General features: G+C 49.3%; 4 protein-coding genes and 1 pseudogene. 1 reads left to right on the top strand and 4 read right to left on the bottom strand.

The window, feature by feature from the left end; all coding sequences use genetic code 11:
* Positions 1 to 48: 48 nt before the first annotated feature.
* Positions 49 to 52,683 (top strand): ATP-binding protein, encoded by a 52,635-nt coding sequence (locus HQM15_07110; protein MBF0492532.1) that lies wholly within the window; start codon positions 49 to 51, stop codon positions 52,681 to 52,683.
* 147 nt (positions 52,684 to 52,830) lie between these two features.
* Here HQM15_07110 and HQM15_07105 read toward each other — a convergent pair whose 3' ends face one another.
* The 4 genes and pseudogenes from HQM15_07105 to HQM15_07090 form a co-directional block, all read right to left on the bottom strand.
* On the bottom strand, positions 52,831 to 54,111 hold the full coding sequence (locus tag HQM15_07105) for an ATP-binding protein (GenBank protein MBF0492531.1): 1,281 nt from the start codon (positions 54,109 to 54,111) through the stop codon (positions 52,831 to 52,833).
* A 166-nt stretch (positions 54,112 to 54,277) separates the two neighbouring features.
* Positions 54,278 to 55,177 (bottom strand): annotated as a pseudogene (locus HQM15_07100) (DEAD/DEAH box helicase).
* Entirely contained in the window at positions 55,099 to 55,506 is a 408-nt protein-coding gene (locus tag HQM15_07095) for a hypothetical protein (protein ID MBF0492530.1), read from the bottom strand. Before HQM15_07095 ends, HQM15_07100 begins: the two are co-directional and overlap by 79 nt.
* Positions 55,507 to 55,734: 228 nt before the next feature.
* On the bottom strand, positions 55,735 to 57,165 hold the full coding sequence (locus HQM15_07090) for a hypothetical protein (protein ID MBF0492529.1): 1,431 nt from the start codon (positions 57,163 to 57,165) through the stop codon (positions 55,735 to 55,737).
* Between the last annotated feature and the right edge of the window lie 502 nt (positions 57,166 to 57,667).

Genomic DNA, 57,667 nt, shown 5'->3' with positions numbered 1-57,667 from the left:
CTTTGGCGTATGGCATTTGAGAGAGTGCATTGGTGGGGTGGAGAAGTCATGTCTGAAATGTTGGGTGATCGCATCAATGGCTTCTTCGTTGACCAACTCAAGCAGCGCTATGACCTGGCCTGGTTGGAATCCAATCGTCAAGTGGATCGCATCCATGGTTTGGAGTTGGCCAGTGGCACCGACATGCCTTTTATGTGGGACCTGGCTCAAAATGCCTTCGGGGAACAGTTTAATATTGGGGGAAGTATTTCGGAGCATCTCCGTCTTACCCAGTACATCGATCAGCGGGTACATGCTCAGCAAACGTATCATGCCTATGGCCAAACCTTGCAGCGCATGGGTTTTACGGATGCCCAAATCCGTCAGGCTTACCAGATCGATCACCCTCCCGGTTTTCTTGAGGGGCTTCCCACCCGGGCAGAGGCGCAAGAAGAGGCCCATCAGGCAACTATCCCGGCCGATTTACGTGCAGCAATGGGTTTCATCGATGCCCATGCCTCCGAAGGTGGAACTGCAGGGGATTTAAGAGAGCACATCCCCAGCGATTTGACTGCGCAAGCGGAACGAGCCGCTTCTGCACTTCGAACCGATCTTTCTGAAGAAGAACGAACAAAGTTTGCGCAAAGCCCCGAAGGACGGGCCTTGGGTCTGCAGGTCTATTTTGATGCCCTGGCCCATTCTACCCGAGGGCATTCCGAGAGCATTGCCGAAGCGACGGCCCGGCTTGCCGAACAAAGCGAGGAATTTAATCACGTCAGTGGTTTTTCGGGGGCTCAGGCTGCGGCGATTCGTGCCCAGGTGGTCGAGTATTTACTGAGCCTGGAGCCGGAGGCCCGCGAACATTTTATTCATCACAGTGAAGCTATTGCCGAACGATTAAACAGCTTGGTGACTCGGGTATTGGGAAATGAGGCGGATGAAAATCACGCCCTGCTGCAAAACTTTTTTGCTCGAATACTTCGAGCCGAAACCTGGACACAGCGGCCCACGAGTTGGGAAGGCCACGAAATCGGGATTCAGCGCCAACTGGCGCGTCTGGAACGCACGGTCAATTCGCGTTTGCACACGATCAATCAGGCCCTGGCGGCCCAGAGCTGGCAGGGGGCGGCCTCTGAGAGGCAACGCACGGAAATTCGCCGACACTTTTTGGAACGCGCCTTAGATCAGAATAGGATAGCGAGGGCCTTTAATCGCGAGATGAGGTGGGTGTTGCGCGCCTCGCATGAGGCCTATACGCATGCCTATCCCGAACAACAGCAAGCCCCAAGTCAGGGAGTCTATCGCAGCGCGGCCGCGGCGCCGCGGCCTTCGGAGGCCCAGTTTTTAGTGTGGGTGCAGCAGAATTCTTTTGGTCAAACCCAGGATTTTTTGAAAGCGGTTCAGCAGGGTTTGATAGTTCCCAACTACAATAACGCCAATAATGAAATGGCTGCTGCCGATCCCCTGCAGGTGAGCCAGGCCTTGCAGCAAGTGCGGATGAATTCGTTTAGAAATGTAGGAACTTTCTTGCAGCATCCCGCGGTGCGTGTGGCCTCTGCCATGGCCATGAGTGCCTTGATGGGAGGCCCTTTGGGGATGGTGGTGTTGGCTGGTGCCTTGTCCGGCGCGGGGGTTCTGGCGCAGCGCCTGATTCCTCCGCAAAATGTCTGGACGCAGGCGGGAGCCAGAGCCAGCATCGCTACCCTCAATGGTCTTGTTTCTCATTTTGTGATGGGCGCCTCGCCCCTCCCCGCAGCGCTGGGTTTCGTGGCGGCTTTTTTACCGGTGCTGATGAAGAAAGTTGCGGATGCCCAGGCGGCCAGGGCCGCGCGGGAGAGTCATCAGGAGGAGGAGCAGGCGGAGGGGCAAGAAGGAAATCCACAAGAAGATCCACAAGAAAATCCAACAGAAGAACCCAGGGTGAATGCCCTGCCTCTGGGTTCCGATGAAAAACCTGGCCAGCGGCGTGCAGCACTGATGGGGAAAATTGCAGGTGCGGAAGAGGATGTGGCTGCGGCCCTTGCTCGTCGAGCGGGCACTCCATCCTCACAGCCCACACAGCAACAGTATGCCTTTGCAGGAGATGTGCGAGATGGGGATGAGCTTCCTGCAGGTTCACCTGAGGTGTTACAAGCAGCGGGGCATGTGCCCGGCACTTCTGCAGCTTCGGGTGCCAGAGCTGTAGAAGCCGCACTACGCCCTCATTGGCCGCGCATTGAGCGTCTTTTTACCGAGCACTTTGAAGAGGCTGGGCAGGCCACTATTGTAACAAGGAGTGGGGAAAAAATAAGTCGTCTAGAGCTCAACGCCCGACTGGCGAATGCCTTGTCTTCATATCTGGAGGGGGGTTCCCCTTTGGAGGTAGAGGGATATTTAAGCAACTTGCTGAGAATGACGGAGCTCTTTCATCACCTGTATGCCCCTCGTCTTGCTAGACAACATTTTACGCTGACGCGCCTGGATGTGTTGATGGCCATTCTTTCTGGGTGTCGCAATGAGGAGGAACTGGCAATCCTTGTTGGAGAGATCCAGGAGGGAAAAGTCGAATTGCTTCTCGGGAATAATCCTGCTTTTCGTCCTGTTCGATTTACTGACAATCCTGATGAAAATGTTGCTGACCAGCTGGCGGAGGCAAACAGGGAGGCTCTTGACCTTGCCGTGGCTTCAAGGGTGGTCGGGCTTTTTAATCGCATCCGGAATACCCGTTACGAAAAGGAGGCCATTGACGTTATTCGTGAAAATGCCGCAGATCCCGTGTTTACAGCTGAAACACGACAAACCTTTTCGGATTATGTGCATGTTTTGGAAGCCCTGCCCGGAATGATTGAATCCTTCAATAATACCTCCCGCTCCGATTCCGAAACAGATTATCAGAAAGCCGGTCGAGACCTTCGTGCACAAGAAGAGAAATTGGAACAAATTCTGGGCTTATTGGAAAGAAGCTATGCCCCTCGTCCTGTGCCACGTGAGAGCAGGCCTGCTCCCCAAACCTGGCATCAGGCCATCGCTGCTTCTTTTGTGGAGGAAATTGCTGCGCAGATGCCCTCTGAGGCAAAGCCAGCACTGTCTACAGGTCTGGCCGCCTATTTGTCCCAGACTACAAATGAGGGAAAGGCGCAAAAGGCCCTGAATGATCTTGATTATGCAATCAAAAATTATCAAGAGCTTTGGAAAGACAGGGCAGAAGGGGTTTTGCAAGGCCATCTTGTTCTGCAAGCGATTCTTGACCATTGTGAAAACCCCCAAGGCCTCACCCAGCTTCAGCAAGATTTGAAGTGGGGGCGCTATACCCTTTCGTTAAGTACTCGGGCCGAGGGGGAAGGCAAGAGTCTTGTTTTTCACGTTTCCCCACACTTTGCTGCGGTAATGCCGGCAGATCAAAGGGCTGGGGCCACCTGGTATTTGAATCGTCAGATGGCGGCGGCTTTGGCGTTTACGGCTGATTTTTATGCAAAATTTAGAAGGCCACGAGGACAGCGTTATGCAGGGGAAATAGAACAGGCCCTTAGAGATTATCCTGAGATTGCGGGCTCATTGACTGGGCGTTCCAATAATCTCCGTACATCCTACACGGAGGAAGATCGCCGCTTGATGGATCGTCTGGAAGAAATTCAAAGATGTTTCGCCCGATTAAATACGGCGATGAGAGAGGCAGCGCCCCCATCGCCACCCCCATCGCCTCTGCAGCAACTCGCGAGTTTTCTGACCGGCAATGGACCTAAAGGCATCGCGGCCTTTTTGGCCCTGGGTGGTATTTCCCTGGCGGCGCAGGTGATGGGTGAAGGGGAAGCTCGGGCGGATGATTTGAATAATAATGGAATCGACGACTCGCTTGAGAGCCATCCTTCCCCCGCAGTGCCAAGAAGACCCAGGGTGCCGCGGCATACTCCGACGCCAAACCACTCGGCTGGAGATGGAGGAGTAGGAGAACATCGTAACAATCGTGATGCTGGGCCCGGTAATCCTAACGATGGAGGTGGTGCTAGCCGTCCTGGGATCGCAGTTGGAGGAGGTTCCACGCATACTGTCACTCCTCATCCTGTCACGCATCACACAATTTTAGAAACGGTTTGTGGAGCTGTGAACAACCATCGTTGGGAAGTGGGCGCCTTGATTGCTGCCCTGGCGGCGGCGGGGATTTATTATTTTTATGTGAGCGAGAGGGCGACTAAAAAACGGGCGGAAAGAGTATTTGAAAAGCAAACTTTAACTTCCTTGCTATCCGCGGGCAGAGAATCAGCATTGTTGGAAGTGGAGTATAAAATCTTAAGTGATGAGGTGGGTCCAAAAATTCGCGAGGCTTTAAATTCGAAAGATGATGCCACAAAACAAGCGGCTTTAAAAAATTTACTGGGCAGAGTTTCTGTGTCGCGAGATAAAATTTTGGCTTATCTCACTGAAAATAATAAAGACATCATCGAAGCTATTTTTGACCCTAAAAATCCCCACACCATTTCTCTACGTGCAGGGCTTGCGCGAGAGCATTTGGAAAATCCTGAGGCTCAAAAGCGTATCTTTGAGGAAATTACGCGCAATATTATCAATGGTGTTTTGCAAAGACATTCCCTTCCCCTCATCGGTGTTCATTCTTGGGAAAGGGTGCATCGCACCAAAACGCATGCTTTTCTTTTTGGTACCAGCGTCGTTGCCGCAGTGGGTTATGGAGGAATGCTCCTTTTCAATAAATTAGGTTGGGGCGTGAGTGCCATTAACTATGTGGTGCAGAATAGTTTCTTGCATCATCTCCCTGCCATTTTACTAAGCACAGGAATAGCGACAGGTTTGTTTCAGGCAACGCGTCAAACACAAGAGAGAGAAATTGGCCAATTGTTAAATGAGCAATTATTTAAGAATGCCCCCGTGGAAGACCCACAAAATTGGCGGCAAAAACTGGCTTTAGGAATTAAAACTTTTGGTCCTCAACTCGCTGCAGTGGGTTTTGCCCTCTATAGTTCGGAAAGCCTACACCTGACCGGACACGCGGTGGCGCAGGCTCTATTTCCTGCCTTAAGCCATGGGGCGGCTCAAGTTTATAATTTGGGAAAACAAAATTTGGTAGGAACAGTCCAGATGGCCATGTGGTTGGGGCCTTTACTTTCCTCTTTCACCTGGGCGCGTGGCGTGAAGAGCAAGGCCGAGACAGAGCTTAAGACCAAAACCCTGGCCGAGCTGCGCAAAAAACCAAAAGTGAAGGGTGCAGAAGCTGAAGAAGGCCATGGCGCTGCTGAGCACGGTAGCGGATTAATGGGATTAATCAATAAGATTCGTGGCCATTCTGTTGGTCATGAAGAAATTGGAGAAGTAGCCAGCCTTGCTGAAGAGGTGAAAAGAGAGTTGTTCACCGAGGAGTTTACCCGAAGGATGCGTTCGGGCTTGAATAGCAGACCCCAAGCAACGATGCGTGAACTAGCGGAAAAAATTGTCGAAGCCCAACAACAAATTAGCGATAAACTCAACAAGAGAAAAGATAGTAAAAGTTTGAGTTTAATCGAAGCCCTTAGTCAGCAGGTTATCCGAGAGCTTAAATTTCAGAGACGAAAAGATATTGCCAAGGGGCATCTCAGAAACCAGCAGGTGAGCGAGAGGCTGATTAAGCAGATCTCCCAGGAAATTATCAATGAAATCTTAACCGCAGAAGGGATTAACACCCATTACGAATCTTATCAGCAAAGAGTCAAGGCCACTGCTCTAAAATGGTTCAAATGGCTTGTGGGTGTGGGTGCCGTGTTTGATGCCATCAACGCGGGTGCGGGTATTTCTCAAAATCATAGCGCTGGCCATGCTCCGCAAGTTGACATGATACAAGGTTTGTTGACCGCGCTGAATGGGCTTAAACATAGCGCTTGGGAAGTAGTGAAGCATCATGAACTTCATGCGGCAGGTGTTGCAACGGTTATGCTGCTTGCGGTGCTGCATAATCTTTCAAAAGTAAAAAAAGCCAATCAATTGAATCGTGCGGTTCAAGTGGCTGTTCTTACAGCAGGTGATGATACTGCAACGACAACAAGCACTGCAGCAGACCCCACTACCCCCACACCAGCAACTGAGGCTGCTACCCCTTTTGCTGCACGCCAGGCGGAGCTGCAAGCACAAATTGAGGCAGAGAGGGTTAAGTTAACAACTCTTCCCCCCACTGCTCAAGTGCCCATCAAACAGAAGATTCAAAAACTAGCCCTTGAGAAATATTATTTAGAAAACAATCAGCTTAGAGAAAAGACACTCAATGAATGGTTTGACTATAGTGCCTGGACTTCTGCCCAATTTGTTGCTGAAGCTGAAGCATGCGCTGAGGCTGACGAACCCAAGACACGGGCCTTAGCCCTCCCTCTCAGGCTCGAAGCCGCCCGGCGTGCAGTGCGGGAGAGGTACAATAATAGTAGTGCCGCTACTTCAGAAGAGCCTGGGGACGCAGTATTGAGTAAAGAACTTGAGATTAAAAAAATACTTGCAAATGAAACTGTTAATTTTGAGGCAGCGGTTCTTTTACAGGCCCAAATCGATGCCCTGCAAGAAATCATCAAAGAGCGTGAGCCAGTTCGGTTGGATAATAACTCATTAGAAGAAGAAAGCGTCGAAGAAGGTCCAGTTTCTGAGCCAGCCCAGACAACCCTTGCAGCACCTGAACCAATTTCACCAATAGTTACAACTCCAGAAGAACGAGTTTCTCCAACAGCACCTGTAAGTGTCACCTCCTCCGTCCGGTCAGCACTCGCCTGGATGTTGTTGGGTGTGGCGAATCTTTTGCCCAGTAGAAAAACCGACAACGATAGCAATGGCAATAGCAGTGGTGTTCCTCCTAGTATGGCACTCTTTCCCATGCTGGGGATGGGAGCAAACCATGCGGCTTTAATTTCGTTGTTAATGGTTTTGGGTATTTTTGAGAAAATTAGAGACGGTAGCATGAGAAGATGGTTGGAAAACTGGGCTAAGCGTGTAGATCCAAAAACAGCAGAGGGTGCAGAGCAGGCAACACCTAATGATCCAACAAGACAGCTGCCTACAGTTGGGGCGCCGCCAAAAACAGTTCCAATAGTTCAAGAAAGAATGTCTGAGCCTGTATCTGGGGCAATAGTAGCTTATTTATCATTGGGGCTGTCCATTGATGAGAATTATAATGCAACCCTGCAAGGGGTGGACGGTATACATGCTCATTTCTTGGCGAAAGCCAGATCATTACCAAATGATAAGTTCAGAGAGGTGAGAAGCGGAATTCTCTCTAATTTGGTAAGCGTTTTACGAATGTTAAGAAAGAGTGGTGGAAGCCCAGAGAATATTGAGGCCTATAATACAGCAGCCAAAAAATGGATCGATCGTTTAAGTGAAAGGCTTTCTGCCGCTAGCAATGACAGTCAATTCATAGAGGGAATTTCTCAGGTTGGTAGCGACTTGCGGAGCGCGAAGGATGGAGTGCCTGATCAAGTTTTTCCTGACATCAATGCTTATTTGCGGGATATTACAGCTAAGCTAGAAGAAGAATTGCTTAAAAAATTTGAACCATCCGCCAAAGCCCCCGCTTTGCCTCCTCCCGTGCCTACACCTCCCGTCGTTGCACCCGCAATTGTAGTCGCACCGGTTTCTGCACCAGTTGTCCCGATCGTTGTTCCACGTGCAAAGACAAATGAAAATTCAGTTGAGTTTGCTTTGTCTCAACTTACTGGCTTGACAGCTACAGCCGAACAACTCGATTCATTAAAACGGGGTGTGTGGGGCATAATGCGCGGGCATGCTCAAGGCATCCTCAGGCAACATTTTGCCCTTAATTTTGCTGAGGCTGACATTGCTCAAATGCGGCGCAGTATAGAACTTCGTTTTCTTGAGGAGTACCTGAGAGGTGGGAACTGGGCAATAAACGTATCCGCAGGATTAAAACGCCTTAGCTGGTATCAACTCGCAGCCACCTTGGGTGTGTTTCCTCAAAATGCAGTCGCTCAAATCCTGGCTGATTTGCAAGGTCGTAAGCCTGCCTTGGCAGAAGATGGGGTACCCTTTGCCCAACTGCAATCCATTTTAGCCGATACGAATATTCCCAAAAAACTGCGGCTGGAATTTCTCTCTCAGTTCTATGACCAGGCTATGGCTCCGAAAAAAACGAAAACTGTTCGTGAGGCGAGAACCTTTTTGTACTGGATATTGGCTGGTACCCAATCAAGACGCGAAGGTGCTACAGATTATCTTTTGCTGGAAGGTGCAAGTGATTCGGTGAAAGCAGCGGTGCTAGAAAGTGCCTCCTCATACACAGACCGCACCAGCAGGTACTTTGCGGGGATGGATTTATACGAGAGTTTTAAAGAGGCCATTGCCGATGAAAATAGATCGGCCGCCAGAGCTGCAGCTGCGCCTCCAGCAGTTGCCACAGCACCGACGCCAGCTGTTCCAAGAACAACAGAGGCATACGCCAGAGAGCGTTTAGCTGAATTGAAAGCCGATGATATTGGTTTTGGTGAGGGTGCAAATGCCAGAGTTTTGAAAGACGAGGCCAAGAGGTCACGAGTAGAAGGAAACGAAATTGAAGCTCGTGCCTATGAGCTGCGTGTTGCGGAAATTCTTGCAGACCTTGTGGCTCACGTTAATGGTTTAACGTTTGCCGGTGAGTTGGCGCTTGTTCTTAATCCCGATGGTAGAAGGACTCCTTCTCCAGATCAAGTGTCCACTATAAAAGCAGATGTTCTGGCAGCCATTGGAAGAGGAGAGATTGGAAACAAAATTGAATTACAAAAACATATTGCTTCTGAACATATTGGCACTTTAGATGCAAGCAAGATGGCGGCAGCAGTGAAGGGGGCTGTTGAAGCCATTCCTGCTGCACCCACACCCATAGCAACTCCGTCGGTTGTGGGAACAACACTGGGATTAGGATCTCCCCCAGTTTCCCCTCTGCCTGCACCTTCACCCAAACCACCAGCAACTCCGCCAGTTTTACCAAGTTCCGTTAATATTGTGCGCGTCAAAGTTAATTTTGAAGTAGACACCACATTTACTCTTAATGGCGAGAATCATATAGTGACAGCGGTGGATGAAGGTACTGGTGCGGTTAGCTCGCAGCCAGTTAATTCCATTTCTGGTTTGGGTGGTGAGAAAATTATTACGGCAAATGAGATCTGTAGGCTGTTGGATGTTGGGCAAATCACTGAGGTTACAAAAGCAGAACCAACTTCTAAAACCCCAAGCCCTGTGCCTCCTGCGCCAGAGATTTCCGCTGTAGCTCCGGCTGTGCCCGAGGCACCACTGACACCACTGGGTATGCTTCCACTGCCAGGGCTAGTAGGAGCACCCTCACCCCAACCCTCTCCCGTCGAGGGAGAGGGAGCAACAGCTGTTGATGATCCTTTCTGGATGTCTGTAAGCCCGGGGCTTTCTCCTTTGGCGCCACCTGTTTTACCGGTAGAAGTGCCTGCAGTGGATTTGTCTCCTCCGCCTGTAGTTCCTGCAACTCCGCTTGCAGTTTCTGCTGAGTCCAGATTCGCCGCGCTTGCGGCAAAGGTTTATACGCCAAGCCTGGCGGGCATGGCCACCCTGGCTTCCAGCAGTGTGCTGATAGGTGCTTTGACCCTGGATTGGGCCTTGGCGGGGGATGGAGTTCTTCTCGGTATTGCGACGGTTTTATTTGCAAGTGGTGCCGTGTGGAAAAGGCGTGCCGGCGCGGCACTGGCCGCGGGAATGGTGGGCATTGAATATATTCTGGAAGGCGATGCCCCCCAGGCTGCAGCCTTGGTTGCGGGCGCGTTTGCTGCTGCCCTTGCGGTGCCTGGGGTGAATCAGTGGATTTCAAGCGCCGCAGAAAATGAAAAAATTAAGACACTTGCGCAGGGCTTACAGAGAAGAATTGGGAGGCTGGCAACACCCAGGCCAGCACCTGCACTTCCAGCGGGTGGGGCGCCCACGCTTCAACGCGGCGTCAACTCTTTTGCACATTCACTCCATAACACGGCTTTTCAATCGGGCGTGCTTACTCAAGCTCATGCCCTGGTTGCCAACTTGGGTGAAAGCATTTCATTTGAACGCATTCAGCGGGGTGTCAAAGACATTAGTTTTCATAGAGGAGATCAGTTAAATTCCAAGTGGGCACTCAATACGGATGCCCAGGTTACAGCTTTTAAAATGTGGCGACCTAATGCCGGTGTAGGTTTTGAGCAGATCTCTGCAAACAGTGGCGTTGCCTTGTTCGGTGGAGAAATATTAGAAATTGAAGGCAAATCTTATGTGGTCTCTTTTTCTCCTGCTTCTCCTGAAATATTGAATCTGGTTGAAATCAACCTCACACAAATGTTGTCGGAGCTTGATCGCCTGGTGCCCAATAAAAATTATCAAGATCCTGCTTGGGTTAATCGAACCCTGCAAAGCCAAGAGGGCGCTGCCTTTGTGAGTAATCATGGTTATGCTAAAAAGAATAACGAAGACCGAGGTTTTGCCCGACAAGAAGTAAATGGGGAACAAAGTTTAGCGGTATTTGATGGTATGGGCGGGCGCGGCGGCGGCGAGCCTGCTGCAGAAGTGCTTTCGTACATCACCCAAGAAGGCCGTCAAATGGGCCTTAGCTTAAAGGCGGCCATTGCTTTGGCGCATTATGCCATTAGTCAGAAGAAAAATAATAATCAGTTTGGCGGTGCTGTTTTTGCGGGGATGCAAGTGCGTGCTGCCACTACAGCAGGGGAGCACATCGCTAATGTGGATGTGATTGGTGATTCTGAAGTTTTAATTTTGGATGAAAATTTAGAGGTGCAATTCCACACCCTGCCTTTCTCACCCACTTACAATATTGAGACGCAAGAAGAGAAAAGGATTTTAGAAAATCGGGGTATGGTAAGCAGTAGAATTGCAGCCATAACCCCCGATGTTCAAAATCGTATTCCACTCGATCAAATTGCCACCGCTCGGCTTAGACCCATGAGCAATGTGGTCGATAACAATTTAGGAAACGCGGGTAATCTGAACGCACGCTTTGGGCACAGTTTTGAAGTGACCGTCAAAGACGGCAGCATTGCCATTTTAGGTTCGGATGGCCTGTTTGAACTTTTTGCCGATTACAACGATATCAAACGGGTGTTGCAGCGAGAGCTTCGTTTTAGAAGCGTAGCTAATGTGCAGGCCTTAGGGCCAAATGCGGCTGCAATTTTAACTGCGGTTTTGTACCGCGAAGCCTTGGCGCGGCAATATTTAGCCCAGCATTGTGTGGGCAAAAAATTGACACGTGCTCTCTACTTAGAGGCCTTGCGTGCGGCCACTCTCAAGATGAATGGCAACGAAGCGGCAGCAGAGGATGCTGCACAGCGTGATGCGGTAGCTCTGCCCAATGCAACCTTCTTGCAAGACCTCCAAGACCTCAATGAAACTTGGATTTACGAAGGCAAATATTTAGTAGATGACAATAAAGGATTTACGGAAACCGGTTCTACAGGAAGAGGAACCCGACCTAATCGCGGTCCCATCGTTTGTGAAACGGCAATAGAAAACAATGGCGTTTATGAAATGGATCGTAATGCACCAGAATCCGATGAACTCTGCAAATTTAAAAACGACAACATCATTTGTATGGTGCAGCAGTTTGGCCAGTCTATTACAACTGAGGCTTATCAGTCTCCCTTTCAGGCCATTGCCCCTTCAGCGTTAGCGCGCTTGAATCCTTCGAAGCTTATTCCTGCACCCCTTCGCGAAGTACAGCTGGCCGCCTTGGCAAGAAGTTTAAGGGCCTGGGCAGCGGGTGCAGGCCATTCGTTTGTCTCAGCCCTTGCCGCCCAGCTCCAAGAGATTTCTAAAAATGAAAATGTTTTAAATTTTCGTAGACGCTTACGCAAACTTCTAGCCTCGCGTGCATGGCAGGTGGATGTGCTTCAAAACGATCTGCCAGTGGATGCTCAAGGACATGTAGATCTTTCTGACATCGCTAAACTCCAAAAGACTGGCAAAACCCATGGCGGTAGCTTCGCCATGCTGACTACCCAAGGCAATGGATATGGAAAAAGCAACGAAGATGTTGTGCTTCGAGTTACTTCCCCCAATGGAGAAGTATTTTTGTTTGCCCTGGATGGAATGGGAGGCATGGGCGGAGAGGGTTCGGGTAAAATTGCAGCTCAATTATCTGCCAAAAAATTAAGCCGAGAATTAAGGAGAAGCGGTGATTTGGCTCAAGCCTGGAAGGCTTGTAATGATGCATTAAGAAATCGAAAACAAAACCCATCAAATGGAAAGGCAGTTGCCGTAGGGCTTCAGATTAATCCTCCTGTAGAGGCCGGCAAACCTTATCGGGCACGTTTTCAGTGGTTGGGAGATGCCCGCGGGGCAGTTTTAAGAAAAGTGACGGTGCAGGATGCACAAGGGAAATCGAGCAAAGTATGGCGCTGGGTTTATAGAACTGTCGATCAGGGGACAGCCGCCAGACACGTACGAGAGGGAGTAGATTTTGCTTGTGGAGGTGCAAATAGAACTATCGCCATGGCAGCTTCGCCTGCTGCGAATATAACCACCAATGGGTTGGGTGTAAATAAGAATATTCAGGTACAGAGCACCCAAAATGGAGAAGTTCCCTCTGCAATGGGTACATATGGCACGCAAGAAGCCCAAGGTTTTGAGCAAGGGGTAGAACTGTTGGCGGGTGATTTGGCCTTGTTGGGCTCCGATGGTTTTTGGGAAAACTACAGCACTGCAGAAATTTGTGAACTGATTGAACATTGTGAAACGGCAGAACAAGCCTTGGAGGTGCTTACCCTAGAAACGCATAAAAGAATGTCCTTGCTGGCAGAAGAAGTTGGACGTTTGCAAGCGGATGAGCGTTTCGAATGGATGTTAGGAGGCAAGCCTGTTTATGTCGATACCGATGGGAACATTTGGACCGTTCGCACAGGTGGAAACCTCGCGACCGATCGTATCGGGCATCTTAAAAGAGATAATTTTTCACTGGTGGTCTACAAGCACGAAGCGGCCGCTACTGGTGCTACACCCGCTGCGCCTCAACCTATTGAAGTACCTGTGGTGGCTACCCCGCCTGAATACATGACGAAAAATTTGCCTCATGCTCAGGCCATTCCTGCGGGACAGCAGACCCTTAGAATTGGAAGAAATCCAGCAACTAACGATTTAACAATCGGTAATGGAACGGTGAGTGGCGCTCATGCCACACTGCATTTTAATGTAGATGGCTCGGTTGTGTTGCAAGATCACGACTCGAGCAATGGAAGTTTTTTACTGAGTAATACGGAACTCCCTGATGGGTTAAAAAATGACACCCGTACGCTGGTAAAGGCTGGGGAGACTCCCAGCAAGGTCAGGTTCCGTCTAGGTAATGTGGTGTTTGAGTTGGAGGACCGAACGCTGCGCTGCGAAGAGGCGATGACGTCTGTTGCGGGTGGGGTTTTGGTGCCTGCTCTGCGTTCGTCTTTTTTTAATACAGCTTTGCCTGCTTATGTTCCTGCCATTTATCAAGTGAGTGCCCAAGCGGGTGCTCCGGCTGTGTCTCTCCCCACTGCTGCCAATTGCCAGATCCAACGCGCTGCAGATGGCCGCTGGACGGTGACGCGTCAAAATACGGGGGCTGATTTTAAGGTCTGGAATAAAACCCTGGGTTGGATGACTTACACCCCCTTGGGAATGATCCAGGATTTGAGCCTGGAGATCCAAAATGATGGTCGCCTGGAGGGTGGAAAGATCTACAAATTTAAAAACGGCTTGAGTTATTTCATTCAAATTGAGAACGGGAAGACCTTTATCCATCAGCTTGCAGAAAATTCCAATTTGGAAGATGCCCAAATTATTTCGGCAGGGGCCGCACATTATTTGGTCCAGCTCAGAGGAGAACAACTCAATCTTGTACAAGTAGATCTTGCAACGCTGCACGAGCAAGTGGACCAATTGCCCAATGAAGAGACTGCTTGGCACAACATTGGTGAAAACCGCGGTGGCCTGGTTTGGAGCAGCAATCAGGGCTTAAGAAAATCTGTCAATGAAGATCGTGCGATTGCCCTCACACTCCCGGATGGCTCGGTGGTGAGTGTGGCCATTGATGGTATAGGTGGAATGGACAATGGGGAAGCAGCTGCCATTGCAATGCGAGCGGTGATGCAAGAGGCCCTCAATATGGGCTTGGGTTTGCAAGCGGCTATTGCCTTGGGTGATTTTGCCATTCGTACTCATCGTAAACCCCATAGGGACTCCACAACAAATGAAGGTAAAATTGGGGCCGCGGTAGTGGCGGGTATTCACCTGAAATCTACTGCCGTGGCAAATGTTTATGACGGCGAAGTGAGTGTGGTGGGCGATTCTGAAGTGGCTATCTTTAATGAAGACCTGGAAATTCAAGCCCATACTTTTGGGGTGATCGATGAGATTGGCAATAAAATTCCCCAATGGACTAAAACTGCTGCAGGACAATGGCAATACACAGTGGTGAGACATTCTCAACCCTTGACGCTTGAAGCAGATAGGAGGCGGGTAGCGCGGGAGGATGTTCCGGCTGCACGTTTGAGGCCCTTCGCCAATGTTGTGGATAATAGGGTAGGCAATGCGGGCAGTCATTTGAGATTGGATGCTCCCTTCCGTTTTGAAGTGAAGAATGGGCAACTCATTATTGTGGGTTCAGATGGTTTGTTTGAGTTGTTTGCCGATTATCAGGACATGGCCTGGGTGCTGAAGCGTGAGCTAGCGGTTCGTGGTGCAACAAAATGGCAGGAGCTAGGCTCTGGTTCTGGTGCAGTGGCCATTTTGCAAGCGGCCCTCATGCGCGAAGCCTATGCGCGACAATATTTGTCTATGTTTTGCCAGGGTCGCCAATTGACGCGAGAGGTTTATTTGGAGGCCTACCGCGCGGGTGAGTTGAAACTGCGGGGAGAAAATTACACCTATTCTTCGGCTTCTAGCGATTGGGCTAGTTTCTGTCAAAGGAGGGATGCAATTGATGTTCCGGAACCTATTAAAAACAACCCATGGATTTACGAAGGTAATTATTTATTAACCGATACTCGCTATCGGGAAGCAGATGCAGCTGGAAATCCAGCCGTAGATGAAAATGATAATCCTGTTTATTTTGGGCGCGGAGCTATTGTTTGTAAGAGAGCCGACGCAACACCTCCCGATGCCGATGGCAAGACCTGGTGGGTGATGCCACGGAAGATTACAGATGCGGATGAAATTACCCGCTTTAAAGAAGATAACATCAATTGTGTCATGCAGGGAGTGGGTGTTCCAATTACAACAACACCAGCCGCCCCCCAGCCTCAGCCCGCCCAGGCCCAAACAGTACCCGCTCAACGCGCCCGTGGATTTACCCATCCGCCCGCAGCGCCCAGTGTGGCTCCAGTTTCGGCTTCCAGTTTTCCTCATTCATACACACTTCCTGCAACTGCAAACGAGACTATTTTTATCATCGGAAATAATCCCGGTATTAATCCCACAAGTGGTCACATAGGCTTGAGTGTTCAGGATGTAGAGGTTTCACAAAAACATGCCCGAATCACAAGAAATAGCGATGGGAAGCTAAAGGTTGCACCTATTCCCAGTAGTCCTACGCAATTATTGAGAGGCACAGAGCCAGTACGGGCCATTGCAACTCCAGAAACCCTTCAAGAGGGAGATGTTTTAGTCTTTGGTAGTTTTGTACAAATGAAAGTGGAAGGCGGGCAATTACGGTTTACGCATTCGGTGAAAGTTATTGGAGGAGAAGCGCCTGCGCCCACTCCAGCTCCAGTTGCAGCGCCTTTGTCTGGGGCGGATTTTGTGGCACGTGTGGGGTCACATCCTCCCATATTAAGTAGCGACCTACCAAGACTGGCTAACACCGCACAAGATATGCAAAGCGGAGGACTTGGAGTTGAAGTAGTATTTCATAATAAGACGGGTATGTTTTTTGGTGTGGTCAAATACAGCTCCGATGGAAAAAAACAATTGGAGCGCATAACTAGAAGGCTACCCTTGACGAAGGGGGATATTGATCTTTTAAGTGCCACTTACGACTCCACTACAAAAATCCTAAAAGTAGAAAACCCCTTGGGGCAACAAGGTAATCTTTTCATCAATCTGAATGATGGCAAGATTACTTTTGTCCCTCAAGCCACTGTGCCTCCTGCTCCAAGCGGGCCTAGGGGGCCTCAGGCAGTTGTTGCTCCTGCAACGGTTCCTGTTACTGGTCATCCTGCAGATCAGGGTCTCCACGGGTCTTCATCTTCGGAGCAGCGAGGGCCTGAAGTACACGTTCCTGCGGCAGCAGTTCAGCCATTGGTCTCAAGTCAATTCTTTCAGCCTGCGGAGTATCAGACCTTGAAACGCGAGGCCGATGTACTTCTGCCAAACGAAACAAGAACTGCCACAGAACTTATGGATGAATCTAGAAGACTTCAAACTTCTGGTGATTTCAGGAATGCAAAGCTCTTTCATATTTTGTCCGTGATAAAGGAACTTTCAGGACAATATGAAGGGGCGACGGAAGATAATTACGATGATTATTGGATGACATTGGATGATTTTCAGTGTGAAACCATGGAGGCCCAGGCAGCCAATCAGGATCAAATGGCAAGGGATGCTTCTAATGAAAGGGTTGCCCTGGAGGCCTATACCCGAAGGGATGAATTACGGAAGTGGGCTAAGAAACTGAGGGAGATGGAGATACAAATTCACCTGAGGGAAGAACGTCCCCGAGTCGTCAGCAAGACTGAAGCCTATCTCAGCGATATGGCTGAGCGCTATAGAAAAATCTACAGGGGAAACAAAACTCATTCTGCAGGAATATGGGCGGAAGTTTATACAATTTTGCTTCAAGAAAGGGCCGCTGCCGCGGCGGTGGTGGTTGCTCAGGCAGAACCCCTAACCCCACAAAATTTGGTACCACCTCATACCCCCACCCGAAAACGCCTCTTTACTCCCGTGCCTCTTAATACTGCTTTGACGGCGGCGCATCCTTCGAGGGCTATTCTTGACACTTTAAGAGCCCATAGCGACTACAATAGAAGCGCTGAAAATCCTGTGGTAGATGAGATATTGAAAGACCCTCGTCTCCCCCTCAGTCACCATTTGCAGATGGGGGGTTATCATTTTTTCTGTACCCCTGTGATTGTAATGGATACAGCCTATGGCCCCTACGATCATATTGTGGCCCTTGTTCCTGTTCGTGACAACAACACCGGAAAAATTGTTTTAAAGAGAAGATTTTTCTTTAAATCGCGATCAGACGGCAGTTGGAGGGCTTGCGCGGTTAAGGTCGGCGGAACGCACCTCAAGGTGGCTAATGAGCTGGTAGGAGGAGAACACGGTCATTACACCCAAGAAACCCAGGTGGCGCCGGAGCTTTTGAGTCAGTTGGAAAAGCTTCCTCGCCAAGCAGGAAGTATAAGCGAAGCAGATTTTAACCGCTTCATTGGTTTTGATTCTATGAGTACCCAGACGATTAATCATTTAAATGGAGAATTCGATTATGAAGAAATAGAAAGCGTCAGCTTAGATGACATCAGCAGCATTCAACCTGGTCAACAGTTCAATGGGAAGCACCGACGCGAGATTTTAAAAGACCCTGTTCCTATAGAGACAACAGCACTTGAGGCGTATAAACAAGCACTAGTCGATCAGGTTTTGGGTTTGAATGGAGCTTATCCCAATGGCTTCATCCCCAATTTTAGCGCTGGGCCAGTGGCCCATTCAAGTTTTGAACACAGTCTTTTGGGCCAGTGCAGCACCGAAACCTATCGTGCGCAGATCACAGATGATAAGGGCACGCAGCGTCCCTTACTTTGGGAATTTGCCTGTGATGCTCAAGGCCGTACCTGGGTAAAATCGATTCGCTTTGAGGATGCGGTTGTAAATTCCTACGGAGTTTATGTCCCTATTTTTGATTCGGGTTTCTTAACCTCAAAACCGCTGGATTATAAAACCCAGAACAATTTGTTGCTGGAGGCCTATAAGGAAGAATTTGCTGGCGATAGAGATTATATCTTACTTTTCCCTCTGCTGCATCAGATGCAACCCATTCAGGCCTTTAGACGGCATAAAGGTTTTGATACAACTCCAGCTGTGGCAGTGGCAAGACCTAGTACTTTGTCAGGAAGAACTTCAAGAATTTCACTTGGACTTGCGAATACTCTAGAACTGGAAGTTTTGCGTGCTAGGGTACAACGGGTAAATCGAAGAATAAGGGCTCTACCTGGTGATGCTGATGCACAAGCTCCAGCGGCTCCTTCTCCTGTTACCGCTGCTGTTGTCCAGCCTGCAGCACCGGTTGCACAACAATGGGCGAATGCTGCTGACGCAACAACACCAAGCCCTGCGGTAGCGCCTGCCCCAGCACCCGTGCCTACACCTGCAGCGCAAGGTGTGGCGGCCTCTGTCCCAGCCCCAGGGGCTAAATTTAGAATAATATCTAGTGGAGGTATAATTGAGGTAACAGGTCCAGCGGATTCTGTTACAGGAAGAGTTCCCTGCAATTTTACTTCTTTGGGTGGGGCACCAATGCCCACTTCTTATTTCCCAGCGGAAATTAGTCAGCACTTGAGTGGAGGGCAAATTGAGGAAGTGGTTGCAGCCCCTGCACCAGCGGGGGTTGTGGCACCTGCGCCCGTGGCACCTGCCCCGACAGTGGCTACAGCTAGCCAAGTCGAACGCCAGACATTCCATTTAAGCGATGGTCGACCGCTTCCCTTGACCTTGAACTTGGGCAAATCTCGCTGGAATCATTATGAAGACCACGGGTCGGTGGTGATGCAGACTGTGCGTGGGTTTTATGACAATCCCGAAAAGCCCAATGCCCAGAATGAAGATCGGGCAACCGTGCTGGCGGGTGAAACAATTATTGTTGCCGATGGCATGGGGGGGCATGCCGGGGGTGAACAGGCGGCAGAGATTGCGCAGCAAGTGATTGGCTCTGAGATTCAAAGTGGAAAGACCGCATTTGAGGCCTTTGTGGAGGCCCATTTGGCTATTAAGCAGCATAAAGCTTGCAAAAGAGAAGGCGGGGCCGTGGTGGTTTGCAGCCAGGTGGAAAGGCAAGCGGATGGCAATTATAAACTGACATCCAGCGCCGCAGGGGATGCCTGGCAATTGATTTTTGTGCGAGATACAGCGGGTAAGCTTGTCTTAAGAAGCACTGGGGCCCAATTCTATACTAAAATATGGGCACCCTATGTTGCTTTGGGGAAAGATAGAGGTGCCTTTGCTTCGCATGAAGCAGTAAGCAAAATGCAGCCGGATTCTCGAAAAAATAGTTTCGAAAAAGAGATTATTGTTCCTGCCGGCGCCATCAACCTTTTGGCCAGTGATGTTTTAGACAAGTGTTATGGCGATGCAAGGGGTGAACTGGATGTTGCGCAGGTGCTGGAGGTTTTGAATGCTGCTGCCGATCAAACCCCTCAGGGTTTGCATCGTGCCTTGATGCAAGACCTGTTGATTCGGGAATATCTGTTCAACAAAGTCATCCGGCTTAATCCTAACGAAAATGACAATAATATATTGGAGATTACCTCAGCAGAATACGCAGAAGCTTATCTGGCTGTGACGGGCACCCGGCCTGCTTCTCAGCATTGGAAATTCATTGGGTATCAATTAATGCCTAGTGGTTTGGTTGTTCCGAGGGGAAGCGCAGACCCCGTTGCGCGACTAGGCTTTGACAATGCTACCTTGGTGATTCAGGAAATTGGTGGGGCTTTAAACCCAACTCCGACGGTAGAATACCGTGCTTGGGATGCAGCGCCTGTGCCTAGCGTGGCAAGCAATACCGCCGCTCGTACCGTTACTGTGGGCACCGCTGATCTAGGAACCGTGCGTACTGCAGCGCCAGCAGCCACAAGGGCCGTTCCTGATTTAGTCACTTGGGATCCCGCCATCCCAGGTTCAAATGTAAAATTGGAAAACGTAGATTCGACAGGCCATCGCGTGCTGGGTTTAACGATAGGCGATACCGAGTATTTGAGAGTGGATGAGCAGGGCTGGATGCATCAAATGCAAAGCGATTCGCCTTATCATTTGTGGCTCTGGGATCCTCAGGTCAGACGATGGGAGCGAGTGAGTGAAAGAACTTTTCTGGAAGAAAATGCCATTTATTGCTTTGGGGAGGCAGAGGCTTCTGCAGAGGGGCTTCCTTCGGATCAAGTGCTTAATTTTAGCCTGCAAGCTGGGCGGTTAACTCGGGTGCTTAGACCTGCTATTAAATTGACGCGATCTGATTTAGAAACAGAGCTGCGTCAAGGGGCTACCCTGACGGAAAAGCCTTTTGATCCAAACTCTCAGCAAGATACGAATCGAATTCATATTTTAAACTTGCCGGATAATTCTCAGAAATTTGAAATTCCCTCAGAGAGAGCTAGAAAGTTTCTGAGGCCCGACAGACTGAGTTCAGCGAGGGAAGTGTTTACCTTTGATATTTACCGTGAAGAAAGTGAGTTCGCGAGAGACAGACGCGTTGAACATAAATTCAATGGGCCTAGTATTATTCATCAACCGGTTGCTGCACCAGTAGTTCCTTTAAGATCTAGTGCAGATGCTGCAGCAGCGCCTGCTCCTGTTGTTGGCCGCCGAGCAGCTAACACTGTAATAGCTGGAAGTGGTGGCACGGCGGGCACGGCGATAAATATGGGTGCTCCTGAAGTGAACGCTTTTCGCCAAAAAGTAAGCGAAACCTTGGGTGGCGTTTCAATTCGAAAGCCCGGTCTCGCTGAGAATGTGGCCTTGCAGTATCTGGCTGCGATTTTACGCGATGAATCGAGCCCACAAAAACTACAAGAGTACGCTTCGCAACTGAGATTACAAAACACGGCCGACAACCCGGAACTACAAAATTTAATTACTGAAATCATTACTGCCCTGTGTGTTGAGCTTCAAAAAGGGAAAGATTCATCAGAACACAATACTGCACGAGAAGCGGTGGTTAGGCGAGGGGCCCTGCTTTTGACAAAGAGTGGCGTTACCCCACAAGGGTTAGAGGTTTTTTTAACGAGTATTAGCGCTGCTATTCGGCAAGATTACCACAGAAGAATTGCAGAGGCTGCAAGGGCCAATGCGCAAGCGCCGGTTCCCAGGCCAGCAGCGGCTAGATCTCATTCTGCGCCAGTGCAACAAACAGGACCTGCCGCGGTGTCAGTTGCTCCCGGTTCAGGATATGGTGGCATACCTGCAGTGTCTGCTAATCTCAATAACCCCGGTGCTACGGGTGATCCCTTTGCTGCCCCTGCCCCTGCAGCTGCCGCTGCTCCTCGGGGAGTGTTAAGGGGTCCGGCAAGAGAGGCAGATTCCCTAGTGAATGCAGCCACAATGACTGGAGATTTATCTACGAATAGAGGGGGAACCACACAGTGGGGAGGCCGTCCGCCCGTCACTGCTCCCGCTGGTCCTCATGCAGCTGCACCTAGAGGACGTTACAATGTTCAATTGGAAATGAGCTCACCTCAAGCAACAGGCCCCGTTGCAGCAGGGCAGGTTACGTTAAAAGGCCTTTATGGTTTTAGAAAACTCACTGCAGTGCTTGAAGATCGAGCAAGAACATCACATTACAATTACAAGCTTACTGCTGAAGTAGATGCTGCAGCGAATAACGCAAAATGTAATAGGGTAACGGTAGAAGCCAATGGTGATGTTGTGTTGCATTTCCAACTCAGAACAAATGCCACAAATGCCCCCATACTTCAATTTGTGGTGCACCAAGACGATGCGGTGAAACTGGGCTTGGGGCATGTAGTGAGTGGAAAATTTTTACCGCTTATGGAGAGAGATGCTCAGCAAAAATGTTTTGCTTTGGAACTTCTTCCAAATGGTGGATCTAACGGCCATGGTAATAACGGTCACGCTGCCCGAACATTCATAGGCGCAATCACTGTGCTGGGTGCCGGCGGGGTGGCTTTTTTGGCGCCGGGTTTGGCTCGGGCGGATGTGCTGGTGGGTCAGGCGGTGACGGAATCTTCTTCGCTTTGGCCTATTCTGGGTTTGGGGGCGGTGCTGGCCGTGGCTTACGCAGCGCGTGAAAATCGTAACCAGGAAACCCAGCCAGATGCGATTGGGGAAGCCTTGAGGCCCTTTGAAAGTGGCAGCGACGGACGATTGAATTCACAGCAAAGATTGTTGGCTCGACTGGCGCATTTTGAGGACAGGGGCGAGGTTCCCCTGAGAGTGGCAGTGGCGAGAGGGGTTCAGCGTCTGGTGAGTGCGAGCGATTTGGAAGGCTTGCTACAACTTCAAAGGCAGCTGGCTGCAGAGGAGGGTGATTTAACAGCAAGGGCTGTCTTCCAACAAAAAATAGAGGCCGCTTTGGATGCAGTGGCCAAAGGTCAAAGCTGGGTGGCGGAAATCCTTTATCGTCAAAAGGCCATGGGGGAGGTGCATGCGCGTTTGGCAATGTTGTTTACTTCTTTAAATGTAGCTGAGCCTGGAAGCTTTGATTACGATGGACGAATTCCGCAAGATTACGAATTGGCAGAAGATCTTCTAAAACGCAGCATGAACAGCTCGGCAGAAATCCACGGCGGTGAAATCAGCCTGTGCTGCCGTGAAGGCGCCAGAACTCAGGAAGTTTTTGAGGCCATTAACAGCGAAGTAAATGCCTTGCATGCAGCGGGCATGCAAGTTGACCTGGTGACCCAGCCAGAATATCCGGAGGGCGGCCGTTACTTTTTGACCATCAAAGGCGAGCCCTGGCTGAAAATTAATTTTGTAGAGGCTTTGCAGACTAAGCCTCCTGATCGTTTATCCACTCGTCCTCCTGAAGCAACACTCCTTGTTCCTGAAAGTATACCGCCCTATCAACCTCCTCCAATATTCTCGCCGGGCAGCGGTGCCCCTGCCGTTGTGGGCCTTGTCGTGTTTGGCCTGGGCACCTTGTTCAGCAGCCGGGCAGAGGCTGCAATGCACAATCCCTTTGTGGATGCAGGCCAGGCACCTGTTTGGGGGGTGTTGCTGGGGGCTAGCCTGGCGCTGGCGACGGCCTGGGTGCTGAGAGACGGAAAGAAGCAAAGAAAGGCCCTTGCAGCCAGTGACACTCAGTTGACTTTTACAGAGGATGGAAAAGTAAGACTTGAGAAAAGAACGGATGGTACTTGGGGTTTGAGGAACGAAACGGCTCAAACGGTTCTGTTGACTGTAAGAGGACCGGATGGGCGTGCTCGATTTACGGTACAGGCAGGCTCGGTCATGAGCATTAATATTTTGGGCGCAGACAACTTGCAGGGCTATGAATTTAGTCTGAATGTAAACGGTGCAACAGAAACTTTTGCCATAGGCAATGAGAGCACGGCTGCCGAGGAAGCTGGAGAAGAAAGGAAACCTTTGTCGCTTGCCCTTCGAACACTGGGTTTTTCAGATCCTATCCGCGACTTCTTTGAGGGGCGTTTTCTAAGGCCAAACCACGGCTATAAAGAAATAGATGCCGAGGGCCGTGTGACGTCCGAAGGCTTGGCGAACCTGTTGGTAGAGGCATGGAATAACCTTGTGGCAGCGCGGACCGCGGAAGTGGATAAGGCTTCCGCAGAAGAAGCGGTGTTGGTGGCATTGGAGGGTGTTTTTGCAAAAGCGAGGGAGAGTTCTCATCCCACACCCGTAGAAGAGGCGGTCGTAAAATTATTACCTTCGGGTCCCTTACCCGCGGGATTATTACCAGGCCCCTCCTTTGCCGGGGCCTTGCCTGCTGGCGCTCCTGTTCGTTATTTTTCTGAACCTTTCTTTCTGGTGGATGATGAGGGGCCGGTTTTAAGAGCCCTCGGGAATATTTTACAGAGCCCTGAGCATTGTAAAAAATTTGAGGATCCCAAAGAGGCCCTGGCGGCTTATCGACAAAATCCAAGCTCTTTGGCCGTCCTGGATGTGAACATGGCCGGGTTACGAGGAGATGCCCTCGCTGCAGAGATGAGAGCGATTAATCGTCAGGTGCTCATCGTCTTTATGACCGCGAACAGGTCAGAGGCTGAGCAATTAAGAGAAAAGGGTGAAATCGTTTTTGATAAACCGATTGCAGAGCCGAAAAAATTTCCACAAGAACTGGCCCGTTTGCTGGCAGAGCACAAGCGTAACAATCCCACACCCCCCGATGATGCGGGTCCCGGCGGTGGTTCAGGTGCCTCGGGCTCTGGACCTTCAGGCCGTGACTCGGGTTCGGGTGCTACCACTTTAGGGGCGTTGCGAGGAAGCGCAGGTCCTGTGGTGGCACAAGTAACAGAAACAGGGCCCCCCGCGCCGGAAACTATTCCAGATCATGGCACAGCAACAGACGCCGCCTCCCCCTCGGGAGGCGTTGTTGCGAGTGAAGGGGCGTCAAATATTGGTCACCCAGTGTCAACGGATTTACGACAGGGGAACATCCCCCCAAGCCCCCTTAATAAGGGGGGAGTGCAGACTTATACTATTCCTTCGGCGGTGGCTGAGAAAGTGTCCGATGAAATTAAAGCCGACGCGCTGGCTTTAAGAAGAGAGGCCTTGGCGCAGCTACGAGAAATTCGCGAAGCACTTCGTCAAAATAAAATGCAGGCGGGGAGCTACGCTTTATTTTATGTCGCTAGCGACAGGCAGTTTAAAATTTATTCGATGGAGGAAAAGGAAAGGGCCAAAAAATACAATGGACATGCAGATATTGTTGATATTGATTTTGTGGCCGATGGTTCGGTGCGTGTGCTGCTGCCTGAAAATGTAAAAGACTCTGAAAAAGTGCGTGAATTAGAAACCCTGATTCCTTATTTTGCCTCAAATCCAAAGATGCCTTCGCCTTCTTTTATTTTGACTCAATCGTATTTGACCCTCGGTTTTTATGAAAGGCCCAATCTGTGTGTGGCCTTTTCAGAGGCTGAAGCAGCGGTTGTGCCTTTATCGCCCGATACCACAGGTCGAGTTCATCCCCCGGTTTTATTTTCGAATGCCCCCTCACTCGAAGAAAACGCTTTGGAATTTTTTGAAACGCTGAGAGATCATCCTTTCTACGCAGCCGATCGCGAACATGCGGTGGTTCAAAAAATTCTTAATCGTTTTCCTCCCCAAAGAGTGATGCAAATCGAAGGTTACACTTATTTTTGCAGCGAGGTTTTACGCTTGGGCAGTGAAAGCGGTAAAATTTACGATCACGTGTTGGCCGTGTTGCCCGTGTGGCTGGCAGAAGAACAGCGCTTTGTTTTAAAACGCCGTTTCTTTTACAAATCGAATTCGGATGGATCTTGGCGTGCCTGTCCTGTGTCTGCAGCGGGGCAGTACATGAAGACCATTCTGGGCGAAGGTCAGGGAAGCTACACCCAGGAAACCCAGGCAGCATCGGCCATTGTGAGTTTTTTGGATGAGCCCACAGAAACTCGCGAAGTGCAATCCAGTGAGCTTTTGGAATGTATAGACATTGCTTCGTTGTCTGCCAAAACGGTAGATGGCCTGGCGGATGAATTTGAATACGAAAAAATACCGGTTCAGGAACTGGAAGTTTTAAGACAATTCAGGGCCGGGCAATATTTTAATCGCAAACACAAGCAGGCAGATCTTTCTGGAACTCAACTAGTCGAAAATCTTTTGGCTATAAAATATCCCCCAGGTTTTATTCCAGATTTTACCAAACCCACCGGCAAAGGCAGCTTTCAACACACCTTGCTGGGTAAATGTAGAACAGAAACTTTTGAAAGTTCCGTCGAAGTAGGCGGGGCAAGACGCGAACTGGTTTGGGAGATGGCGCAAGATGCGCAGGGAAGAACCTGGGTTCGAACGATACGCTTCAAAGACGCCCAACTCAATTCGTACGGCGTCTACGTGCCCATCTTCGATTCGGGTTTTCTGACGTCCAAACCCTTGGAGTATGAAGAACAAGTGGGCTTGCTGCCGGCTGAATTCAAAAAACATTTTCATGAAAATTACTACGACATCACCCCGCTGCTGCATTTGATGGAACCTCTTCGGGCGTATTTGGAGACAAAAGGACCAAGGAGTTCTTCCACCCCCCCGACAGGTGGTGGTGAAAAGGTGGTAGATTTAGGGCCTCGTATCGCGGAGAGAGAAGCGATCAATCTGCTTGGGGCAGATGCCCGTCCAACGGGGGATGCTGACGAAGAAGCATGGTTGGAGGGGGCATTAGCTCGAGCAGAAAAGGCAAAGAAAAGGATCGTCGCCGAAGCTCCGTTAGGCCAAGCACTTTTAATAGACCCTAAAAGTAGGGCGGCGAATGAGGATGCGAACTTTCCCCCCAAGCTAGCCACCGTAGCCCCCCTCCCGGCCGGCACTGCAAAAGTTGAAGGCTCTGAGGTGCCTTTGACTGCTTCTCTACCTGTAGAGGGTAAGCTTCTGATGCCTGCTGCGCAACAAGAGGCTTTGGTCGAAGAAGATTTAGATTTGTCGGACTCCAACCTGGCCTATGCCACAAGAGATTTAACGCCTGAGACAATCCTGGAAAAAGAGGAGGCCTTAAGAGCAGAGGTGCGGTACAAAGGTTTGGAGACAGCAGAGGGAGCAGCACTTTCAAAAAAAGCGGAGGATTTGCATAAAATTGCAGTAGAACGAAAAGGATTATATCGCCAGCGTTTGCTGGCTGTCTTTAGCCACCTGCAAAAACTTCCGGGTATCCCCGGGCAATTTTCAACTATTCTATTAGCTCAAGCCGAACCCACGGTTTTTTCGAGGATTAAAGCCGTTTATAAAAGCTTGCGGAGTGAGGCCAGTGCCAGAAATAGAGAAGTCTTTGAGAAATATTGTTTGGATCTTATCTGGTTGGAAGATCACCGCTCCAGGCTTTTGAAAAAAATTAGAAGCCCTGAAGAAAAATTTGATCTTTTGATGAACCGCTTGAGGGCCTTAGAAATAGATCCCAGAGTTTTGCCTGCTTTTGAAGAAGCGGACTTCAAAGAAGATATTCTCAGTGAAATAGAGGCTCATTTGCAGAGTGGCGATCTTGTTACGGTCTTTCAGCTTAAAGAGAATAATTTTGAGATCTATCAAAGTCTAAGAGAGGTTGCCCTGCTGGGTCGTCAAATAACCTATGCGAAACTTTCTGAGGATGAAAAAAGAAGAATTTTAAAAGAAGCAGTAGAAAAATTGTTTAATTGTTCCCTAGGAAGTTCCTTCGAACCTGAAGCAGAAGCTTTACATCCCAGCTTAAGCCTGGAACTTGCCCTCCTTAAAGTGATTCAAAAAAACGAAGGCCTTATCCAGATGCAAGTTTCGGGTTCTGTTCGTTTTGTGATTCATCTCTTAAAACATCATTGTGACCATTCGGAATTTACCAATTCAGTAAAAGAGGAAAGGTTGTATCGGTACAAGGGCCTTGCCTGGGCGGAGAAATTTTTTCCTCAAATGGTCAGTGATGGAAAAATAGATTTGCAGGGCTTAAGGTTGGCAGTCATCAAAAAAATATTCTCCAATAATGCAGAAGATATTGAATGGACCGAAAACTTTTTCAAAACGGCAAGCTCACAAGAAAAACTCTTGCTCTTCCTTTCGGCTACTTACCCGGATCGTTTTTTTACCTTAAAACCCAGTTCAGCTCCACGCCTCAAAAGACTTTTTAACCTGATTGGTCGCCATGGTTTGTCGAATGAAATGATTTTAGATTATGTCTTTATGCCAGATGGAGAAGTAAGGTGGGCTGTCGGTCTATCTCAAAGAAACAGTGCAGGGATGTCCGCTGAGTTCCTGATTAAATTTCCGCTCACAGAGACGCGGATTGCCAATATTGCGCATAACCACCCTGAACATGCTGACATTTGGGGGGTTCATCCTTCACCAAGCCGCACATTGGAAGGCAAAATGTCGGGAGATTTGGTAGAGCTTGAGGCAAACTATCAGGCAGCGCTTCCTCATCTGAATGATAATCAAGCGGTAATGTGTAGCATGACTTGTCCCTTGGGTGGCTCGGTTTATGTACGCAGAAAAAGTGGAATTCACATTTACACGGGATATACCCCTCAAGGTTTAGAACTCTTGCCCACGGACAAGGGCCGAAACCAACTTGAAAAGTCGATGCGCCGAATCAAGTTTTGGGCCGATCACCAAGGCATTCCCGTGCATTTTTATGAAATGCCAATGGCTTGGGTAGACGAGCGTCGTTGTCCTCCGGAACACGAAGGTCAAAAAACAGAAGTCGTTATTTTCGGTGGCAAAGCTTTGATGCCCGATGTGTTTGCCTCTACTGAATTTGCAGAAACAGATTGGGCAGAAATTAAAGCTTTAGAAATACCGCCTCCAATTGTCACCACAGTTGTTGTCCCAGAAGGTATGCACGCGACGGTGATGCCCAATGGGGATGTGATTTACACAGCAAAGGATACCCCGACTGCAGCAGTAATTGATGTAACAAATGGGGGTGTAAACTCAAATAATATGGATGCGGCTTCAGGGAGTAGCGGCACGGGGTCTGCTTCAACGCAGCATCCTCTTCTCACCTTGTTGCAGTCTAATTACGAGCAAGAGCAGCTTGAGGCCATCGCGGCATTTGCGGTCCTCATCAAACAGGAGACTCTATCCTCTGAGGAGCAAGCAGCACTCAATGCCGCAGTGCCCCGCTTGCTGGAACTTCGCGGCAACGATGCCTCGTTGAATGGAATTTATGGCGGCAATGAAGCGGGGGTTTTGGCCAAGGCCCTGCTTTTGGATTTTGTAAAAAGCCCTCGTTGTTTGAGGCACAATAAAATTCTCATCCTTGGTAGTTTCAAGACTTTTTGGAGCGAGGGTCCACCCACTGGGATCCTCTCATCCCTGGAGATTAGCAATAGAGCCCATGCAGTCCGCCATTATTTGGAAAGCCTGATGGAGCTTGAAGACGACATTCAGGCGCAGGAATGGAGCGAGTTTGCCAGTCGCTTGGAGCACTGCCCCGCACAAGACTTGATCGGCGTGAGCGGTATTTTTAATTATTTGGCTAGGCGTGAAACGATTTCCAAAGAGGCCAGTGTCGCCGCGTTGAAGTATAGAGATCGTGTTCTTGAAATTATGAACAGTGACGACGAAGCCATTGCCAAAGCCCATTTGCAGCTGGACCTCTTTAATCCGGCTGTGCGGCCCGCAATAGAGATGGAAGCACGATTTGGGGAAGAAAAAATTAATGGAAGGCTTATCGGGGCATGGGGCTCAAGAATGATGGGTGAAAATCTGGCCCGCCGCAAAAGAGCTTTACTAGCTAACAGCAGCACTCTGGGCCTGCTGGCGCTGCTGGGCGTGGGGGCGGCGGCTTTCTTTGGGGGAATGCCCGAGGCCCTGGCTCAGGAATTTCCAGGCCATGCCGCGCAGGGGGCGGTGACGGTGCTTGGCGATCAGAATTTATTTTCGCTTCCAGCCGATTTTTCTTTAACCGAAGGGCTCATCGCTTCCTTGCCGCTTCTGGCGATCGCGGCCCTGCTTGCAAGATCACAATATGAAAAAATTCGGCACCGGCTGTCGGGTTTTTCGAGCACTGCTCAAGAAGCCAAAGTGAAATTGAAGGGTGAAGCGCGAGTGTTGAGAACGGCCACGCCAGAAGATGCGCTGGTTTACAGGGTTTATCGTCGAGATGGAAAAAAAGTTTATCTGGAAGTTTGCAGTAAAAATAGTGAAGGAGCCTGGGTAGGCGCACTGGGTGTGGCTTCTACGATGGTAGAGCTGGAAGGGGAGTTCGAGTTTAAAGAAGGGGTGATGTGGGTGATCCCCCCAGCCTCCCTTTCCAACCTCTCTGTCTCTTCCCTTGATGGCCCAAGGGGAGAGGGGATTGTAGACAACACCCTCTCCGTCGGTCGCTATGTCGCCGCCGCTGCGCTTGGCTTGGTCGTCTTGCTGGCCGCGTCTAACGCCGAGGCGGCTGACCGCCCACTGCAGGGCGCCGTGACTTTTTTGGCCTCTGTGCATGGATTAGAATCTGGAATTTTGGGAACTCTGGCCTTGGGTTTGGGTGTGAGTGTCGTAGCCGCTGCGGTTACGGTCACTTATAATTCTCTGTTTGAGGGTTTCGACCTCGAACGCTCTGGTTTTATTCGCGCTATGAAAGAAACTCTTGCAGAGGCTCTTCGATTAAACAGGCTGGGCGGGCTGGGTAAAAGGGAAAGAAAACTGGAAAGTCCTTTGGGTGAAAACGGCTCTACTTATTTGGCCCAGTGCCTGCAACAAAGGATGGAAATACTTTTTTCCTATTTTGCTTTTAGAGACGCCCGGCGTTTTCAGTACATGAACCCAGAATATGGTTTGGTCCAGTCTCCCTTACAAGAGAGAAATACAAATCGACAAGATTTAGAAAATTATCTTCAATCCTTTCGTGATTTTTTTGTATTTTATGAAAAATGTATCGAAGCCTTAAAAGACAATCCGCAGGCCCTAAGCGAATTTAAATCCAATGTTTGGATTGAGGAAAATCAGCTCGCATATCAGCGCTGCCTCGAGATCCTGCAAGGTCTTCCCATCGAATATCGTATAGAAAATATTCCTGAACTGACGGTCCTTCTGGGCCTGGGCGAAGGTGTGGAGGTAGATCCCGATGTCCCTATTGCACCCTCAAGAATACCACAGGATTTGCTACAAGGCTTGGAGACAAGGAGGAGGCTAAGGGAAGATGAGAGCTCCGAAGAAGTAGCGATAGCGTTCCTGCAGTACGGGATAGATTATGCAGAGAGGCCATCCATACTGCAAAAAATTAAGGCGGCAGAAGGTGAAGCGATGAGCGACGATCGTCCTCACTCTGAAGTAGGTGTTCGTTATTTAATTAGCACTGTGCTGATTCCTGCGGTGCTGGCAGAACAATTAAAAGCCGTGGGGGCTACAGCTACTGCTGCGTTTAAAGGTAGAGTCTCCAACTTTTGTCTGAGCAAATTTAATCTCTGCCCTTTGGAACGTGTGGATGCCCGAGTGCTGGATGCCTTTGCCCGTGCCCTTGCCGATTACTACGAAAAATTTGGATTTGTTGAGGTCCTCGGTTTGCTGGATACGCTGGCCAAGATAGACCTAGAGCCTGCCGAGCGCGAGGCCTTTAGCCATTATTTGAAGACTTGTACGCAAAAGGTGGCGGAATTATCGAAGGTGGGTGGTTTAGCGGGCGCAAGCACTCTGGGCCTGCTGGCGCTGCTGGGTGCCGGGGCGGTTACTTTGTTTCCCAATATTTCGGATGCCGCAGCTTTGCATGGGGCGGCCAGTGTTTATTCCTCCTCGGGCAGTCTGCTGAGTGCTGTGATGGCCGCTGTGGGCGCGGTTGCGCTGGGTGCGGTTTTCATATCGAATCGAGACAGCAGAAAAACCTTTCAGGTCAGCGGCATCTCCAGCGAAACCGGCCCCTTTGAAGGGGCCGAGTTAGAACTGCTTTCGACAAATAATTTGATTTATGGTTCGGACTCTTCGCGCCTGCTGCGGGTTGTGGGGGTGGAGGGTTATCAGGTCACTTGTGAAGAAATGTTGGCGGGTGCAAAAGCCCCCCAGCGTTGGGTTTTTAGCGCCCCCGATTTAGCGGCTCAGCTGAAAGTAGAAGAGGCCTTACAACTTACGCATCCCAGCTTTGGGCGTTTTCTCATGCCTGCCGATTTTCACAATTCCCCTCGCGTAAAACCTCGCGCTGCGGCCATTGCCCGCGAACAGCTTCGGCAAATTTTGGGGCAGTTTGGTTTAAAACAACCGGAGCCGGGCTCTTATAAAGTTTTTGTGAGAGCTGAGAGTATTGCCATTCTGAGTGATGAAAAAGCGGCAGCACTTTCCGCAGACCCCGATAATTTTATCATCGAATTTAAAGTGTTGCCTGGGGGAGAAATCTCCCTCACAAAGCCCCGCCAGGAAAAACTGGAGCGTATGCGCCAGGTTTTGTTTGGAGAAAACTCCTCCGAAGAGTTGGCCAGTCTCACGTATGCCCACGCCTGTCTTTTGGAAGACCCTCCTCTGGCCTTCAGTGAAACGGTGACTTTGAGATATGCCTCTTACAGAGAAAATCTTGAAAAATTTAAAAACACCACGAACCTGCAAAAGCGACAAGAGGTGCTGGATAGTTTGTTGAACGATTTGGAAGCGAATGTTCATTCAGTCATGGATTATGGTTTTTCGGATCGCGATGAAATTCAAGCCGAACTGGTTGCCTTCGAACAGATTTTGAAAGATCAGGCGGCGGCTTATGCCGAGGCCATGAGGGCTTTTACTACCGATACCGCCACCCTCAACAAAAACTATAGGGAGTTTTGGGAGGCGAATGCCACACGGTTCGATAGGTTTTTGAGGATATTAGAGCTTAGTACAAAAGATAAAAAACTACTGGATGCCCGCGTGCATCTGCTTTTTTTATTCGAGCAATCGTTTCCTTTATTCCGTATCGATCACCGCCGTTTTCGTTTTGCCATTCCGGAAGTTTTGGAAGGTAAACGAGATTCCGCGGAACTGTTCCAAATTTTTAGAGGGGCTGTAAAAACCAATAAGTTGTTTATTGAATGTGGCTTCATAGTTTATGGCACGAACGGTCCCTTAAGATTGCTTTTTGAAATTTGTGCCCTCATGCGTGCGAAGAAGGTGGAAGATCCGCGTGACCCTTCCATTCGACCTTCCCATTTTTCGGAAGCCGAATGGGAAAAAATTGTTAAAAGCGTGAATTGGGAGGCGATTGTAGAGCCTCCTCGGAGGCCAGGAAATGCAAGAATAGACAGGGTCCCAGGGGTTCTCGCCGTCGGTGCTCTTTTGCTTGCAGGAATCACGGGTGCCTTTGATGCCGATGCAGCAATCTTGCATGGAGTCCAGCCCTCTCAAGGTTTATGGGGTTTTGGCGGCCTGGCTGCAGTCGTTGCCCTGGGCTTGGGGGTGTGGGGAATCCTAGGTCCCTATAAAAGACTTTTCAGTTCGGCGTCTGTATTGCATGAAGGGGAGACGCATAGTTCTTCAGGTCGAAAGACCTTGGTGGGTCGTCTGATTCAATCCCGGCAGGAGGGTTGGGTTGCGGAATTAGGAAAGAACCTGGAAGCCCTTCAGACTGCCCTTCGGACGGAGGATGTCTCTGCCTGTAAAGAGGTCTTGAATAGTTTTCATCCCTTGCTTCCCCATCTGAAGGGGCAACAAAAATGGATCGCGTTTATTGCCATTTTTGAATCGATGAATTCCCCGGATACGCAGGTTCAATTGAGGGCTGAAACGCTTTGTGTAATTATTGCCGAAGAACTCAAGAAAGAATTTGCCCTCGAAGCAGGAAAGCTCTTGCTTCATGAAATTCAAAATCAAGAAGAGGCCGCCCAGCGGCGCCTGTTTTACCGTCTTTCAATTTTGGGTCATCTGCTTTTGAATCCAGAAGTGAGCCTGGCTACTCGAGCAGAGTACGCGCAGGTTTTGATGGCCCATGCCCGCTCCGAGTCGGTCGCAGTCACCAGAACTTCCATGCGCGAGCTGGCCGCTGCCTTTAAACGTTTGCCGGTGGCTCAGAAAAAAGAATTTCTGAATTTACTTTCAGAGCGAAGCACAGATTCTGAACCCTTGATTGCCAACAGGGCTCGAGAACTGAAGGCACAAATTGCAAGCGCTGAGAGCGCGCCGTCAAAAACCTCTCCCGCGACCTTGGGCCTGTTGGGGCTTGCCGGGGTCAGCACCGGTTTGGCTGTGCTCTTTGCCCCGTCCAATGCCGAGGCCATGGTGCGCACGGTGCAAACGACGCTGTCTGCTGTAAATGCAACTTCGAGTGTGTGGAGTTGGGGCGTGGCCGGCGCAATCGCCCTGAGCCTGGGGGTGCTGGGGATGGTGATGAAAGCGGGGGGAGCGGATACAGAAGCTTCTCCGTCATCGGTTGCCCCTCGATTAATCGAGCCACAGAAGATCGCTTCTTTTATAGAAGAGCATGAGGCCGCATTTCGAAGACTGGTAAGAACGGCCTATGAAGAAGCGGCGCTTCATCGGAATGATCGCGAAAACGAGGGCGCATGGCAGGAACTCCCGGACAGTGGTTTGAGATATCGCCTACGGCCAACATTTCGCAAAGGAAAACAACAAGTGGTCACAATCGTCGAATGCGAGATGCCAAACCACGGTACATTTGAAGTTGTTTGTAAACAAGATCACGAAGGAATGTTTGCACAACAGCAAGTACACCCACTCCTACAGCGACTTCTTCCACGTATTTATCTTGAAGAAGGTGGGATCGCGGTGATTGAAAAGATTGAGGGCCTAGAGCTAGAGCCTTATCAAGCATTCATCACAGAAGAAGCCCGACTCACGGAGCTTGTTGAGACAGCGGTGACTATTCTTGAAGATGTTTCAAACTCACCTTTTGTGTTGCAGGATGCCGATTTCATGGATGGGCATAATGTAATGTATGATACTCGGCAACGACGGTTTCGACTATTCGATATTCATTCATTTTCATCTGGTGATGACAAGAAATCGGCAGGAGAGAAGGTCTGTCGATTTTTGAATGACAAGCTCGCCTACCGTCGCGAAATAACGGAAGAACACACTCGTTTTGTAGAGTTATTTTTACAAAGATATCCAGATGCGGAGGCCATGGAGTTCAGGGGAAGCGTTGGCAGGCAATTGGAAGAGGGTACCGAAGAATATGAAAAAATGCTCGAAGAGGTCTATGCGGAGCATCCTTGGTGGAGAGCCTCTGGGTGGCGTGGCGTCATGCAGACACTCGATGATGGCGTCATCGGACTTCGGCCCGATATTCGTAAGGCCTGTCTGGAGAAGCGCAACGGGGCTGTTTTTGAGCTTCTACAAGACCCTAAATACAAGAAGACACAAAATCCATTATTGGCCAAGATACGGGGTGACGAAGGAAACGAGGTGACGAAGGGGGATAATGTTTTTAAGGGCACCCCGTCCGTTCTACTCCTCGCCGCCGGGGCCGGTGCCCTGGCGCTGTTTGCGCCCAGCTCGGCACAGGCGATGACGTTGGGTTTGGTGTCGGATACAAGTCCCAGCATCTGGAGCTGGGGCCTCACCGGCGCAATCGCGTTGGGCCTGGGGGTGCTGGGGATGGTTGGTAAGCCTGCTGAGGGTGCAGCCCCAGCGGCGTCACCGCTTTCGAGTGAACAGCAACAAGCCTGCTTCGACAATCCACCAGCCCACCTAGAGGAATTGGGCGAACTTTTGCATCATCTGAACATGCAGGAATCCCAGGATCCAGCCTTGGTAGCTGCTTTTAACGCACTTCGCTTTGAACAATTTCCACCGGCTTTATTGGGAGAGAAGCCCCTTGCCTGGAGGAGGATGACACTGGAGGCTGTGGTAAATTCCAAAATTTTTTCAGAAGAAGCGCGTGCGCGATTGAGTGCGTATTTACTGAGTATCGAACTTTCACAATTTGAAACGGACACTCCCCAGAAGTGGGAGGTGACTAATAATCTCGAGCTTCTTGCGCGCCTGCAGGAAAAGCTGAGAGCTCCTGTGCTTTCTGGCCTGCACACCCCGGTCGGCCTAGCCCTTGCGGGTGTGGGTCTGGTTTTTCATGCCCCTCTGATGGTGGAGGCCGGGTTTGTCTTAAGCGCTATGGCCTTGGGGATGACTTGTTTTTCGGGACGAGCTTTTTGGAAGGGTTTCAGAAACATCTTCAGCAAGCCCGGGCCCTCTGCTGCTGCAGAGTTGAACCCGCTGCTTCAATTTCAGGAACAATCAAGGTGGGTGTGGGCTTGCTCGAACCAGCATCCGGAGATAGGCAGCTACGTACACGAGTTCCGGGGACGGATCCACATTCTTCTCAATACTTCTCGTCGAGAGAAAAATGCCGCGACTTCTGTTTGGGTGAATTTTGAGAGTGCTGAGGTCTACGCAAGTGCCTTGGAGGCAGGAGAAGCAGGCATAGAAATTTGTTATGAGGAAGATAGGCTTACCTTGACAGCCGAGAGTGCAAGGCTACTCGAGGAACGCTGGGAGGCGCTTTCTTCTGCGCCGGAAATGGATTATCGGGGAGGCGAATCCCAGCGTGTAAAGTTTGAGAGGTCCCTGATTTTGGCCTTGGCCTGGATTGATCGGCCCCTGCAGACGGGGCAAAAAACTTCCCATGAGATTCTTCAAGAACAACTGGCTTCACTCGAACGGGCAGACCTTGAGCCTCAAGCCTTTCAGAAGGCCGTTCGGATTTTTGTGACACAATTTATTGCTTCACTGAACAAGCGCATCATTGAAAACGCGGCACCCTTGCAACGTTTCTTGAAGGCCCTGAGTGCCTCTCCCCCTCTGCGCCAGTCTCCCCTCCATCAAGATGCAGCGCTAAGCCTGATGAACCTTGCCTTCGATGATATGACCAAAACCTGGAATCAGGGTCTTACGGAAGAAGAAAAAACGGCCCTTCGTGAAACCTTCAGCGGGCTTGATCCCCAGCAAACAGAAAATCTGTTTTTAGGGCTCCTGGAGCATGTAGGTGAATATTATGAGAGCAACGTGATCTCCGATCTGCTGATTTCTTCCAGGTTGTGTGGAAACCCCTCGTTGTGGGCCGCTGCCCTTTTGAAGCAGTGGGGTAAAAACCAGAAGGCGCAAAGACTGCTGCAGAGGCTTATAGAACAGGCTACTCGCCAAAGAGAGGAGGATGCGCTCTTGTTTTTGTGTAGCCTGGTGACCCCTGAAAACGCCGCCCAATATCCCGAGGCCGTGGCAGAAATTCTGGAAAAAATAAATGACAGCAGAGATCCTTTCCTGCAAGCGCGAGTGGCAGAAAGCGCTGCCGGTGAAAAAGAAGCTCCCACGCCAGATGAAATGGCGGGAGTAAAAGCTTACTTAAGAACAAGAGCAAATCCTGCAGAGGCGCCAGCAGCCAGAGTTCGAGTGGAGACTTCCGAAGAAGCCGCTCGATTGGCACGAGAAGCCGAGGCTGCTGAGGCTGTTGAGGCACAGGCTGCCGAGCCTGTAGAAGCAAGCAGAAGTGCTGCGCCAGATCCAAAAAGAGGACGTAGCGGCCCAGCAAGTGGGAGGCTTACCACCACTTTCCTCGTGGCCGCAGGGGCTGGCGCCTTGGCGCTTTTTGCGCCCAGTTCGGCACAGGCCATGACGCTGGGTTTTGTATCCAACGTCAGTGCTGATTCGAGCGTGTGGAGCTGGGGCTTCACCGGCGCAATCGCTTTGGGCCTGGGTGTGCTGGGGATGGTTTTTGATCCACGCGCACGAGTGGCAAACGATAACGCAGTGCCCTTGTCCACCTTGGAAAAACTGGAAAGACTGAAGGCAAGAACCGATCTATTCGCCTTTAGGTCAGTCCGGGATATCGTGGTTAGACAACACGGTCAGCCCTTTAGCCTCGCGGAAACAGAAGCGCTTTATAAAGTGCTTACCCCCATGGCTCAAACGGCGGTTCAAGAAGGAGATTTGAACAGGCTCTTACAGCTGCTGCAGCTTTCGCTGAAAATTAACCAAGAAAGGCCACAGTATTTGGTGGGGAGAAATAACGATCTGAGAAGAAAGCTTTTTTTAGAAAAATTGGGGGTAGGGGAAAAATCTGGGGATTTTATAGAGCAAATGAGAGACGAAGAAGTGGTCTGGATTGGCAGTGCTGCCGCTCAAATTCTGAAGGGTGAATTTGTAAGCGCGCATGATCGCGTCCTGCAATATGCCAAGCTGGCTGCTCATCTGGCAATGAGCCCCGCTTTGTTGGAGGTCTTTGTCAGTAGAATTCTTCAATCTGCTGCCACCGTGGAAGAACGCTTAGAGGCCCTGGCAGTGTTGGGCTGCAATCCGCTACTTACTTTGGAACTGCGTCAAAGTTTAAGTGTTAGAGTGCAAAATCTTGTAGGGGTTTCAGGAGTAGCCCGCCAAAAAATATTGAAAGAGCTGCAACTTCGTCCCTCCCAACTCACTCAGGCCCGTGTTCATTTATATTTTCGCGATTCGAGCAAGGCCGATCCTCATCCCGAAATTACAGAAGCCGCTTTACGCCTTACAAAAGGAGAGAGAGTTGCTGAAGCGATTGATTTTGCGGAGGCTCGGCGAAACTTTAGTCGTACAGTAAGAAGTTCCATTGGCGCCGGCACACTCACTCTTTCCCAAGGCGAAGCAGACTCTTGGACGGTGCTTGCTGTGGAAGTCACAGAAGAGGAAGGGGGAGTTAAAAAAATCCTCACCCTGAGTCGTATGAGACAAAATGAATTACGATTAGAAACGGAAGAGATCAAGGTAGAAGGGGCCTTGATTGATTTAATGCCCTTGTATGCAGGCGCTGAGCTGAGGTTTGAGGCGTCCGACACGCGTCCTAGTTCTTCAAAAATGGGGGGGCTTCTCAGTAGGCTTGTCTCTTTGTTTACGGGGGGACTTCCTGGTTCAGGGGCTGGGCTGGCGGCCTTGGCCACTTGCAGCTCCGAGGCCAGTGCTCAGGTTAAGGCCGATCAAATGCAAGTGGGAGCGGCAGCTTTAATTCAAAATAATTCAGGATCTTTAGCGAGTGCCGGTGTGCTTCAAGCCCTGGCGGTGTTGGCAGTGGTTGCTGTAGGGGCATTTGTGGGGGGGGCTTGGTTACGATCCCCCCGGGCCCCCCTTGCTAAGGGGGGAGTGAGGGGGAGTGAATCCACGGGATCTCTCACTGAGCTTCGAGAGAAGGAGAGGAAAATACAGACAGATATTCAGCGCTACCACGAAAATCGCAACACTCACCAAATGGGTAAGTTGGTCTTAGCCATTGAAGACCTGTGGCAGGTGCATCACCGGGATGCGGATTACGATTTGATGAAACATTTTTTCAACCCGCTGCAACAATTGCTACGCACCCCCGGTAGCAATGGCTACGAAGTACCCAAAGGCGTTTTCCAGCGCCTGCTGCATCAGGTGGAAAGCCAGTTGAATATCCACAATGAGGCAAACCACGAGGTGCTGGAAGCCTATCAAGAAACCCGGGAAATGTTGGAGGTTTGGGCCTTGCGTGGGGCAAAAGCTTTGTCGGATAGCTCCTCCGATACTCTTGAAACCCAGGTGCCTCCTCCCCTCAGCTCCACCCCTCTCCCAAATTCACCTCGAAGATCTGCTGCACTGTCTAGCAGCCTTGGAATTGGAGCACTGAACACCGGCGCACTGATTGCGGCATCGGCGGCGGGTTTGTATGCCTTGTTGAATACGGGGGATGCCCTGGCCTTTGTCCCTGGCGCTATTCCTGCCACATCGTCCCTTTTGAGTTGGGGCCTTGGGCTCTTATCTTTGGTGGCAGCGCCTTTGGCGATGGCAGTGTTACGAGAAGAAAAAGGGGAGCGCTTAAAAGAGGAAGATCTTGCAGGCTTGCAATGGGATATTTCCTGGAGACAAGGAGAGGCCTTGGCTTATGCGAAGCGAGTGAATGAAGCGATAAAGGACCTCGTGGAACCTCTATCAAAATTAGGCTTAACTTCCGCACAACAGGCCTTTGTTCTGCGTAGAATTTCGGGATCTTCTGCTTTGCGAAATGATGCTTCGGGACCTGTGCCCGAGATTTATCAAAATCTCTTGGCCTTGTTGCAATTGATGAAGGGCCAAGGCTGGTCTGCTCAACAGATCGATGCCTTTTTCAGTTTTAATTGTTCACGTCGAACCGATATCCAAACTTTAGAACTGCTGAAAGACATGCAGCCATTGTTACAGCTTTGTCAGAACGCTCAATTCTCTGCAGAGCATCAAGCCAAATTGATTCGAGAGTTGCTTTCGAATTTTGGAGAGGGAACAGAATACAAGAGCAGCCTGAATGCGTTGTCGAAGGTGTTTGATGCCCTTCAAACAGCCGAATGGAAGCCTGAGCACCAGTTTCAATTGATGTATGACCTGCTCGATCGCAATTCTCCTGAACGAGTGATGGCCCTTTGCAAGCTTGTTCCGGGTGTGGTGTCAGAACTGGGTAAAGAAGGATGGAGTGCAGATCCGCAAGCCGAGGTCTTAAGGCACGTTCTTCTTTGTAGTGGAGGGAATGTTGTGGAGCCAGAAGCCTTTGCGCAAATTCCTTCCCTCGCAAAAAAAATGAGGGAGGCCGGCTGGAGTATTTCCAGGCAAGTGGGATTTCTCAAATATAGTGCTTGCAGCGTGGCCAATTTTAGAGCCGTGAATCAGGCGATCCAGGCTTTCGTTGCCGCGCAATGGAACCCGGATGATGCGGCAATATTCCTGACATGGCATCGTTCTCAAGAGATACTGAGTGTCTTGCCTGAATTGCTTCAAGAGATGACAGCGGCGGGCTGGGGCGCAGGGGGACAGGCTGAATTTTTATCAAAAGTTCATCGTCACGGACAAGTTTTTGGCAGACAGGTTGTGCCCTTGCTTCCAGAACTCTTCAGGGCTCTGCAACAGGGAGGATTTTCTGTACTCGATCAGCAAAAAATTTGTGCAGAAATTGTGTGGGGGAATAAAGAGGAAGAAGGGGTTCAAAATATCCAGGCTCTCACGGCTTTGCTCAAGACTTTTAAAGAGCAAGCCTGGAGCGCTGAAGAGGCAAGCCCCTTTATTCTCCGAGTGAGCCATATTGCAGGAGTGCAGGACAGAGACTTGAATACTCTGGCCTCTGCTTTGAAATTTTTGTCTCAGGCAGGCTGGAGTCAAAGTCAGCAACAGGTTTTTTTGGGTGCCTGTTTTGGAGAGTATAAAGGCGGGGCGGGGACGCTCGACTTTTTCTCGCAACTCCCTGCTGTACTTGAGGCTTTTCAAGTCAGGTCTTGGTCTGTGGCGCAGCAGCAAGCATTGCTCTTGTGTTGTGCCCAACAGTTTCAGAACGATTTTTATTTAAAAGCAGATTCTTTGCTTCAAGTGTTGTCCGCTTTAAAATCCGCGAAATGGGAAGATACCCAAGCATTTTCTTTCTTGCAGCAATTCATTCCCAACGCTGGGACCTCCGTGAATTCAGCCCTCACAGAATTTTTGCCGGCCTTGAAGGCCCTGCAGAGGCTGGAAATAGATCCCTTGCGTCAGGAGGCTTTTTTTGCACGCATTTCTAAACATGCGAGGCGTTCGGAAATCTATCTGCGCTTGGCTCATACCTTGGAAACAATGACAGGCAAGGCGGAAAAAATGTCGCAGCCTTGGGCCGCAGAGCGTGCCCTGGAATTTTTGGCCCAGATGGCGGAAGATCATCCCTTCGAAAATTTTGATTTGAGTGAACTCTACCGAGGTTTAGCGAATAGTGTGGAGGCCATGAGAAAAAGTAGATGGGAGGTGAAAGATCAAGACTCCTTTTTGACTCGAGTGACACAAGCCTCCAAATATCGAGTTGCCACTGTCTACCAAAATCTACCCACGCTTCTCTCTAGCCTGAGTGAGCAAAGTTGGAGCACGGCCGAGCAGCAACGCTTGATTTTAGGCCTTGCCGAGAAAACAAATTTTCAAACGGCGGTGAATTGGAATTTAGGGGCTCTGACCTTGGCTTTTAAGGAACAAGGCAGGAGCGTAGACGAGCAAATTGATTTGATCCTTAAACTCTCTGAATTGGCGGGAGACCATAGCGCTGAGCTTTATCATGAGCTGCACTATTTGCTGAAGGTGATGAACGACTATGGCTGGAATTTGAAACAGCAAGAAGATCTTTTGCTGAAGACCGTGGAGCGCAGCGGGCAGGCCTTTAGCCATTCTTATCAGTATTTACCCGTGGCCTTTGGGCTTTTAAAACAACGCGGGCTGAGTTCGCCGCAAATTTATGCGGTGGTGATGCAGGTGGCCGCAAAGGCAGAAAATGAAACGGCCCGAGCGCTTCGTCTGTATGATAAAATTTTGAGCTATTCGAGCGAAGCAAAGCAGCAAGAAAACATCCAGACTTTCTTGAAGATGCTCGATTGCCTGACCCACTATAACCGAAGAAGAATGCTGGATTTATTTTTGCAGCAGGATGCCTTGTTGAAACAGCTCGGCCCTGAATTTTTTGATGGGCAGCTTCAGCTTTATTATTACCTTTTAAAAACCTGGCCCAAGCTGAGCTTTAACCTCTTGGAAGGGATCTTCGAGGCCACTGAGAAAAAATTGATTTCCGCCGATTTATCGCAGGAACGGGCGCATATTCTGCATTTCATCGAACAGACGAATGGCTTTATTCCGACGCTTTACAGCATTTATCGAAGCGCGGGGGATGCCATCTTTGAAGAACTGCGCGGCAGTGTGAAGAAAATTTTAGAAGACGAATTTAGTCTGGAAGATGCCCTTCGCATTTTGAAAGAAAAAGGCAAACAGGGCGAAGAGTATCTGCTTTGTATGATTCAAATGGTGTCTCCTACCAGCGGGGCAAGTTTTGTACGACGCAGCGAACAGATTCAACTGATGCGGCAAATGCTGCAAGCAGGCGATTTGAGGGAACAGGTGCCTCAAGCCTGGAGAAAGCAAGTGGAACGTTTTACGATGCAGCAAGGTATTCGTACCTTACGACCCGGGCAAAGCTTAGATCAGGGAAAGATACAAAGCCTGTTGGCTTTGTTTAGAGGGGGAGAGGAAGGACAAAAAATCAAAATAGATAAAGTCGTAGAGGCCTTGCTGGCCTATATCGCTTCTCCTCGTGATCTCGAAATGCGCAAGCGTGCTTTAGAGATGTTGTGTCAGTATGCGGCGCAAGATCCGGCGATGCAGGAAAAAATTGCAGCAATTCAAGAGGACGAATATTTAACCCTGGCCTTGCTGGAACAACTTTTTACTGATCACGATGCCCTGCCACAAATTTTAAGTACTGCCTTAAAACAAATTCCAGACGAGGCTTTGCTGGGTAAGGGAGAACAAAAAGGTGTGATTGATCCTGCTCGTGTTCAGGGTTTGATCGGCCAACTTACCCGAATTTGGCAGAGCGATGGAATGGAAGAGACAAAAAAGATTGAGGCCATTCGCAACATGTTGCGAAATTTTCCTGCGACTGAAATCGAGAATAAAATTCTCAACGCCTCTTTGGATAATAATTTAAAAACCATGCTTCGGGCCTTGGTTTCTCAAGGAAGAGATTTGAATCGCCGCGAACTTGCCAATCAGCTTTTGCAGGGCCCCTTGGCGGCTATACAGAGTGAAAAAAATAAATTTGATTTAACCCAGACCACAAGCATTCCCCTGGCCTTGCGGGTAGTGAAGGGCCCCACTTATGGTTTGTCTGGACTCACTTCAGGCGTCTGTACTGCAGACGACGTGGCTTTGTGGCAGCGCCCTAATTATCGTTTAATGGCTTTGGTGGATGAATCGGTCAATAAGGCCGTGGGTTATCTGGATATGATGGAAGTGGAACGAGACGGAAAGAAATGTTTCATTTTGCTGGGCATGAATCCCTCAGTCGAATTTCTGAGCAGTGTGAATGGGCAAGAATTGTATCGCCAGCTGATTTCGAAGGTGATCGCCTTTGCCAAAACAGAAAATTACGATGTCATCTACATGCCCACTAATCCAAATATTCACAGCAATCGGAGTGATATTTCCTCTGCCATCAAGAAAGCAAATTATCCGACGCGGGATATTGCGCAGGTGGATTGGAATACCAAGCCTCCCAATCCCTTCACTTCCGTCTACGAAGTCTGGCGCCGACCGAACTCCAGCGGGCCTCAGGGCGGCTCAAGTGGTCCTTCGAATGGAGGAGACCCTCGCATTATTGCCGAAGGTCCGGGTGGACAGTTGCCCTTGCAGGGTCATCCTCCGATTCAGGCGCAAGCAGAGCCAGCGCCGCAAATAAATGCCGCTTTCAATCAAGCGCATCCTCGCCTCGGCGAAACGGATCTGGCCGCCGAGACTGCGCCCGTACGTGCTGAAAAAACCCCTCCTCCCGCAGGGGCCTTGGGCCTAATCCTCGCCAGCGCTGCAACAGCGGCCGGCATTTTGATGCAGGGGTCGGAGGCGAGTGCGCAGAATATTCCTTCAAATTTAGCTCACAGTGCTTTGATCCTAGATGCCCAGCAATCTCCTCTCTCCAATATACCCCTCTGGACCTGGGTGATCCTTGGTGTGTCGGTTTTTGCGGGGATTGTCTTATCGGGTAGAAAAGATCGTGCCTACCAACAGCGCAAACGGACGCGGAATATAAAATTGGATCTCCTGGTTTCCGTCCTTTCAGCGGCGCTGCGGGTGGCGGAGGCAAAGTCGGAGACGGGAAGCCTCTCCGACGAGGAACGTTCCCGCATTGCCACGCAAATTTTAGATCAGCACAATGTTGAAGGTCTGCGGGCTGAAATCAGCAGGGAAGGGGAGCAAGTTCAACCTAGCAATATTCGTCAGGGCTTAGAGCAAAGCTCAAATCGAAATCGCAGCATCATCGAGTTGATCAGCAACAGTTTGGATGCCGGCAGCAAGCAGGTGAAAGTGCAGGTGCAAAACGGGCGTTATGTGGTGGAGGATGAAGGCAGCGGAATTCCAAAATCGGTGCTGGCCACCATTCTCCCTATCCCCGGGGCTTCCACTAAAAGAGAAGGACGTGATATTGGGCGCTTTGGAATTGGATTTTATACGGTGCTCAGTCATCTTAAATCTCCGCAAGACCGCGTCATCCTTCAAACGGGTAATGGGCATGAATCTTATCAAGTTGAATTTTTTGTGAATGAAGAAGGTGAACTTTGTTTTTATTCCGAAAAGAGGGAAGCTTCTTTATTCGGAAAAGTGAGAAAAGGGACGCGCATTGAGGTGATCAGTAGCGAGTTGAATGTCGAGGCCTTGCAGCATGAGGCCGAAGAATATTTGCGATGGGTGGATGGCAGCGAAAAGAGTATTTTTATTAATGAGCGCAAGATTAATGATTGTGAGTTTAGTGAGCTGGCGAGTGTGGAGTATGCGTTGGGTGGGGAGGGGCGGTTGATGAGGACTTCTCATACCTCACCCCAACCCTCTCCTACCTTAGGAGAGGGGGTAAGAGGGGAGGGGATCTCTTCAATACCCTCTCCTAAGGTAGGAGAGGGCAGGGTGAGGTATGAAAACCCTCGAATCATCCTCCGCATCGGCGGAGTCAGCATCGAAGACTATGAAATCTTGGGCAGCCACGCGGGTCACGATTTGGTCCTCGATCTTCCCGTCAAAACTCCCCTCACGTTACAGCGCGATCGTATTGATCCCGATGAGCATTTCGCGTCGATGTTTGAACAACTGGTGGCCAAAATTGGCGACCTGCAGACCTTGAACAGTCTGGCTCCCCTGGCGGATGCCCTCAATCAGAGGTCTCCCAATCAAAATTTTACAGGCGTACTCTCCGCCCGCTTTTGGGCTTTAGCGGCGCAAACTCCAGGTACCCGGTTCTTGCCCGCCACCCCGCGCCTGACGCAGCATCTGCAGCAAAATGAAAATGATATTTTGGTGCACCCCAGCTTGTGGAGTGAAGCACAATGGAAAAGATTTAATGGCCCCGAGGAATTGGCCACGGTGACTTACAAAAGCCCCACCCATGCCGTTCAAACGCTGCCTGTGGTGCTGCTAAAAGGTCTGAAGCAACCCCTGGTTCTGGATGCCCAGGCAGGAGTGCTGGCCCTCGATGCCGATCTGTATGCCAGCCGAATTCGGTCTCTTATTTGGCCCATCATTTTTAGTATTAAAGATTTGGAGTGCCAGGGCGATTGGGGAAAGAAGTTGCAGCAAGCGGCTGTGCAGGCGTCAAACCCCTCCTCAGCTCCCCTTGAGCTCAAGGGGAGGGATGGGGAGGGAGTAGGAACAACTGCGTCAATTGTCCATAACTCCCCTCAATCCCCTCTTAGCTTAAGAGGGGAAGGGGCAAGGCATAAATCCAGTGCGGCCTACTATGACAAATTAATGCAAATGGGCGTGCAGTTGGAGCAGGCGTTTACCCCACATAGTTTGGTATCTGGGCGTTTCTATGACACTCCTCAGGGGCATATTCGGTTGATATACGACAGTAATACCTTCTCTTTTTATTTGGCGGATGTCTCTGGGAGGCACTTGACCCCAGTCTATAAAGGAATGCAGCGTGAGTTTCCCAGTAAAGGACTATCTGGAATGATGGAGTATTCCCCGATTCGCATCCGGGAGCTTTATGGGCAAAAGGTGGTTTGTATTCTTGATAATGCCCATCGCATTTGCGCGCTTTTAGATCTGAATACCTTTCAACCCATTCTGCAGTTGGATGCCGAGTCTGAATTTCCTTTTTATGAAGAGGGGCAGTGGTACAAGTTGAGGAGTTGTTCGGAGCTTTTACGTTATAACCGACCAGATGATAGGCGCATGAACTATAATTATTTTAGACATCAAAGCGGCCGCTATGCGGTGTTTGATTCTAAAGGTAAAGAATTGAGACAATTTCATTTGAGCCTTTTTTTCTTATGCCAGGATAGACTTCTGATATGGGATGAAGATTCCTCCCGGTTTTGTACTCCCTTAGGTAAAATTACTCATGAAACAGAATATAAATCGGCAGATCTTTCAGTGGCCTTTGTAGGTTTTCAAGACAATCTCCCCCTTCCGCGGGTTACCAGCCGGTTTTCTCTGTATAATTTTAATTCGAAGTATGGTTTGAAAATGCATGAAACCCTGGATCTAGATCCAGAAGGAGCTACTCTTCTCAATCCGGATTTCGGTTCTCATGTTGTTGCCGAACGCTGGCGTTGTAACCCTTTCGTTTATTATTATGATAGTAAGAGTTGCAAACCAGACTTCTCGTTGACGAGGCATCAAGTTTACAACAGGTGTGGCGAATTGAGCTTATCCTTTGAAATGCCCGGTGACCTCAAAAGCGGTGGAGATGCCTTTGAAGGGGAGGATTTTATTGCCTGTTTTAGAGACTCCAAAGAAGGGACCTATTTTGTAAATAAATATTCAGCGGATGGTACATCAACGCGTATTTTGGGCCCCAAGCCAGATAAGATAAGTCTAGAAAGGCTTGGAGGGCAAGTGTTGCTTGTGACAGAGATTAAAGGGGTTAAATGTTTTTATGATACTTTAGGCACTGAGCTGTTTCGTGCCTCTGCAGATAGCGAGGTGGAAGATACCGCTATTGGCCCGGTATTCCTAAAAGATGCAGCTGAGGCCTGCCCAGTCTGTTTCATCGATACTCAAAAATATATTTCTGCTAGTTCTTCTGCTGTTCATATTTACGCACACCCCAACGATTTTGGCCAAGTGCTCTTGACAGTCGATCAACGTTCTCTCTTATCCTTCGAAACCCTGGCCCGCTTAATAGACGACCCCGTCTGCATGGCACGCTTCGAGGCCTTGAAGGCCCAAGGGGGTGCAGCCCTGGCTTCTCAGGCGATTCCCCTTTTAACCGAAATGAGCGAAGCGGCTTGGGCGGCGGTAATGGCGCACCCTCAGCGTACGGAGTTGATTGGCCTCTTGGGCCAATCGCCTTTTGCACGGCGCTTCTTTGAGAGATTTTATCGCAGTTATCCCTACGCCCAAATCAAGGCGGCTTTAGAACTGGTTTATACAATTGCGCCACAAATTGCGGCGGGACTCAGCGAAGAACATTTGAGCATGCGTCTGGAAAATCTCTTGAAGTGCAAGGTGAATCTCAGCAAGGTGTTGGAGGCCTTAAATCAGCCTACACCCGGGAAACTTGCCCTGGCGGTGACACAGTATTTTGCGAGAAGGGATTTTGAGAGCCTGCAGGTGAGGGCAGAAGGCGAGACCGCAAGTGGACAAGAAGTCCGATCCTCTCTCGAGCAGGTGTTGGCGGCCTTGTATAAAGAAAAAAATCCAAGGGCCCTTCCTGCTGCAGCGACGGTAGCCGCAAGCCCGCGTGCGAGTGCGCAGATTCGAAGTGAGATTAATCTGGCGCGCAATGTAGGCATTGGCGGGCGCCAATTTCAGGATTTTCATTTGTGGATGCAGGTGGCCATTGCGAAGGCTGCGGCCCAGGCCGATAAAACCATACAGATCAATCAGCATCTGAATGCCCAGGGGCATTTGGTATACACACTCAATTTTGCGGGGGCCTTGAGCGAGCAGGAAATTGTAGCGGCACTTTCGCCGCAGTCCAATAGCCCCTTGAAAGCGGCACTGTATGCGGCTTTGCAGGGTGGGGAGAGTGTGAGGATTTCTACCTCACCCCTTCATACCTCACCCCAACCCTCTCCTACCTTAGGAGAGGGAGTAAGAGGGGAGGGATCTCCACCCTCTCCTAGAGTAGGAGAGGGCCGGGGAGAGGTAGATACACTCGTCCTTCACCTCTCCAAAGACCCCACAGGCGCCATTCAGATTCGTTACGAAAGGCAGAGTGCAAGTGCAGCCGTGGAGATCCCGACAACAACTATCGAAGTTTCCCGCCGCTGTGATTTTGCCCCTTTTGATGCCGCCTTGTTTGAAGTGGAGGCCACGCAGCTGGCTCAGTATGTAGATCCAGAGCGGGTGCAGATCCAGCTCGCGGGGCAGGCCTTGAATACGGAGCGTATGACGGTGAGGGCGAGTGCCACCCTCACCCTACCGAAAATGCTCTCGCATTTTCCCCGTCAAGGGAGAGGGGAAGTAAAGAAGGGAAAAGAAGAGGCCCAAGTAGAAGTAGTCGACAGTATTGAAAACGTGTGGATGTTGGGGGATATGATCTTGGGCGAGATTCCCAAGGAAGTGTGGCAGGCCATCCCGCAAGAGATTCGAAATCTGGTTTCCAATCATCCGGTTTGTATTCGTTTGCAATCGGAACATCTGCGTACAACGCCCTCGGGTTATGATTTGGCCGACCGTGAGCAGGTGCTTGCGGAACTGAAGAAGGCCTTGCCCGCCTTGCTCATCAAAACTTTTTTACATCGCGTCAAAAGCCCCGATCAAGTGGAAGATCTCACTCAAATCCCGAAAGAATATTTCAGCGAGGCCTATCGTCTGGCGAGCAGTGAAACTTTGGGAGAGCAAGTGGAAAGAGATGCGGCAGCCATTAATGCCGGTCGTTATCAAGATGTGGCCGACTATGGGCGTTATGCCAATAGGCGGGAGTTGTTGAAGTTACTGACTTTGCTGGAGTATGTGCCAGCGCCAGAGGGAATACCCCTCACCCTAACCCTCTCCCCCAAGGGGAGAGGGGAAGACTCCCTCCCCCCTGGAGGGGGAGGGTTGGGGAGAGGGGGATCCCGGGCTTCTCACCCAGACCACCTCTCCTTTCGCGACATCTACAAAATTTATCACCTAGCCATAGGCGGTAATCTGCTAGCCCAAGAGCTTATCCGGGCTTTGAGAGAATCTCCCTATCTCTCCGAAGAAATCAAGGTTCGTCTCAATTATGAAGATGCCCTTTTGCAACACGAACGCCAGGTGCACGAGGAAATTGCTGCGCGCGTTGCCAGAAGAAAAGAGGCACAAGAAGCCGCTCCGCCTGTCTCGCATCTATTGGATTTGCAAGGTCTGGAAGACAGACCAGGATACTATGCTCATCCAGAAATTCCAAACCGCCAAGCCCAGGATTATTTAGGCGTGTGTGAAAAATTGTTGGGGTCTTTGTACTCGGCTTTAAATCGTGGACAAGGGGTAAGGGTGGGGCTGAGTAGCAAGAGAGAAGATAGCGTCAAGTATGCCTGGCATGCTGAGGATTCTTCTACTTATCATTTCTATCGAGGCCTCAATTATTCTCTTAGCCGCGATGTAGAGCGGTGGCAGCGGATTCGAGAGTGTACAAATGAAGCAGAGCGCAAGGCCCTTATTCACGAATTTGTCCTGAAAACGGTCGAAGAATTGACGCATGAATTGAACCATGTGGTGAACGATCATCCTCAATGTGAAGACTACACGCATGACGCAAAATTTTATAACGACCAGGTGGTACTCATCGCCCGGCTTGCCCTGCAAATTGACTCGGCGGAACAACTGGTAGAAGAATATCTGGATTCGTCTCCGCGTTTAGACACCACTCCTGCAAGGTCTGGGGCTGCAGCTTCAGGTTCTTCCCCCACCCGGGCAGGGGCCTTATTTCTCGCCAGCGCAGCCGGTCTGACGGCCTTGGCTACTCATACGTCTTCAGCCAGTGCCCAAACCATCCCCTCAAATTTGAGTCACGGAGCTCAGTGGCTGGTGGCGCAGCAGCTGTCGGGGTCTCAGTTTGATATCAGCACTTTTCTTAAAGCCGGTTTGGTCATCATTGTGCTGGGTTTGCTGGCGAGTGCAGCGGCTGCGGCTCAGGCCTTGTCTCGGGATCAAAAAAGAAGAGAACTACAGGAAAAAATTGATCGTGTGGCGAGGAACATCAGTGACACTCGGGGGAAACTAAAAATCTATCAAGCTCAGGTTGAAGAGGTAGACTCGAACTGGCTCGAGTATGTTAAAAATTGTGTTCTTGAGAATAGAAAATTAAATCTAAAGGATGGGATAGCTTATTGCGCGTTGCGAGCAGAAAAATTTCAGGAGCGGCTGAGAATTCAGCTGCAATATGAAACGGTTTTAAAATTATTTTTGGAGCACAAACTTTCGGGTGAAAGTGGGCCTGTTTCGCCTTTGTTAAGGCAGTTCAATCAAGCTGCAAAAGAGGTCCAGAAGATTGTCGCCACAAAAAACCGCGAGCAAATTCTGGCGGCTATTCGTGAACAGCGCAGCCTGGCGCTACGGGCTTTCTGGCAACGAGGAATTTCCAAACAGACACGAGATGCAGGGGCGTGTGTGCACCGTTTTAAGGCCGATCAACTTCAGGAATATGCAATTCAACAAAATTGGCTTCAGTCCACTCATAAAGGTACAGGGGATCAAGGTGCAGGAGCTGAAGTGCTGGAGTTGTGGAATGGTGAACAAGTGGCCTTCGAGGTAGAGCTGGGCAGGAAAGAGGGTAGTCAAAGTCAAAATGGGGCCATCGCTAAAACCTTTATCGGGCATCATGCCAAGAAAAAAACTAACGATGATCGAGCCTTCGTGCTGGATGCCAGCAGTGGGGTGATTGACGGCATGGGGGGGCATCAGCATCCCGAAGAAACGGCCGCTCGAGCGGAATTTTTCTTAACGCATTGGATAGACGAAGGTTATTCGGAAGAAGTTGCCCTGGCCCTAACGCAAGAGGCGATTTTGGCCTTTGGTTTGGAAAAACAATCTTTTCCACCTCCGAGTGCCGTTGCCCTGCTGACAAGGATAGAAGAGACCGCGCCAGATTTATACCAGGTGAATTCTTATTCGATGGGCGATGCCATTCATTTTATTTTTCGACCGGATGCCGGCCTGCCCCAAGGCTATGAACTGCTTCATGCCGATGAAGGCCAGGGGGAAGAAAATTGTCCCGATCAATACCTGGGGCAGGGTTTTGGGGCCATTGAAGTAAAGGCTGTGAAAAAAACAGTTCCGAATGTTCCCGCCGGGGCCTTCTCGGTTATTGCCTCGGATGGCTTGGCCAAGGTCTTTCAGCGTAAAGATTTCAAAACAGGAGAATTGAAAATTGATTTTCATGAAATGGCGCAGGTCATTGTACAAAGCGGGGCTCAAAATGAGGAAGAAGCCATGGAAGCCTTGTGGAACGAGGCCTTGCTGCGTATGTATCTGGCCAACTTCGTTCAAAAAAACCGCGATACTTATCGTTTGGATTTTAGTCGTGAGGCTTATGAAAGGCATTTTGCTAGGGCAAATCCAGGCAAAAAAGCTCCCAACAGCCCCTGGTCTTATGAGGGACATCGAATAGATGGTAGTGGCAATGTGTGGACGGCAGATAATCGCTGGGTAGCTCACTGGGGAAGAGATAATATTAGTATGGTGGTGAGAAAGGTGGGTGAGGTCCAAGAAACTAAGGGGCCTAGTACCAGAAAGGTTTTGCCGGGGGCTCTGAGTACGGTGCTTGTTAGTCTTGGAGTTTTGAGTCTGATTCCCAGGATCAGCGAAGCGCGGCCTTTCTTGGCGAATTCAATTGCTTCACAGGGAGAGATGTTTTGGTTTTCGAGCTTAGCCTGCTTCTTGCCTCTCGCCCTGGTTTTTGGAGGCTTGGCTTTTAGTTTCAGATCTCGATTTGCTGCTGCCTCTGAAAAAATGGGAGTGCAGGAAATGGCGGAGCGGAACTATTTAGATGCCAGCGCCTTCATTCGCCACTTGGAAAATGAGCCAGAACTTTTGAACTATTTTTCGGAAGAAGAAAAAAGAGCCTTGGCCTTCTTGAAGGGAATAAAAGAAGAGCAATTTGTAAAAGCCTTGTCGCATTTTAGAAATTCGGAAACCCCTTTTCGGGACCTGGCTCAAAAAACCTATGAGGCTTATCTTTCACTGCTTCAACAACTGCAAGAGAGACTACAAGAAAGAATTTCAAAAAAAATTGGCCCTAAAAAAAGTGTTTATAAAAACAGCTTGATGCCGCTGGTAGATCGCCTGCGTTCTTATCCACAAGAAAGTCAGCGCATTTCACGTCGTTTTGTGCAGGATCATGCACCGGCTCACCGACTGTTGTTGCAAGAGTTGCAAGGGATTCAATCTCGAGAACCTCATATTCTTAAATTGGAAGACCGTCTGAAAGATGCGGATAGCCTGTTTGAAAAATTTGTTCGACGGGGAGTGACTCATTCGGATGCCCTGTGCGATGTGGCGGGTCTTCGGGTGGTGATTGATAAGGCGGAGCATTTGGCAGAAGTTCTTGAAAATTTACAGAGAGAGTTGGCTCTAAAGAAAATTGAGGTACGTGATTTTTATCACAACGATGGTGCGATTGAGGTGGAAGAATTCATTGAGGCAGAAGAAAGAATAGAAACGAAAAAAGATTTGGAAGTGCACGAAAAACCCAGTGGCTATCGGGCGTATCATGTGACCTTTGCCGTGAAAGTAGGGGATAAATTTCTACCCGTTGAGTTGCAAGTGATGTCTGAAGCACAAGCAAATTGGAAAAACATTGACGATGAAGCTTACAAAGAAAAATTGAAAGTGCCCGAAGAAATACGTCTGGAGCGCAAGCGCTATTTTAAGCAGGTTTCGGATTGTCTTTATCAATTAGAAATGAATGAAAAACTGGAAGAAGCCTCGCGGCCGAGTGCCGCAGCTTTGATCGAGAGAATTCGAAATTCAGATTTGATTCAAGCAGATCAGGATTATTTGTTGTCACAAATCTTACGCATGAAAACCCTGTTTGAAGACTTTGAGCGCAAAAAGAAGTTGCTGAGCGTGGGTGGTGAAAAAAGCAGAATTTTTTACGGGAATAATGAAAATTATTGACTCAGCTTACGCGATTTTCAGCTTTGTCATCCCCGGATGCATCGGGGGATCTAGTTGACACCCACGGGATTCCTGCCGGAGTTTACCCCGGACTCCGATCCGGGGCAGGAATGACATAGTGTCTGATTGATAAGTATCTCGCATTAATTAATTGCCCCATTCCTCTTCCAAAAAATCTTTCCAGGCTACAATTCTGATTTTCCCCAGGCTATAACTTTTAGGTGCCTGACATACTAGTAGCAGTTGGGCTTCAGGAAACTTTTCTCCAAAATTTTTCAAACCTCTCAAATCTCCTCCTTGCAGTTCTGAATGGGATTTAATTTCAATGGCTCTGAGACTTCCTGGTTTTTCTTCGATTAAATCGATTTCTACTCCACTATGAGTGCGGTAAAAACCAACACGATGTTCTGTTCCTTTGTAATGATGTAAAGCCTTGAATTGTAGCAACAGAAAGTGTTCAAAATAATGACCAAACAAAGGGCTTTTCTCGGCTAATTGTCCTCCCAAATGTTGAGTAAGGGCGCTCACAATGCCTGTGTCAAAAAAATAAAATTTTCCGTGAGTCACCAATTCTTTTCGAGAAAGATGGTGGCCCCAGGAAGGCAGAAAGAATCCGAGGAGGGTCTGTTCTAAAATTTCATAATAATTTGCCACTGTTTTTCGAGGCACTTGTGCTTCGCTCGAAATGGTAGAAAAGTTCGTAAGTTCTCCATTGCAACGGGCCGCGGCTTCTAAAAAACGGTGGAAACTGTCCAATCTTCGCACGGCAGCTTCGGCCTGGATTTCTTCTTTTAAATAGCTGCTTACATAGGCACTGAGGTACTCTTTTTTTTCCTGGGGAGTTAAAGAGATAGAAAGAGGAAGCGAACCAAACTGCAGTTGGGAAAGAAGAGAAAAATCCTCCCCCAATTCAAGAGGAGTCAGGGGAAATAGTTTTCTTTCCCAAGCCCTGCCTGCCAATAAATTTGCCCCACTACGTTTCAGCTTTCGGGCACTGGATCCCGAAAGAATGAAGCGAACTTGTTTTGGGTGACTTTCGATGAAGGAGTGCACTTCATCCAAAAGAAGAGGAACTTTCTGAACTTCGTCTACATGCACCTGCAATGGGAAATGGGGATTCTTTTTAAGATGCTCTTCAACTTCCAAACGAAATTGATGGGGCTTGCTATGTAAGCGTAAATAATCTTCCGATTTAAGAAAATCATAGATTAAAAAAGGGAAGTTTTGAGTTTTTAGGTATTTTTGAATCAGGGTACTTTTGCCAGTCCCCCTGGCTCCGAAGAGGAAAAAGCTTTGATAAGGAGGGATGTCTTCTATTTTTAGTAATCTTGGGTACATGGTTGCCATTTTTGATTCAAAAACGGCAACTGTAAAGCCAAAATTATGATTTCTTCCATTTTGTCCCACGGGACTTCCGTTGGTCGTCATCCCGTTGAAGAACGGGATCTCCACGGATGCAATTGGATTTCCTCTCCCCGGGAGATGGGTATCTACACAAGTGTTCTGATATAGATCTGGACTTGATTTGGAAGCTCCCTCCCCCCAGGAGGGGGAGGGTTGGGAGAGGGGGCTTCATATCGCGTGAGTGATAAGTTCATTCTGCTTCCCCCAGCAGATATTGAAAATCCTCTTGCGACAGGCGGGAGCCTGAGCCGTTCATTTCTTCTTCTCTTTCCAGATTCAGGGCATCCGTTTGAACCCCGCCAAACAGGGCCTCAAAGCGGGAGCGTTTTCTCTCTTTTAGAATTTCAATTTTTTCTTCCACCGAATCTTTCATCAAATAGCGATAGATCTGCACCTTCTTGGTCTGGCCAATCCGGTGGGCGCGGTCGCTAGCCTGGTTTTCGACGGCAGGGTTCCACCAGGGTTCGATGTGAAACACATAGCTGGCCTTGGTGAGGTTCAAGCCCACGCCACCGGTTTTGAGCGTCATCAGCATGACGGTCCCGCCTTCAAACTGGTTGAAGGCCGCGAGTTGCGTTTCACGCTGAATGCGAGTGGTTCCCCCCTGAATGGCAAAGGCCGGCAGTTTGCGGGAGTTCAGCTCAAAAAGAATTCTTTCGTAGGTGGAAAGAAATTGGGTAAACACCAAGGCGCTTTCACCCGACTCGACGATTTCTTCCAACGAGTTCTCTTCTTTATCGGGCAGATCTTTCAAAATTTCAGATTTATTTCGACGCAGCAGCAGGGGTTTGGTTTTTTGTTTCAGGGCCTGAACGTGCTCGTAGGCAATGGAAGGCGGATTCACATAAATTTTTCTGAAGTCTTCGTAGTCTCCCAAGGCCCCGGGCACCACCAGATCCAGCAAAGAATAAAATTCTCCCAGATGATTTTCCAGGTGAGTTCCGGTGAGACACAGCTTGAAGCGGGCTGGCAGCTGACGGCAGCTGGAAGTGCGTTTGGCGGCGATGTTCTTCAGATTCTGGGCTTCGTCATAAAGGTGGATGTTCCACAAAAACTGCTGGAAAAATTCGATGTGCTCCATGAACAAGCCAGGACAGGGATGGAACAACGAATGGGAAAGGGTTTTGAATTCAGTTTTCGGTAAAGGGTAGTCAAAAAACCGTTTCCATTCACGGTCAGCCTGTCTTTTAAAATTCGGGCAGAGGCGTTTTTCGAATTGTAAGTAAATCCTTCCGCCTCATTGATCATGGCGATCAACTTTTTTTCAAAAGAATGGATACTCTCCGCAGCATGATAGAAAAGCAGCTGGCTTGTGCAGGCTTCCAGAAAAAGATTGTAATCCAGGCCCAGCCATTGCCCTTTTTTCTTGGATGAAGCTTGAAAAGAAATTTCTCCTTTTCCAAAATCCAGAATTTTCAAAAATTTTAGTAATTTTTGAAGTGGTACACAGCAGCACTCCCACCCAGTCGGGAGAGGCTTTGGAAATAGAAAAAAGATTGTTGAGATTCATGCGATTTTCCTGATTTTTTGCCGATTCGATTAAGGTCAAATGCAGGCGGAATGGGCTGCGTATACCCATTGCTCGCAAAAACACAAGGAGCTTTTGTGCGGTGTCTTTTAATTTTTTAATTACTGCCCGAGTAAAGTCTATTCAAACAAATCTTCCAAAAGTAGGACTTTAGAAAAATATCCGCTCTCTGCCAAATCTTTCGTCATTCCCATGGTCGTAATCAATACTTTCTCTATGCGTTTGGAGGTTTTTCCCAAAATAGCCACTTTGCGCTCAATTTCTGGGATTATTCCCTTTCCTACCAGGCCTTCCTGATATTTGATTTCACAGAGGGTGATGACAGGATCGTGTCGCACGAACATTAAATCTATTTGCACTCCCTCGCGAACGTTGTCTGCTTTTCTAAAGTAGGGGCCACTATTCTGAATTAAAGGTTCAATACCCAACGCCCTTGCAATAAAGGGAACATGTTTCAGACATAAGCGTTCGAAGGCAAGTGCAGCCCATGCCATATGAGTGCGAGACCGAAGCAGATCCAAGCCCCATTGTAAATGGGTGTTGTCACGAATTTTACGCAAGTTTGGATGAATGAATTTAAAAAAGAAAAAAAGGTATTCATCTTCTAAGCGGTAACGCAAAAGCTTGCTATCGTCTGATTTATCCCAGGGAATAATGCTTTTCACAAATCCGGCAGATTCCAGATTGTCCATATAATCTGAAACTCCTCCACCCCCCGAAATATCAAGATCTGCGACTAGTTCAGGAATTTTGAGATCCCTGTTTTTGGCAAGTGTCAGGATGATTTTTTTATAGATTTTTTCTTCCAGAAAAACATCTTTGAAGAGGCGATCGAATTCTTCCACAAAATAACCATCTTTACAGAAAGAAAGCTGGGCAATGCTTTGCGGGAGAGGCTTTGTTTTTGGAAAGCGTTGAAGATAGGCGGGAATACCTCCACAAGTCATATAGAGATTGCAAATTTCTCGAAGCGAAAAGGAGGTTCCAAAAAATTGTTGAACTTCAGGCACAGACAGGGGTTTCAAACAGATTTCCAAAGAAATACGACCGTAGAGGGCCGAAGCACGCAGCACTTTGTGAATCATAAAAGAAGCAATTGACCCGCACAATACCAGACTAAAATGAGCCTTGTCTTGCCAAAGATTATCCCAGGCCCATTTCAGGGCAGAAATCAATTCTTGCTGACGATTGGCCATGTAGGGAAGCTCATCCAGAAAAAGTGCAAGTCGATGTTGTTTTTTTGCCATGGCTTCATCGAGTATTTTGAAGAAGGCTATCCAATCGTTGCAATTAACCGAAGTGTAAAGGGGGTTGGCCGTGAGCTGCGAGAGCTGAGCGAGTAAAGCCCGAATTTGTTTCAACTTGGGTTCAGCTTCCAGCCCATCAAAACGCCACAAAGACTTGTCTGTATAAAATTCTGTAATCAGGCGTGTCTTTCCAACGCGTCGTCTTCCATACATCACCACCAAGCTGGCCGAAGGCTTCTCATACTCTTCTTTCAGAAGGGTCATTTCATGTTTTCTTCCAAAAAATTGTTTTTTAGTGTTCAAAAGAATCCTCCTATAGTTGGTGTTTATAGGCATTATAGGAGGATTAAGTAAATAAAAGAATCCTCCTATAACATGATTTTGTTTGTTCTCCACCCTCTCTCTCGACGGGCATAGGTATCTACACATCTTTTGGTATTGCCCCCTCTTAAGCTAAGAGGGGGTTGGGGGAGTTATGGAAAACCGTGCAAATTATAGTATTTTTGAGTTCAGCAAGATCTTCCATAACCCCTCCTAACCTCCCCTTAGCTTAAGGGGAGGAACAGCAGAGTCAATAAAATCCATAGTTTGCTGAGATGTGTAGATACCTATGCCCCCGGAGGGAGAGGGAGTTCGGACTCGAATATCGCGTAAGGTGAGTGCATCAGTAAAAAAACACAAAAGATGCATTTAATTACTGGGGGTAGTTTTTTTTGATAAGGCGAGAAGTTTCTTGATTTCTATTTTTTTCCCTTTGCCTTCTTCTTTTCTAAAGTCAATCGCTTCTTGTTTAAAAATATTATTT

The organism is Deltaproteobacteria bacterium (assembly GCA_015233135.1).
In the GTDB taxonomy this organism is placed as follows: Bacteria; UBA10199; UBA10199; order JADFYH01; family JADFYH01; genus JADFYH01.
The sequence above is the reverse complement of the archived record's forward strand: the minus strand, read 5'-3'. Positions and strand labels throughout refer to the sequence as shown.

Coding starts and splice junctions, on each gene's coding strand:
- HQM15_07110 (MBF0492532.1), top strand. CDS start 49: ATGTCTGAAATGTTGGGTGATCGCATCAATGGCTTCTTCGTTGACCAA.
- HQM15_07105 (MBF0492531.1), bottom strand. CDS start 54,111: ATGACGACCAACGGAAGTCCCGTGGGACAAAATGGAAGAAATCATAAT.